The sequence below is a fragment of the Paenibacillus vulneris genome (genome assembly GCF_039543185.1).
In the GTDB taxonomy this organism is placed as follows: domain Bacteria; phylum Bacillota; class Bacilli; order Paenibacillales; family NBRC-103111; genus Paenibacillus_S; species Paenibacillus_S vulneris.
On the sequence record NZ_BAABJG010000052.1, the window covers coordinates 57672 to 115342 of the forward strand.

Consider the following 57671-nt stretch of genomic DNA (forward strand, 5'->3'; position numbering starts at 1 on the left):
GCGGCCGCGACGGCAAGCTGAGCGCTAATGAAATGAGAGGCAGCACGATCTCCATTACGAACATCGGTTCCGCAGGGGGTATGTTCTTCACTCCGCTCCTCAACTTCCCGGAAGTTGCTATTCTCGGAACAGGCCGTATTTCGGAAAAACCGGTTGTGAAAAACGGTGAAATCGTCGTTGCTCCGGTTATGGCATTGTCCTTGAGCTTCGACCATCGTATCATCGACGGCGCTACAGCTCAAAACTTTATGAATTACATTAAACAGCTGCTGGCTGATCCAGAGCTGCTCATTTTGGAGGTGTAATACAAATGGTAGTAGGAGACGCTTCCGTTGAGATTGACGTTCTGGTCGTAGGTGCAGGTCCTGGCGGTTATGTAGCCGCCATCCGCGCCGCCCAATTGGGTAAGAGCGTATTGGTTGTAGATAAATCCGAGCTGGGTGGCGTATGCTTGAACCGCGGATGTATTCCTTCCAAAGCTCTGATCTCCGCTGCTCATCACTATGAAGCAGCAAGCCATAGCTCCGAGATCGGAATTACGGCGGAGAATGTGAAAGTGGATTTTGCCAAAGTTCAAGAATGGAAAGCCGGCATTATCAAAAAGCAAACCGGCGGTGTTACTCAACTGCTGAAGGGCAACAAAATTCAAGTATTTAACGGCGAAGCTCTGTTCATCAACGATCATGAAGCCCGCGTATTTAACGATAACGAAACGGCTCGTTACCGTTTCAACCACTGCATCATCGCGACAGGCTCCCGTCCTATCGAGCTGAAGGCATTCCCTTACGGCGGACGCATCCTGTCCTCCACTGAAGCTCTGGAGCTTCCGGAAATTCCGGAAAGCCTCGTTGTAATCGGCGGCGGCTACATCGGTATTGAGCTTGGTCAAACCTATGCGAAGTTCGGTACGAAAGTAACCGTACTGGAAGGCTCCGATGCTGTGCTTCCTGGCTTCGAGAAAGAAATGTCCCAACTCGTAGCACGCAACCTGAAAAAGCTGAACGTGGAAGTATTCACAGAAGCTATGGCTCAAGGCTGCGAGCAAACGGATAAAGACGTCACAGTTACATTCACTGTAAAAGGCGAAGAGAAGAAAGTAACGGCGCAATACGTGCTTGTTACGGTTGGACGCCGTCCTAACACAGACGGAGATCTTTCCTTGGAGCTTGCAGGCGTAGAGGTTGGCGAGCGCGGCTTGATCAACGTTAGCGAGCAATGCCAAACAAACGTACCGCATATTTATGCTATCGGTGATATCGTTCCTGGTCTTGCCTTGGCGCACAAAGCTTCTTACGAAGGTAAAGTGGCTGCCGAAGCGATCGCAGGATTGTCCAGCGTAGTAGATTACAAGTGCATTCCGGCAGTTGTCTTCTCCGATCCGGAAATCGCAAGCGTAGGCTTGAATGAAACGGAAGCAAAGGCTAAGGGAATCAACGTTGCCGTAGGCAAATTCCCTTATGGAGCAAACGGCCGTGCACAATCCATGAACGTGAAGGAAGGCTTTGTGAAGCTGGTTAGCGACAAAGATTCCGGTCTGCTCTTGGGTGCTCAAATCGTTGGTGCGGAAGCATCCAACCTGATTGCCGAAATGGCTCTTGCTATCGAGATGGGTGCAACCGTTGAGGATATCGCGCTGACCATTCATGCGCATCCGACATTGGGCGAAATCACGATGGAAGCTGCGGAAGTGGCCATGGGTCATCCGATTCATATTCTTGGAAGCAGTAAATAACCATCGGTAACAGAATCCAAGCTTGGTGCTGCAGTGTACTGCGGCACCAGGCTTTTTTCATTTGCTGTATCGGGCTTCATGGGAATTTGTTGTTTTTGCCATACTAAGAAAATCATTATATAAGGAGCTTCTTATGCCAATTCGGAGCTGGAAGATAGGTTGCTTATTGGTGTTGGCTTTCTCCGCTTCCACTTGTGACAGCTTCCCGTCTTCACCGTCCCCCGCCGAAGGGGAGCATCCCCCTGTCGTGCTCCGATTCTGGGATGAGAATGCGGGGCCTAGCCGAACACCGTATTATAAAGAGCTGCTGCGGCGGTTTCATGAGCTGCATCCGGACATCGAGGTGCAGTACACCGGTATTCCGGTAAGCATCAATAAAGTCAAGTTCGATGTAGCGATTCATTCGAACGATATGCCGGATGTTGCCGGCTTGAGTGAAGCCTGGCTTGCCGATTACGCGTCCAAAGGCGTACTGCTGCCATTAGATGATTATTTTGAGAGGTGGCCCGAGCATTCGCAAATCGGGGATACCTTTATAGCCTATAATCGGTCACTGGTGCCGGACGGGAAGCTGTATCAGATACCTAACACCTTTAATTTCGATGTATTCTGGTATCGGACGGATTGGTTTCGCGAGGCGGGACTTGCCGCTCCGCGCACCTGGGAAGATTTTTTTACGGGGGCCAGGAAGCTGACCGATCCTTCGCTTCCCCGCTACGGGTATAGCCTAAGAGGGGCTGACGGCAGTATTACGCAGCTGACCTCCTTGCTTTATGCCTACTCGGGGATAACCGAATATTTTACACCCGATGGGAAATGTACGATCAATCATCCGCTGCATGTCCAATTTTTGAAGCAATACCTTTCTTTATACCAGATCAATACGTCCAAGAGCGACATCGCCAACGGGTATAAAGAAATGGTCGCCGCGTTCGATACGGGCCGGGCAGGAATGATTCAGCATAATTTCGGTTCGTATAACGACCATGTTCAAGCTCTGGGGGCAGACAAGTTCGGGGCGGAGCTGCTGCCGCCAGGACAAAACGGCAAGAGAGCGATGGTGACGGTAGCGAACGGCTACAGCATTTTCAAGACGAGCCGCAACCCGGATGCGGCGTGGAAGCTGCTGAGCTTCCTCTCCTCGAAGGAGAGCCAGATCTATTGGAATGCCAATGTCGGCCAAATGCCGACGAATACACAGGCCTGGGACAGCGACTACATCCGGAATACGCCATTCCTTCAAGAGGCACTGGCAGCGATCAAGGACACGAAGACCGGAACGGTTCAAGTGCCTATCTATTTGACGAATTATACAAGCCTGGTGAAACAGCAGCTGGAGCCGGAATTTCAGGAAGTGCTGGCCGGAACGATGCCGGTAGAGCAGTTTTTGAACGACTGGGCCGCCATCATGGAAAATGCGAATGATGAATACCGAAACCGAACGAACCGCATTTCATAGCACAGCTTATTTATGGGCGAGGAGGGGCAGCATGCGTTGGCTGGCGAATCGATCTCTGAAATCGACGATATTGTGGCTGTTCGTTCCGTTAATCCTCGTCTTTGTGCCAGTAACCGGGATCGTCTCGTACATGCTGGCCTCGCAGCAGCTGAGAGCCAATGCGGAGACGAGCATTAACGATACGCTGTTTCAAACGAAAAACTATATGAATGATCGGCTGACGGCACTGCTTACCGATCTCACGGCATTAGATAACAGCAGCGACATCCGGAGTCTTTTTTACAGGGCAGGGCAGCCGTCCTTTGAATTACAGCCTAGAGACTATATGACCTTGAGCAAGCAGATCGACAAGGTATACTCCGACTTTTACACCATTATCGATTCCATAGGGATATATTACAACGAAGGCCGGATTGCCGTACTCCGCCAAGACTATTTGCAGATGGATGCGGCTTGGGATGTTAAGCCGTTCCTTCAGTACCCATACGATACCGCATCCCAGGTCTATTGGCTGAACATTCATAAAGACGAGCTGGGAGCTGAGCGCGGCGCCAATGTGGCGGGATTATACAAATGGGTAGGCGGACCTCGAGGAGACCGGACCGGGTTGATCCTTATTCAGCTGAAGGAGGATTTTTTCCGAGAGCTGTTAACAGCGCCGAAGATAAGTAACAACGGCTACCTGATGCTCGTCAGTCCGGAAAGCGCCATAAGCTTCAAAGCCGCGCAGAGCCCCTACGAACTGGACCAGAAGCAGCTTCACGAGGAGCTGCAGAAGGCTTCGAATCCGGTAACCGGAAGGATCGATATGAGAAGCTCGGAAGGCAGGAAGATGGTTGTCCTATACGATACGATAGGCATCAACAAATGGAAGATTGCCGCGGTGTACCCGCAGGACGAAATCTACGAGAAGATCAATGACATTCAATACGTCAGCCTGTCCGTCATGGCGGCCGTTCTAATAGTGGTCGTGCTGCTATCAGGTGTTCTGGCCAATATTATAGCAAGGCCTCTTGGAAGGCTGACTCGGCAGATCGACCGTATTGAACAGGGGAATCTGGATGTAGCGGTGCCTGAGCTGCCCAGCCGGGAAATCGGTATTTTGAGCAAGGGCATCCAGGATATGCTGGAGAGAATCAAGCTTCTTCTTGCCCAGGTAGAGCACGAGCAGGAGCAAAAAAGATTGTCTGAATTGGCGGCGCTTCAAGCGCAAATCCAGCCTCATTTTTTGTACAACACGCTCTTTTCGATCAAGCAGCTATGCGAAATGAACGAGACAAAAGAAGCCTCGCAGATGATTACGGCTCTATCGAATTATTTTCGTATTAGCATCAGTAAGGGCAATGAAATCATTTCGATCGCTAATGAACTGGAGCATGTAAAGCAGTATTTGTATATCCAGCATCAGCGTTACGGCAGCAGGATTTCGTATACAATCGACGTGCCGGAAGAGTTGCAGGACGGTTTGATTGTGAAGCTTACCCTTCAGCCGCTCGTGGAAAATGCGATCTATCATGGAGTCAAAAAGATTCGCCGTCCGGGAGTCATCGAAATTACAGGCTGGATGGACGAGAATAACGTCTATCTCCGGGTTAAGGATAACGGCGCCGGGATGTCGCCTGAGCGACTTGCGCAGCTCGAAAACAGCTTGTCCGCCGCCGCGGAAGACGATCCGAATGAAGCTCCCCCTGTAGGCTTCGGTGTCAGAAACGTACATCGTCGATTGCAGCTTCATTACGGTCAGGACTACGGCTTGTCTTTTGTAAGCGAGGAGGGCGCCGGAACGGCGGCTACTGTTAAGATACCGCTAAGACGCGCTTAGCACGATGGGTTGCGGGAGGTTCAGCAAATGTGGAAACTCGTTATAATCGATGACGATCAAATTATACTGAGAGGGCTTACGGGCAGTATTCCTTGGCAGCGGCACGGGATTGAGGTCGCAGCCACCGCAATGGACGGCGAGGAAGGACTGGAGGCGGTAGAGAAGCATCGGCCTCATATCGTCATTACCGACATCCGGATGCCTTTCATGGATGGGCTGGAGTTTACGGAAACGGTTAAGGCTAACTATCCGGATACCAAAATCATCCTGATGACCAGCTACGATGAATTTGAATTCGCCCAAAAGGCACTAAAGCTAAAGGTGTATGACTTTGTACTGAAGCCTGTTGAAAACGATAAGCTGCTGGAAGTCGCCCTGCGTGCCGCGGAGGAGTGGGAGCAGGAGCAGAGCCTCGCAAAGAAAGTGATGGAGGGTATTCCTTTTCTCAAGCAGCGGTTTTACGAGAATTTGCTAAGAGGCAAATACAAGCAGGATGAAATCGAAAATGAGCTGCGCTTCCTGGATCTGAAGCTGGAAGGCAGGGTGTATACGGTTATTTTGCTGATTGCCGATGATTATTTTGAGACCGGCTCCAAAAACCGTTTCGGTCAAGAGCTGCTCAAGTACTGTATCCAGAACGTGGCTACGGAAGTCTTAGCCTCGGAGGCTCATAACGACGGCGGTGTGAACAGCCTGGTGTTTGAGTACATGGAGGACGAAATCGCAATCGTTTACTGCAGTGACGAGGAGGAACAGACCGCGGAGCGGCTGGCGCTCCAGACGGCGGAATTGATCCGGCAACATGTTGAAACGTATTTGAAAACGACGATTACCGTCGGTATCGGCTCGATGACTGCGGAGCTGTCATGTATTGCAGGCGCCTATAGGGAAGCGAAGGCCGCAACGGAATTTCGTCATCTGACCGGAACCAATCAAGTATGGACCTATCGGGATACGCAGATCAAGTCGGAGGAAAGCTCGGTACCGGCCATAGCGGAAGGCTGGGAGGCGAAGCTTGCTTTGAAGTCGAAGCTGGGTCTGGAGCAGGAGGGCCTGCAGATTCTGGAGGCAATCGAACAGGATATCGTAGGGAAGCAGCCGATGACGCTAGAACGACTTCGATTGCTATGTATTGAGATCGTCTTTGTGATCGCCAATGCATTCCAGGATTGGAGCGAGCCCCCTTATGCGAAGGAGGCAGTGGAGGAGATGTTCCAGGAGCTGCATCAGCTGCGTACGGCGAAGGAGATGTTCGAACGGATCCGGGCGTTTCTGGCCGGTATTACGGCAACGGTGAATGATCGTCGAAGCCGTCAGCAGCAGCAGATGGTTGACCAGGCTATCGCCTTTATCCAGCAGCACTACATGCAGGAGGGGTTATCTCTGCAGGATGTAGCCGATCACGTGCATCTCAGCACCAATTACTTAAGCATGATTTTCAAGAAGGAAGCGGGAATTAATTTCAGCGATTTTCTGATGGAAACGCGGATGAAGAATGCTATACGCCTGCTTCGGTCGGAGGAGCTCAAGACTTACGAGGTGGCGCAGCAGGTGGGATACAGCAATCCTCAATATTTTAGCGTTATTTTCAAAAAGTTCACCGGAAAAACCCCCTCGGAATTCAAACAGTCCCGATGATGCATGATTCACCATAATAAGTGAAACAGGTACGTAAAATCTCAAACAATTTGCGGAATATATTTTATTCTTGAAATTGCGGCCCGCTTTTATAATAAGTACATGTCCACTAGACCTGATGACATCACTTTTTGACAAAGAGGGGCTGCAACATGGAAAGAAAAATCGGTTTAAAGCATTCCTTGGCGTACGGCAGCGGCAACCTGCTGGGGAGCGGAGCTCTTGCGGTCAGCGGCGCCTGGCTGCTGTACTTTTATACGACATTCTGCGGATTGTCGGCTATTCAAGCGGCTTCCATTTTCTCGATCGCCAGCATCGTCGATGCGGTGAGCAACCCGATTATGGGCTTTATCAGCGACAATCTGCACCGGACGAAAATCGGACGGAGGTTCGGGCGCCGCAGATTTTTCATTCTGATCGGGATTCCATTAATGATCGTCTACCCGTTAATGTGGGTGAACGGCTTCGGCTACTGGTATTATTTGGTGACGTACATTTTGTTCGAACTGATCTATACGTCGATCATGGTTCCGTACGAATCTTTGGCGGCAGAGATGACCAAGGATTTTGGCGCGCGCTCCAGATTGACCGGCTTTAAAGCGATTTTCGGTAAAATTGCCAACTTCGCCGCCGCGTTCATTCCAGGCCGCTTCATTGCTATGTACGGCAAAGATTCGCCGACTCCATTTTTGTACACAGGGATCGTATTTGCGGTCATTCTGGTGATTGCGATGATCTTCTTGTACAAGTATTCGTGGGAACGTTCCGCGAAGGAAATGGAAGAAGAGCTTAAGAACGAGCCCGAGCTAGGCTTTGTGAATGCGATGAAGAAGCTGTTTATCGATATCACCTCCACCTTCCGGGTCAGAAGCTTCCGCCATCATCTTGGCATGTATCTGGGAGGCTTCTCGGCAGAATGGTTATTCACATCGGCTTTCACGTATTTCATCGTCTTTTCGCTGCACCAAAGCTCCGAGCATGTGTCCAATCTATCGAGCTTCAACTCGGTCATTCAATTGATCGCAACGTATTTATTTATCGGCTACTGCGTGAAAAAAGGGTTCTCTAAACCGTACATTATGGCCATTTCCATCGTGCTGCTCGCGGTGCTCGGCTACTTCGCGATTTACCTGATTCATCCGTCTAACATGACGCTGTGGCTGTATGTCATTACGCTAGTGATGGGCTTCGGTACCGGAGGGGTTTATTACATCCCTTGGAATCAGTATACGTTCATGGCGGATGTGGATGAGGCGTTGACCGGCCGCAGAAGAGAAGGGATTTATGCCGGTGTCATGACGTTTGCCGGTAAAATGGTGAGGGCGGTCGTCGTCTTCCTGCTCGGTTGGGTCTTGCAGCAGTACGGCTTCGTTTCCAAGCAGGCTGTACAGCCGCTGTCGGCAGAGCATGCCATCGTTGGTGTATTGATTGTCGGAACGATTGTACTGGGGATCGCAGGGATTATCGCTTCTGTGATGTTCAAGCTGAATGTAGAATCTCATAAAGTGCTGGTTAAAGAAATTGATCGCCTCAAAGAAGGCGGATCCATGGCGGATGCGGATACCGAATCCCGCGCCGTATTTGAAAAGCTGACCGGCTTCCGGTATGAGCAATGCTGGGGCAACAACAATGTCGGCTATAAAGATAAAACAGGCACCAAGGTCGGGGCGAGCGCGTAGGCCGCACCAGCCTGATGCCATAGAAAAAAAGACTGTCCTTCCGGGATTACGTTCCGGGAGGGCAGTTTTTTTGCAATTTTGCCTGAAACAAAGGGCCCGCTTCGAGGGGGTTCCTCACGCACATTCACAAACCTATTGACAAAAGACCCGGAACGGTTGTATTATCCAGATATAGCTAATTTGAACGTTTGTTCAAAACGATCGTTCAAAACAATTGTTCAACTTCCATCTGGTTATATTATCTAAGGATGGCACAGGTATACATAACACCAATAATTAATCGCAGTTACAAATAACGCGGATGTTCAACAAAGGGAGGAATCACATGAAACAGGACCAGAAGGATGTTAAATTAAAAATTTTGGACGCAGCCAAGAGACTGTTCGCGCGCAAAGGCTTCGACGGAACCACCGTCAGACAAATATGCGATGAGGCCGGGGTGGCCCTGGCGTTAGTATCTTACCATTTCGGCGGCAAAGAAAATGTGTATTACGCTTTGTTCGAAACGTTCACGCCGCAATTCGCGCAGACGACCTATGACCTGAAGGACCCGGAGGCGGACCTGCGAAGCTTTATCGGCGATTTCGTCGAATTTCGGATCGCAGAGCCGGAGCTCATCAATATGCTTCAGCAGGAAGTCATGATGCAGAGTCCGCGGCTGGAGAAGGTCCAGTCCATCGTGTATTCGATATGGATGCAGCTGAGGCTTATTCTGGAAGCCGGACGCAAGATGGGCCGGTTTGATTACGAATCGTTGACGCATACGATGCATTTTGTATTCGGTACGCTGATTTTCTCCAGGGTCAGCCCGTTTCTGGAGCCTGTATTCGCCTCAGATTCGGCACAAGGCAAGGATGAGAGCCTGGAAGCCGTCGTAGGGTATACGACGCGATTTATTTTTAACGGATTGCAGTGCAAGGATCAGTAGACATTCAAGTATAGAGAGAAAAGCATCATGTGGGAGGAGAAAGGAATATGAAACGGAATACAGCGGTAATAGCAGTAGTAGCTTTGGCCATAGCATTGGGCAGCGGAGGCTATATGCTGGCTGCGGAAGGGAAGGATGCGGTGACATTGGCCGCAGGCAAGAAGGCAAGCATCGTCACCGCAGAGCAGGTGAACGTATCCTTCCAAGGAGTCGGCGGCAAGATTATCGATCTGCCGGTTCAGGAAGAGCAGCGGGTTACCAAAGGAACGGTGCTGCTGGCACTCGACCCTACCGATATCGATTTGCAGCTGCAGAAGGCGCAGGCGGATATTGAGGTGACGACCCTGAAGCTCAAGCAGACGGAGGACGGACTTCAAGTTGCCCAGGAAAAGCTGAATAACGCACTGAAGCAAGCCCAAATCGGCGTTGCCCAGGCGCAGACCTCTCAGGAGCAGGTTCATGAGGGGGCTCGTTCGGAGGATATTGAGAGACAGAAGCTCGCGGTTGCAGCGGCGGAGGAATCGTATAATCACGCATTAAAGCTCTACAATCAATTGTTGAATATGGAAGAGACTTATGATAATAATCCATACTCCTACAAGGATCACCGGGATGCTTTGGAAAATGCGCGAAGCCAGTTGGCAACGCTGCAGAACGCGCGTGATCAGCAGAATGCGGTGTTGAACAAAATGCTGAACGGCGCGACGGAGCAGGAGAAGCAGCAGGCAGCGCTGGTTACGGATAAAGCACAGGCTATCCTGGAGCAAAATCAGCTGGGGCAGGAGGATATCAACAACCAGCGGATCGGTCTGGATGCACTGGCCAAGCAGCTGGAGCAGCAAAAAATATTGCTCCAATCACTCCAAATCCAGAAAGAAAGAATGACGTTGAAATCGCCGGTAGACGGTAAAGTGGTCAAGATCGTTCCGAAGGTGGGAGAGAACGTAGGTTCGGGCACACCCGTCATTATCGTGGAAACGGAGAAGCTGTATTTTGATATGTACGTCGATGAGCAGCAGGTAAGCAAGCTCAAGCCGGATATGACGGTACCGGTTCATTTTGCCGCTTTGCCTGATCAAGTCCAAGGGCGCGTGCAATATATTACTGCTGCACCGCAATTTGCAAGCTTAAGAATGAGTCGCGAGAAAGGAACGGCCGATCTCAACACCTTCCAGGTGCGAATCTATGTGGATCGAACAGATAAGCTGCTGCCGGGCATGACTGCGGAGGTGCGTGTTGATGAGATCCCAGCTCGATGAATGGCGTATCGCACTCACCGGCAAATTCGTACCCGCCATACTGATCGCCCCCTTAATCGTAGCGGCATTGTTCGGTTACATGTTCCAGAACAGCCAGATCAATGAGGCGCCGATTGCCGTAGTCGATGAAGATAACAGCATTTACAGCAGGCAGTTCACGGAGAAGGTGAATGCCTCCCAGTACATGCAGGTGACGGATGTATTTCATCAGGCGATGCAGCCTGACACCTTATTGGCGAACGAAAAATACATGGCCGTTATCTATCTGCCCCGGGGGATGGAGCAGCTCCGTTATCAAGGCAAGCAGGTCAATATCGGCGTATTGATCGACAATTCAATGCCCTCTGCGGTAGGGAACCTTCGTAACGGGATTCAGGAGCTTATCACGATTGAAAATACGACCTTGTCCGTAGGCAAGCTGAAGGTTATGGGGTTAAGTGATGAAGCGGCTGCAGGCATCGTAGCGCCGTTATCGATGCAGCAAAGACTGTTGTATAACCCGACATCGGATTTTATAGGCTTCATGGTCATCGGCTTTGTCAATGTAGTCGCGTTGGGGATTACGGCCATAGCAGCGGCATCCATTGTTCCGCGATTAAGAGTGGAAGGGAAGCTTCTGCAGGAGCTGGATCATCCGATTGGACTATGGCTGCGGGTCGTACCTTATGCGGTCATCTCCTGCATCAGTCTCCTGCTCGCCATAGGGCTGTTGAAGCAGCTCGGGGGACTCCGGTTTGCGGGAAGCGCCATAGAATTCATAGTTCCGCTGCTGCTCTACACACTGACCGTATCCTGGATGGGCATGCTTGTCGGATGGTCGGCAGCCGATCCTTCGAAGGTCGCGCTTCGCACCTACGCCATCGTGTATCCCTCCTTCATGCTGTCAGGGGTACAGGTAGCGCCGATTGTTTTCCCTTATCCGATCCAGGTAATCAGTCATATGCTCCCTTTGACCTGGCTGTTCAAATTGTTAAGGGGGATGGGCTACCGTGGCGGCAGTATAGCCTACTTTTCAGCTGAGCTTGGTGTGTTTTTATTGATGATCGGCGTTTTGTCTCTGGGCATCGGGCTGATGATGCTCTGGGAAAACCGCAAGTTGAAATTGAATACGCGATTGGAGGAAGTTGCAGCATGAGAATAAATAAGAAAAAAACGTCCTTATCGATACTTATGAGTGTTTGTTTGATGACAACGGCCCAGGCAGCATGGGCTGACACGGTGGTCCCATCCGCAGTGACGGCAGAAGCGGCAGCGCAGGGTACTAGCATCGTCGCTACGCCTTCTTACAAACTGAACGATAGCTTGAGTGTAGAAATAAAAAGCTTGTTGAATGAATCCTCCTCGGACGGAGTCAAGATTGCCGCCGTAATCCGGATGAAAAGCAGCGCAGGAAAGGTTGTCAAAATTCCGGATTTGGATCTGCGGGCAAGAACGGCGGAAGGCGATGAATATACGCTGCAGGCCAGTGTGTTGAATGTCCACGCGATCCGTCCGAATACGACGGAAGAATTAAACTACTTCGTCACCGTTGACCGGAAAGAAGCGGTAAGCTTGTCTGAGCTTGTCTGGCTGTCTGTCGATTGGTACTCCTTTCCCAAGACCGAGACCGAAGTGCTGACCGTCCCCGTAACGGGTCTTAGCTGGGACGGGCCGTTGTCCCAATTGACGCAGCCTGAGTATGTAAAAGCCTGGGGACAGTCGTTTCAGATTCCTATAATCGATTCTCCTCTGTTCTACACACCGGTAGCTGTAAGCACTGAAAATACGCAGCAGGGAACCATGACCTCCGTCAAGCTGCTGGTGCAGAACCGGTCAGCCAAAAAAGAGACGCTTCCGGAGTTCAGCTTGGACGGCCGGTCTGTTAACGCTTCAGGTACGGACGCTTCCGTCTTCGCCGGCAAAAGGGTAGAGCAGGGCGTCATCTCTCTCGACCCTCAGGAGCAGCGATATATTCACTACGCTATCCCGACCGATAAGAACACGGTGCTGAGCAGCCTGAATCTAGTGACGAATGAGATGTTCAAGCAGCTGGATGCCAAGGGCAATCCGACTGTCATTCCTTATTCCATAGGGAGATTGACCATTACGATGCCGAATGCAGGACAATCGGATATTGCTATTGAAGGATCTCCGTACGAGTACAACACGCCATTCCGATTCGATACGAATACGGATGCGATCGATCCGAATATGGACGTCTCTCTGGTAGAGCTTCATATGCACGAGAATGAAGGGGAAGGCTATCAGACGGTGATAGGGAAGTATAAGCTGACGAACCGCAGCGATCAGCCTCTGCCAATTCCGGTGTTCCAGACCAAATTAATTACCGAAAACGGGCAGACCTATTCGGGCAGCCGTCAAAGCACGACGACGCAGGAGATTATGCCGAATACTTCTTACGTGATCAGCTATTCGTATATCATGCCTTCCGAGCTGAAGGATCAAAATTTCATCCTGAAAATCGTAGATACGAAAACGGCGGCGCCGGTTTCGACAACACTCGGAGCCTATCGGCTGGCCCTTCAGCCGAATTCGCTGAATGAGGAGATGCTGACCTTCTACCCGTTCAAGGTGAAGGTGAATCAATGGCAGCTTTCAGCTAAAGCGAATTTGTCATCGGCGGCAGCGCCTAGTCCGACAACCTATTCCTATAAACTGAAGCTGGATCTCGATATTGAACGTCAGGAGCAGGTCATTGTAGACCAGAACTTCTCGAAGATGTCGCTGGAGCTTGTAGATCCTACCGGACGCCTCTTATCCGTCAAGACGCTAAGCTTTACCGGCATCAACCGGCTTGTCAGCGGAATGCAATTCATTCAGTTCGATAACTTGAAAACGGACGAACAGGAATACCCTCTGACGGTAAACGTCTATGAAACCATCACGACACCAACTGGCGAAGCCAAGCGGCTCGTGGCATCCTTTAAGGAATAAGTGAGAACCCCACTCGAAGTGGGGCCCAGGGTGTGGGGAAACTGGTTTTAAGCGAAGCCTCGGAATTCATATCAAGCTAAAAAAATGACATTCGAACCATTCAGGCTCGGATGTCATTTTTATTATAGCCGGGAAGGGTTTCTTACAGCCTTAACTTCCGCTTTTATAGCCAAGTCCTAAAGAGATGGTACGGGTTGTGTCCAAGACGGCAGCAATCCATTCTTCTTGAGCCGGCACCATGCGGTCGGTTGGGCCAATGGTGCTGATGGAGGCTATCACTTGTCCCGAAGCGTCAAAAATAGGGGCTGCGATGCCGGTCACGCCGACATTGCGGAGGTTGGAGCTCATCTCGTAGCCTTTAGCGCGAATCTGACTCAGTCGTTCCTTGATATCTGCAGGATTCTTCAAGGAATACTGCGTAAAGGTGCGAAGCTCCTCGCTCAATACGCCGTCAATCAAGGATTCCGCCTGAAAGGCGAGAATCGACCTCGAAGCGGAGGTGGCGTAAAGAGGGAATCGGCGGTAGACTTCAATATCAAAGCGTATCGGATATTGCGAATCGATTTTATCAACATAAATGGCATCGGTGCCGTCAATGACGCACAGACACACCAATTCCTTGGTCGTAGAAGCCAGACGGTGCATATGCGGGCGTGCAAACTCCACCATGTTATGGTCCTTGAGCACTTTATTGCCAAGCTCCAGGAGAGTATAGCCCAAGGCATACTGCTTGTTCGACGGATTTTGCCGGATCAGTCCTTCACTTTCCAAAGTAATAAGAAGCTTGTGGACAGCACCCTTGGACAGGCCCAGCCGTTTGCTGAGATCCGTAACCCCCAGCTCTTTGGGCGAATCGAGGAACAGCTTGAGCAAGCGGCAGCTGTTTTTGACGGAAGACAAATACGTTTCCATAGAATTCCTTCTCCCTTTGACAAGTACGAAAATATTGGTATTTTATCACAATCGTTGTCATTTTCCTAGTACAAAAATTGAATATTAACAATTGCGCAAAATTTTAAATCATGCTAGAATTTATCCATGGTTCACATATAGTATACAATGTTCACATATAGTGAACAAGTGGTCGGAACTGTATTTTCAAAAAAATGGTTTTGGAAAGGCGTTTGCTGCAACGGCTGATCGTTCGGGCTGCTGGTCCAGTAAATTCCTATACCATATAATCAGCTATCAAAAAGGGAGGATCTACATCAATGAAGAAAAAGACAATCTCTGTATTATCCGCCGTCGTTCTATTAGGCAGCGTATTGGCGGGCTGCGGCTCCTCGACGGATAAAGCGGCGAAGCCCGCTCCGGCGGCAGAAGGAAAAGCGGGCGATGGCGCATTAACCCCGGAAAAGCAGCTGGTAGTGGCAGGTAATGGCGCAACGGTTGAGCAGTTGATGAAAGACGAGATTTTCAAGAAATTCAACGAAAAATATCCTGATGTGAAGCTGACCTACGTATCGGGCGTTTCCACCGAGATTGTCGCTAAAGCGAAAGCGCAGAAAGCGTCTCCACAAATGGACGTTACGATTATTGAGGGCGGGGAGCAGGAAGCAGGCCGTGTAGAGGGGCTATGGGACACGCTGAACGACAAGGACATTCCTAGCATGAAGAAAGTGATCGAGGATCTGAAAACGAAGGACAACAGCGGGGTCGCCGTTAACTTTACTCCGATGGGCATTTCGTATAACGAGGCCATGGTGAAAGAGAAGAACCTGCCGGTTCCAACATCCTGGAATGACCTGGCTCGTCCCGAAATGAAAGGAAACCTGACTATTTCCGAGATTTCGAGCAACTTCGGACGTTCTACCCTCATTATGCTGGCTTACGCCAACGGCGGGAACGAGAAAAATATGGATGCAGGCTTTGCCAAAATGAAAACGATCGCAAGCTACATGCCTACCTTTGCCAAGAGTGCGGCTCAGCTGCAGCAAAACCTGCAAAACAAGAGTGCAGCCTACACCACCTGGACCATGGCGCGCAGCCTTGTGCAGAAGGATGCGGGAATGGAGCTGAAATTCGTCGTTCCTAAAGAGGGCGCGAACCTGGTGCCTAACGTAGCAACGATCGTCAAAGGCGCGAAAAACCCGAATGCAGCGAAGCTGTTCGTAGAATTCCTGCTGTCGGATGAAGTTCAGAAAATGTATGCCAGCAAGCTGTACTATAACCCTGCGACGAATGTGAAGCTGCCGGATGATACGGCGAAGCTGCTTGATTTTGACCGCAGCAAGGTCGTGAAGTTTGATCTGGAAACCGTAGGCGCCAAGACACCGGAATGGATTGACCGCTTCAACAAAGAGATTGCACCCAATGTAGGAAAATAGGTGAGAGAACGTGGCAAAAACTTACGATGTAGAGCTTCATGGGATACGCAAAACGTTTGGTTCGAATATAGTTGTTGATAACTTTGATTTGCAAATCGAGCAGGGAGAATGCATCTCCTTTCTCGGCCCGTCCGGGTGCGGTAAGACGACGACCCTGAACATGATCGCGGGATTCCTCGATCCGGATCAGGGTGAGCTGATCGTCAAAGGCAAACGGATGAACGGCGTCCCGGCTAACAAAAGGGATCTGGGAATGGTGTTTCAGACTTATTCGCTGTTCCCTCATATGACCGTTGCCGATAATGTAGCTTACGGTTTGGAGCTCCGCAAGGTGCCGAAAGCTGAGATCGCTTCCAGAGTCGCCCGCGTACTGGAGCTGGTGAAGCTGCCCCATGTAGCGGACCGTTATCCGAAGCAGCTGTCCGGCGGCCAGCGCCAACGTATCGCAATAGCGCGGGCGCTCGTTACGGAGCCGTCGCTGCTGCTTCTGGATGAGCCTCTCAGCAACCTGGATGCCAAGCTGAGAGAAGAGCTCAGGGATGAACTGAAGCGGCTTCACCAAGAAACGGGAGTGACGACGATTTTCGTTACCCACGATCAAGAGGAAGCGCTGTATTTATCCGATCGCATCGTCGTGCTGGATCACGGGAAGGTCGAGCAGATCGGCACCCCTTGGGAAATCTACAACGAGCCGGCAAGCGAGTTCGTTCATACGTTTATCGGCAAATCGAACCGGATGACCGGGAAAGTAACCGGCTTCTCGGATAACAAGCTTGTTCTGGAAGCGGGTGTCTCCGGCGGAGCCTTTGAGCTGAAGGCGAACCCGAGAGGGAGAAGCTTTACGGCTGGAAATGCCGTATCGATCTATATCCGTCCGGAGAAGCTCATGCTGGCCATGGATGACGAAGCTTCCGCCGATCTTCAACGGACTTCGGGATATGCCCATGGGGAAGCAACCGTTAAGCAGCTGTCCTTCCTGGGCTCCTTCGTAGAGTGTGAGGTAGCTCTGGGCAGCGAGACCTTGATGGTCCGCATACAATCGGCTGCTCAGCAGGGCAAGCTTCAACCGGGACAGCGGGTAGTGCTGTACTGGAATCCGGAGGACGTATTCGTCTTTCCCGGAAAGGAGCGATAAATGATGGCGGGATCATCTGCTCCATCTAAGGGATCGCTTCGTTCGGCGCTCCTGCTGCTGGCACCGGGACTTATCGTGCTTCTGGGTGCGTTCCTGCTCCCGATGCTGTATATCTTTTTGCAGAGCGTTCAGGATGAGCATCAGCAGTTCACATTGAAAAACTACTTATTATTCGTCCAGGACCCGTATTATATCGGGGTGTTATGGAGGACGATCCGGCTCAGCCTGTACACCGTTATCGTCTCTCTGCTATTGGCTTATCCGGTTGCCATGTTTATGGCAAGAACCAGCGGAAGGCTGCGGGGGATCGTCACCTTTCTTATCATTTCCCCGCATTTGATCAGCGTCGTCATCCGGAATTTCGGATGGGTCGTCATTCTGGGAGAAAAGGGCTGGATTAACACGACGCTGCTGCAGCTCGGAATCATCGATAAGCCGCTCCGTCTGCTCTACAATGAGCTGGGTGTCGTAATCGGCTTGACGGATTCGTTCGTCGTCTACATGGTGCTGTCGATTGCAACAAGCTTGTACGCCATCGATTCCTCGCTGTATAAAGCGTCCGGGATCCTGGGTGCTTCGCGGATGCGCTCCTTCTTCACGATCACGCTTCCGCTCAGCTTGCCGGGGATGATCGCGGGAATTACGCTCGTGTTCAGCCTATCGATGAGTGCATTCGTCACTCCGGCTTTGATGGGGGGAACGGCCGTTAAGGTGCTGCCGGTCATCGCCTATGAGAAAATTATGGCTACGTTGAACTGGCCGCTTGGTGCTGCCTTATCCTTCCTGCTGCTGGCATCGACGTACGCGCTGGTCACGCTGTTCACCAGAATCATCGAAACGAAACGGTATAAAGAGGTGTTCTCATCATGATGCGGCGATTTCCATTGTTAGGCCTTATAACGTTCCTCGTGGTTTTGTTCGTCATTTCGCCGCTTCTGGTCGTTATACCGGTTTCGCTTACTTCCAAGAATGTATTGTCGTTTCCACCGCAGGGATTTTCGTTCAAATGGTATGCGAAAATTGCCGACAGGCCTGAATTTATCGATGCCTTCATCTTCAGCCTGGAGCTTGCAGCCATTACAGCCGTGCTGGCTACCCTGGTGGGAATACTGGGCGCTCTCGCGATCCATAAATACCATTTCCGGGGCAAAAAGTTCATCCACGCGCTGATGCTGTCCCCTTTAACGATTCCTTCGTTAATTATAGGGATTGCGGCGCTGTTGTTCTTTACCCGCATCGCCATTGCGGGAACGTTCTGGGGACTGCTGGCCACGCATGTACTGATCTCGGTTCCGTTCGTTATCCGGCTGACCTTGACAGGACTCAGCGCATACGATTACACGCTGGAAAGGGCGGCCTATATTCTGGGAGCCAAGCCCGGGCAAGTGTTCCGGGATATTACGCTCCCGCTGCTGAAGCCGGCGCTGATCTCGGGGTTTATCTTCTCGTTCCTGACCTCGTTCGATAACGTAACGGTGTCCTTGTTCCTGGTATCCCCGCAGATGACGACGCTGCCCCTGGCAATTTTCAGCTATATGCAGGAAACCCTGGACCCGTTGGTGGCCTCGATTTCCTCGGTCGTTATTTTGTTAAGCCTGGTATTTATTTTGATCCTCGAATTTGTGTATGGGTTGGACCGGCTGTTCGGCTCCAATTCCCAGGCGCACTAACCGAGGTCTGGAGGATTTAAGGAAAGGTTATGGAGAGCGATGTCATTACTTGCTAGGATAGAAAGCTATATGCCGGAGCTGCTGGAGCTGCTTGAGGCGTGTGTGAACATGGACTCGCCCTCGAAAAGTAAATCGCACAATGACCGGATGGCGGATTGGTTTACCGCAGCGGCACACAAGCTGCTCGACGCCAACGTGCTGAGGCTGGCCCACGAAGAGGCGGGGGACCGCCTGCTGATCGAGGTCGGGCAGGGCACGAAGCGGATTCTGCTTGTAGGCCACTACGATACGGTATGGCCTGCAGGAGAAGCGGCGCAACGGCCGTTCGCCATCCGCGACGGCCGGGCGTACGGCCCGGGCGTGTACGATATGAAGTGCGGCGTGCTGCAGGCGATGTACGCCATGAAGGCGCTGCAGGACAGCGGAGCCTGGCCTGCGGACACGCGCGTGTCGCTGTTTCTCAACAGCGACGAAGAGATCGGCAGCCCGACGTCGCGCGGGCTGATTGAGCAGCTCGCGCGCGAATCGAGCGCGGCGCTTGTGCTGGAGCCGCCCATGGCCCCTATGGGCGCGCTCAAAACCGCCCGCAAGGGAAGCGGGCGGTACAAGCTCGAAGTGCGCGGAATCTCCGCGCACGCGGGGGTGGCACCGGATCGCGGAGTGTCCGCGATCCAGGAGCTGGCGCTGCAGATCCAGCGCCTGCACGCGATGTCCGACCCGGCGGTCGGCACGAACGTCAACGTCGGCCTCATCCGCGGAGGCATCGGCACCAATGTGGTGGCCGATTACGCGGAAGCGGAGATCGACGTTCGCGTGCCGTCGGCTGCGGAGGCCGAGCGCGTGCATGCCGAGCTGATGGCGCTGAAGGCGCATCATCCGCAGGCGCAGATCGCCATCAGCGGCCGCATGATGAGGCCGCCTATGGAGCGCACGCCGGCCAGCGCGAGGCTCTTCGAGCTGGCGCAGCGGATTGCCGCCGAGGAGCTGGGATTGTCCCTGACCGAGATGGCAACCGGAGGTGTCAGCGACGGCAATTTCACCGCAGCCAGCGGCATTCCGACGCTGGATGGCCTTGGTGCCAGCGGGGATTTCGCCCATGCGCCCGGGGAATATGTGACGGTAGCCGATATTCCCGCCAGGACGCTGCTGCTGGCCCGCTTGATCGAGGTAATATAGCAGAAGTTCCTATATGAAAACAAGCCTGCTTTCCGATTCGATATCATCGGAGAGCAGGCTTATATTTATTAGGGAATGGTGCAGCTGTTGCTGCGCCTGTGAAAGCTATCCATAGGCTGTTAAGTCGGCTTAACCAACATGAAAACAAACAACACAATGCTCAGAACAGTAATAACAAGCTGTATTCGATTAAGGGCGGACACTTGAAGCTGCAGCGGTTCCGACAGCATCTCCTGATCCTTAAGTAAGGGCTGGTCCAGCATTTCCCTTAATTTCCCTTGCTTCGGTCTGATGACGGCAAACATCAGGATTTGAATAATCACGTACAGCAATAAGGAGCCGATAATCCATAAATCGAGAAAACGAACGGGAGACAAAGCGACTAGAACAATCCCGCTGATCACGGCAATGCTTCCTCCGATATTGGGGAATAAATTCAGCATCGCCCCTAACCTCAGTGATTGCTTCAGTTCGCCTACTGACTGCCTTTTGCGGTACAGCACATGAATAAAATACGTTGGTCCAATCCCGATGATCGCTGACAGGACATGCAGCAACACTAACCACTTCAACAACCATACCTCCTAAGAACGAAAGTGAATCCTTTTTTACTATACATGGTTGAAGCGTGGTATAGATACATTAAAAACAATAATTGGATATTAAATTTTCTTTATACATTTTTTTCCTAATGCTTCCTGGCCTTATTTTTTGCTGTTTTTGCCGGCTTGTAATGCTGCAATCTGGCAGATTGTGCTGAACGAACCGTTGAAGCAGAACGCTTCGATTTTCTGCTGCTTCCTGCTGTGGTAGAGGAGGCATTGGAAGATATGTTTAATGTCCTTGTATCCTGGTCGTAAGTAAGCTTCCATTTTTTCCGGGGCGTGAGTCCCATCGCTTTAATGTTCGAAGCGCTCATGTGAAAGGCTTCATCCAGCTCGTTTTCCGGTACAACGACTTTGAGCTTCTTATTTACCGTCCCCCGGCTCAATGTAATGGCGCTGCCGACTGCATGATCCGGAATCCCCAGCCAGCTTAGTAAGACGTACCCGATCGTAATCACTTCGTCCTTGTTCCTTCGTGAATCGAGAAGCAAGGTCGCTTGTGCGCTGCTGGTGTTTAGACGCTGCATTTGCAATGTTTTTGTTTCTTCATTGTAAGTCAACTGAACACGGTCCCCATGCTGTAAACCGAACGTTCGGGCCGTCTCGGCACTCATCTCCAAATAGTTAAAGGCACATTCATTTCCCTGCTCCTGAACCATCGTGATCTGACTGGAGACATTGCCTCGTTTGACCGTAATGCTCTCGCGATCCGGGATAAGACGAAGATCGTTCGGCCATCCGCCGGCGCAATCCAACACGAGAATGATTCTGTCGTTCTCCATTTCTGCCCATACATTCACGTCCACGATACCCTTCGCCACGGTCTCCACTCCTTTTGGTCAAGCATAATGGCTTGCTGTCTGTCACTACACACGTGGTGTAGAATATGTCCATCCGTCCTGTAATGCTTGTATGGTTGTACCGAAGAAGAGAGAAATCAGCACATACTGCGTACAGTTGAAGTTGGGAAGGGAACAAGGTATACTCGGAAATATTTGAGGCGATGCTTTAGTTTTTCATCAATGAAGGAGAGGGAAGGGAAAGCTGTTGGATAAAGCACATATATTGCTAAGAGCTGCTGAGGACGTACGAAAAGAGCTGGAGTCGGACTCTAGCGGACATGATTGGTGGCACATCGAGAGGGTAACCCGCCTGGCCCGTTATATAGCCGAAAGAGAGCAGGCCGATCCGTTCCTTTGTGAGCTGGCAGCACTGCTGCATGATCTTGCCGATGAGAAGCTGAATCCGTCTGCGGAAGCGGGAATGAGCAAGGTACGGAACCTTCTCGCCTCCTATGAAGTCGATACGGAGACTGAGTCGCATGTTCTGGAAATTGTCGGGACGATGTCCTTCAAAGGAGGACACAATCCGCCTGTACGAACCAAGGAAGCCCAGGTCGTTCAGGATGCGGACCGCATTGATGCGTTGGGAGCCATCGGGATAGCGCGAACGTTTGCCTACGCAGGCTGGAAGGGCAGCTTGATCTACGATCCGGAAAATCCGCCACGTAAGGAGCTGACTTATGATCAGTACCGGAATGGACGGTCGACGGCCATCAATCATTTTTACGAAAAGCTGCTGAAGCTCTCCGACCTGATGAATACCGAGACCGGACGGCGGATTGCCAGAAGCAGGCATCGGTATATGGAGTCCTTTTTGGAGCAGTTTTATCTGGAATGGGACGGAAAGGACATCTAGTGTCTATATTTGCGTCATAAAAAGAACGTTTTCCACAAAATGACATTTGTTTCGTCTTTTTCTATAAAAAAGCCGTGTGTCTGAGTTTATTTGCAAAGTACAGGCACGTATAGGCTGCTGCCCACATAAAAATAATACTGATCTCTTGAAGCGGAGCCAGTAACCTCATGTTCCGCACAACTTGTAGGGGGTGGCAGCTATGCCCGGCTTCTTTTCCGCAATAGCCTTGTTCATTAAAGAGTTAATGCTCCTCGTTTCCTACGTCAAAAACAATGCGTTTCCCCAACCCTTGACAGAGGATGAAGAAGAAAAGCATCTTCGATTGATGTCCCAGGGAAACCAACATTCCCGAAATTTGCTTATTGAACATAATTTAAGGCTTGTCGCGCACATCGTCAAAAAATTCGACAATACCGGCGAAGATCTTGAGGACCTGATCTCCATCGGCACCATTGGTCTGATTAAGGCGATTGAATCGTTTTCACCGGATAAGGGCACGAAATTGGCGACCTTTGCAGCGAGATGTATCGAGAATGAGATCCTTATGCACTTACGTTCGCTGAAGAAGACGCGCAAGGACGTATCCCTTCACGACCCCATCGGTACGGACAAGGAGGGGAATGAGATTACCCTCATCGATATTCTCGGCACAGAAGCCGACGATGTCGTAGATAAAGTGCAGCTGAAGATCGAGAAGTCAAAGATATATAAGAACCTGGATATATTGGATGACCGCGAGAAGGAAGTCGTCGTTGGGCGATTCGGGCTCGAGCATGGCGGGGAAGAGCGGACTCAGCGGGAAATTGCGAAGGAATTGGGAATTTCGCGTAGCTATGTGTCACGGATTGAAAAAAGAGCGCTAATGAAGCTGTATCATGAGTTTTATAAGGCGAAGCGGTAAAGGGAAGGGGCCTGCCTGGATGGCAGGCCTTTATTCATTTATCTAGGAGCTGCTTAAAGCTCAGTATGATAGAGAGCTTCGGCCAGCAACACGATAACTAAAGCCTGTCCATAAGCAGTTGGCGCAAAGACGATCTTTTTATAATCTTCCTTATGTTCACAGATGGGAGTCCCGGCGGAGACATTTAATACTGTACCATCTTCCGAGATGTTCTCCAATACGGCCGCAACCGCTTTACGGCACGACGACAGGTAACTGGAATCGAGGAGACCCAGACGAATTCCCTTGAGGATCCCGGCTGTTATTGCAGCCGATCCGGATACTTCCGTATAGCTATCCTTATCGTCAAGCAGGGTGTGCCAAAGTCCGTTTTCATCCTGCAGTTCAACCAATTTATCCACTTGAGCCTTATAAACGCTGAAAATATGGTCACGGGACTCTTTGGATAAGGAATCCTGCATCAGTTCTAGAAACTCGGGAGCGGCCAGCGTAAACCAACTGTTCCCACGGCACCAGTGAGCTTCACTGAAATTGTTTTCATTTTTGAAATCGTAGCCATGGAAGAACAAGGAATTGCCAGGATTAAAGATATGTTTAATATGAAGCTCAAACTGATATGTCGCTTCGTTCATCCATGACAGATTATTATATTTTTTGCCCATCTTGGCGATGAACAGCACAACCATAAACAAAGTGTCAATCCAAATTTCCTGATCGTGCAGGTTTAACTCAAATTTCGAAGTATTACCGGAGGTTACATGCTGAATCCCGTTTTCCTTGGTGCGGGGACATTCATTTTCAACCCAATGCATCCATTCCAAAACGAGTTTCTCAATGTCCGGCAGGTCCATCAGGGTAAGTAGCGGCGCGGTCGTATTCACATTCTTTAGGGGGAGCCCGCGTTCGATCTGTTCTCTCGACCACTTTACAAAGAAGTTTTGGATTCCGTCATAGCCTTCTTGATTAGTGAGTTTATTGAGGCCATATAAGCCGATCCCCTGCGGCCAGTCCCATTCGTCAATTCCAAAGTCGCGCGGAAAGTATCCCAGGGCTTTTCCCTCGTCGGTCAGTTCCTTTAAATGTCCTTCGTTATCAGGTCTTTTTAAATGCATCAGTTGATTGATGACTTTCTTCAATCCGGAATGTAAGGCTTCTTGCATGGTCGTTGCTCCTTTTTGTTTTTATTTGTTATAAATATAAATAACAGATAATCAAATACATATCAACAAAAAAACAGGTTTCATATGTCATTTTACCGCCTTTATTCCTTTTGAGCAATGAAAAAGTAAATAGTTCGCTATAGCCATCCCCAATTGTAAAAGAAGGTACATAAACCGGTACGGACAAAATCTCTTATCTTCGAAGGTTCGGAGCTGATAGGCTATTGGCATCCCTTCAATTAATATGTATACTAGTATTACTAGTATGTGATTAAAAGGAGGGCTCGAGGATGAAAATGGTTTTTAGGTGGTACGGTGAAGGCAATGATACCGTCACATTATCCCAAATAAAGCAAATCCCCGGCGTGGAAGGTATTGTATGGGCACTTCATGATGTGCCGGCGGGTGAAGAATGGCCGATGGATAAAATTCTGGAATATAAGAACAAAGCCGATGCCTATGGATTTCATCTAGAGGTTGTGGAAAGTGTAAACGTACATGAGGATATCAAACTGGGATTGCCTTCCCGCGACCGATACATTGAGAATTACAAGCGGACCATTGAGAAGCTTGCCAAGGTTGGAGCCAAGGTTATTTGTTATAACTTTATGCCGGTCTTTGATTGGATACGCACCGATCTGTTCAAGGAGCTGGAAGACGGTTCGACGGCACTTTTTTATGAAAAGGCCAAGGTGGCCAATATGGATCCGATGGAGCTTGTTCAGAAAATCAACGAAAACCCTAATTTTACAATGCCCGGCTGGGAGCCGGAGCGGCTCAAGCATCTTACTTCTTTGTTCGAGGCTTACAAGCAGGTCACGGAAGAAGATTTATGGAATCATCTTCAATATTTTTTGGAACAAATCATTCCTGTGTGCGAAGCGAACGACATCCGCATGGCTATTCATCCGGATGATCCGCCTTGGCCGATCTTCGGTTTGCCGCGCATTATGACGAGCCAGGTTAATATCCGAAGACTTCTCAAGCTGGTCGATAGTCCGTACAACGGAGTGACCTTGTGCAGCGGATCGCTGGGGGCCAACCCGGATAACGACATCCCGGCTATGGTTAGAGAGTTTGCGGGGCGCATTCCTTTTGCCCATATCCGTAACGTCCGAGTCTATGACAACGGTGATTTTATTGAGACGTCGCATCGTGCCCAGGACGGCACCGTAGATATTTGCGGCATTGTGAAGGCTTACTACGATACGGGGTTTACCGGGTATGCAAGACCGGATCACGGAAGACATATATGGGATGAACAATGTCGTGCCGGCTACGGACTTTATGACCGCGCACTTGGCATTATGTACTTGTGGGGCTTGTGGGATTCATTAGCAAATCTAGCCAAGGAGGCAAAAGCATGATTACGCTAAACGATAATTTAAAAGGGAAAGTCGCTGTCATTACGGGTGGCAGCGGTGTCTTGTGCTCGGCAATGGCAAGAGAGCTGGGCAGGCAAGGCGTCAAAGTCGCTATTTTGAACCGGACTCTAGAGAAAGGCGAGCAGGTCGCTCTCGAAATACAAGCGGCAGGCGGTACGGCTATAGCAGTAGCCTGTGATGTGTTGAATGTGGAAAGTGTCAAGGCCGCGGAGAAGGTCGTAACCGAAAGATTAGGCGTATGCGATATTCTGATCAATGGAGCGGGGGGCAACCATCCAAAAGGCAGCACGACAAACGAGACTTTCAAGCCAGAGGACTTGCTCAATAAGGAGATCACGACCTTTTATGATCTGACGGAGGAAGGTTTCGGGTATGTGTTCAACTTGAACTTCTTAGGCTCCCTGATCCCTACCCAGGTGTTCTCGCGCGGCATGGTGAATAGAACCGGCGCTATTGTAATCAACATGTCATCCATGAGTGCGCCGAGCCCGATGACTAAAGTACCTGCTTACAGCGCAGCTAAGGCGGCAATCGAGAACTTTACGCAATGGCTGGCGGTGCACATGGCGGATGTGGGGATCCGTGTCAATGCTATTGCACCGGGCTTCTTCTTGACAGAACAAAACCGCAGGCTTTTAACGAATGAGGATGGCTCATTGACAGAGCGCTCGAACAAAATATTGACTCATACACCGATGCGCAGGTTTGGTAAACCGGAGGATCTGCTGGGTACCCTGCTGTGGTTAGCTGATGAGAATTTGTCTGGCTTCGTTACAGGGATAACTATACCGGTAGACGGCGGATTCATGTCCTACGCCGGGGTGTAGTGAGCGAGGATCAAGGCCAGATGATTTATTTGAAGTGAACCGAATAAGCTATAACACATTACGGATGCAGCCAATGTATCCGTTTTTTTAATTTGAAGTGGCAGTCTGCCTCTTCCCAACACTTCCATTTTTTTCTTGACATGTTAAACGTTTAAGCTTACTCTAAAAGTATGTTAAACGTTTAACAAATTGGAGATGAATTGTTGATGAGCAAACCCAAACAAGTCACCATAGTCGATGTGGCGGAGCATGCCGGCGTCTCAATTGCAACCGTTTCCAATGTCCTTAATCGAGGTGGGATTCGTACATCGAAAGAAACGATTCGCAAGGTCGAATTGGCGGCCAATGAACTGGGCTACCGTCGAAACATCATGGCAGCGGGACTAAGCAGACAAAAAACCTTTGAAATTGGCCTCATTATACCAGGCTTTAAAAGCATCTACGGGACGTTAGCGGAGCATTTGCAGCTCGAAGCACATCATGCCGGCTACCACTTAACGGTTTTTTCCTCCAATGGACTAGACCCTGATATTGAACGAAGGCATCTTGAAGTGCTGCTGCAGCGAAGAGTAGACGGCCTTATTTGCCATGGTTTGGCCATGGGGATGGAGGCTACCAGGTCGATTGTGAATCAAGGAACGCCTTTGGTACTGATCAACGGCTGGAACTGGCCTGAGGATATTTCGATCGGTTCTGTTAATTTTGGAATTGCCGGGGCCAATGAGCGATCCTGCAAGGTTCTTGCGGAGCGAGGGTGTACCATGCTCTGTTATGTAGGACACAAAGGCTCGAAGATTATCGATGAACAGAGGCGGATCGGATTTGGGGAAGGGCTCCGGAAATATGGAAGCGGTTTACTTCATGACTTGGCGGATATTCAAGAGCTGGACTATGAAGGCTATTTGACAGATTTGGTACAACGGCACTCAGGACGGATCGGCGTCATTGCCTTTGACGATAATATTGCCCTAAAGCTGTTGTCTGCTGCGAACAAGCTTCACATTCCTATTCCTGACCGATTGATGCTGATCGGAATTAATAACGATTATATAGCCATGAACAGCTATCCGGGAATCTCGAGTTGGGATATTCCTTATAGTGATCACGCCCGGTCGGTCATTCACAAATTGGTAAACAAGCTCGAAGGAAAACCGGAGGAGGGCGAGGTTCGGGAGTTGGAATTGCCTCTGACCTTCATGGACCGGGAAACAACCAAATTAACCGAAGAGATGGGGAACGGATAAGTCAGAGATTCTTTGCAATTCAACCCAAATATATGCATCACAACGGAATTTGAATACGGTTACATTCCATGAACAGACATGTGATTCTTTAAAATCTCAAAATCAAGTCACTAAAGGAGGACTTCCATGAGACCGAGGAAGAATTGGACCGTTCGATTGATAATGTTTACGAATTTATCCCTTATAGCGGGGGGATGCAGCAACGGGGCAGCCAACGAGGGGAAAACGGAGGAGGCCAACAAAAATGCGGAGCCGGTTGAGCTTGTATTTTATTCCGTAAGCAAGGATTCCGAGGAGAACTTTAATGAGCGATTCGGGAACGCCATTCGCAAAAAATTCCCAAGCTATACCATAAAATATATTCAGCGTGTACCGAACAGTACGGATTTACAGCAGCTATTGACCTCCGGTGCACAAATTGATATTCAGTGGGACTCCATTGCATCGTTCACAGGCTCCGTGCTCGACAGCGGAACGGCGTTCGATATGACGGATTTGATTAAGCAGCATAACCTCGACTTGAACCGTTTTGAACCGAGCATGATTGATTCCTTGAAGAAGATGTCCGGCGGGGGACTTTATGGCTTGCCTCTATATAACGACCGAATGGCCCTCTATTACAACAAAGATCTATTTGATAAGTTTGGCGTACCTTATCCTAAGGATGGAATGACCTGGGATGAAATCATCGAGCTTTCGAACCAAATGACCCGGGAAGAAAGCGGTGTTGTCTATACGGGCTTCTCGCCTTCCCTTAACCAGGTGTTCGTTTCCAATCCATACTCTCTTCCGCTTGTAGACAGCTCTACAAATAAAGCCACGATCAATAACGACACTTGGAAAAAAATCATCGATACTATGCTGATCCGCCCTACCCAAAATAATATGTACAAGAAAAAAATCGAGCAATCGAATGGCAAGATTCCTGATTCTAACACCTTCGTCAAGGAAAAAACATTAGCTATGTACACGGCTTCTCCTCTGCTCCCGGTAGTATTTGCCCAGGATATGTCGTCGATGAACTGGGATGTTGTCACCTTCCCTGCGTTCAAGGAATTGCCTGGTGTCGGGGCACAAGCCTATCCCGGAGTGATCTCCGTGACGAAGATGTCAAAGAATAAAGATGCGGCTATGGAGGTGATCAAATATCTGACGTCGGATGAGTACCAGCTGGAGTCTTCTAAGAACGGCATCATGACCGTACTGAAGGACGAAGCCATTCAGAAAACACTTGGGCAAAATACAGCGTACAAGGACAAAAACTTTTCGGCGTTCTTCACCAAATTTCCAGCTATGGCAGAAAAGACGGTGAGTGAAAGCAAAGCAGCAGTTTTAGGCAAATATACGACAAACGCGATGAAGGTAGTCAACGGAGAAATGGACATTAATACCATGCTTCGTACGACGGAGGAGGAAGCAAATAAAGCCTTGCAATCCGCAAGTGCGAAATAGGTCAGGAGGGGAGGCGGGATTAGGATTATCGCTCTAGGAAGGTGACTATGAAACTTAAGATTTCTTTACTAACTTTTCTGGTTGTTACAGGGATAGCAGCTTCGGGTCTACTATATTTCAGTAGCTCTGGACCAACAGGTGGTGAAATGAATCTGCCAAAAGCAGAAATCCTGGATATAGGGCATGGCATCAACATGGAGTTTGTTCTGATTCATCCGGGGTCATTTACAATGGGATCTTCTGTGGAGGTAGGAGAGGGGGACGAAGCCCCAGAGCACAAAGTCACGATTACGAAACCATTTTATCTGGGAAAATATGAGGTGACCCAGGAACAATGGGAAGAGCTTATGGGGAACAATCCAAGTAAGTTCAAAGGGGATAAACGGCCTGTCGACAGCGTTAGCTGGGAGGATACCCAACTATTTTTACAAAAACTTCAAGAAAAGACAGGACATAAATTCGCTTTACCTACAGAAGCACAATGGGAATTTGCAGCACGTGCAGGCACAAGCACCCGATGGGAATTCGGCGATAATGAATCGATTTTAGGCGAGTATGCTTGGTACCAGGAAAATTCAGATGGGGTGACTCATCCGGTAGGCCAGAAAAAGCCTAATGCATGGGGACTGTATGATATGTATGGGAACATTCAGGAGTGGTGCAAGGATTGGTATGCAGCTCCTTATCCACAAGAGAATGCTTCTGACCCGCAAGGTCCAAATTCCGGCAATTCTCGTGTTTTACGCGGAGGGGCTTGGGGGGACGACTTCACCATGGTTCGTTCAACCTACCGTAACGCGTCCGGAACGGACGCTAAAACTCCGGGCATAGGTTTTCGGGTTGCAATGATAATGAATTAACAAGGAAAAAGGAGGAAGAACTATGGAAAAATCAATAACTGCCACGTTTAATGCAATGGGTCAGCTTTCCAAAATTTGTGCAGCCACGATCATGCTTAGTTTAGCGGCATTATTTGTAATAACATCCTCAGCGTTTGCCGCAAATTACTACATTTCTCCAACGGGGAGTGACAGCAATTCAGGAACGGAAAGCGCACCGTTCAAAAGCATTATGAAAGCGCAATCAGCAGCATCCTCGGGGGATACCGTATATATTCGCGGAGGAGTTTATGATGATTTTGAAATTGCCAATACCGATAGTAATTATAATTATGTCCATGACATTACTAAGAGCGGGATTACCTACGAGGCTTATCCTGGGGATAAAAGGCCCGTTTTTGATTTCAAAAATGTGCCAACCAATTTACGTGTGGCTGCTTTTCGTGTGGCAGATAAAGTAACAGGTGTCAAATTCAAAGGATTTGATGCGATAGGGGTTAAGGTAGGCAACCAAAAGCAATCCGAGGTGTTCAGAATAATCGGTCAAGCCGATTTCGAGAACGTAGCTGCTCATGATAATGAAGCTAACGGCTTTTACTTTACAACAAGAGGGACAGGAATAGTCCTTAATTGTGATTCTTACAATAACATTGGACCAACGGATACTTCAGCGGGAAATACAGATGGTTTTGGTGCACATGCAGGTCCGGTTTCGTTCATTAACTCCCGTGCATGGAATAACAGCGACGATGGGTTTGACAGTATCAGCTCGAGTGCGGCAGTGACTTATGACCATTCCTGGTCTTTCAATCATCGGGGGAATCAGAATGGGATAGGCGACAAAAATGGGTTTAAAGTCGGCGGGTATTCTCATAGAACAACCGGAATTCCTGATCCAGTGCCGGTTCATACCGTTACTTATTCCTTAGCTGTTAATAACGGAGCGAATGGATTTTATGCTAATCATCAGCCAGGCCAATCAGCTAATTGGATTAATAACACCGCTTACAATAATAGGAATGCTAATTTCAATATGCTTGAGCGCGTTAGTCCAACGGAGGATATCGACATCCCCGGTTACAGAGAAGTGTTACATAATAACATTGCTTATATGGGCACACCTATAGCAAATGATAATAATCCGCCGGAACATGTCACTAACAATTCTTGGACCATGGATGGCGGGCTTAAGCTGACAGATCAAGATTTTGTAAGTTTGGATATGACCCAATTATCTGCGCCTAGAAAACCGGACGGCAGCTTGCCGGATGTTACTTTTATGCGTCCGGTGCCTACCAGTCCTCTATACAAAAATGGCTTAGGCTACCTTGCTGACAGGGACGTTGACAAGACGGCTCCAGCCGATGCTACCTTCGCTGCGGACGTTACAGCTCCGACCAATGCCGACGTGACCCTAACGATTAGTTACCCGGATGATGCTGTTGTGAAAGAATACAAATTAGGCGTCAATGGGGAATGGAAAGCTTATCATGCGCCCATAGCCATATCTGCTAATAGTACGGTGTACGCGAGAGGAACGGATGCAGCAGGCAATGTTTCGAATGTATCGAGCTACAACGTCAGCAATATCGACAAGACCGCTCCGAAGTTCTCCATCCAGCTCGATAGAACAACGATTTGGCCGCCAAATCACAAGATGGTTAAGATCAGTGTCTTACCGAAGGCGAGCGATGCTGAATCCGGCGTAGATTTAATGATTCTAACGTCGATCACGAGCAATCAGCCGAATACCGATCGAGACGATATTCAGGCCGAGTTCGGAACAGCAGCGACTTCCTTCAGCTTGCGTGCGGAAAAATCACGTATCTATACCATCACGTACACGGCTTCCGATAAAGCAGGCAACCAAACCGTCGCAACGGCAACGGTCTCCGTACCACACGACCAAGCTGTTCAAGGCAGCGGCAACTCCCCACAATAAACCGGGATTTCCACGGACAGATAGACAGCTTTCCGATTTATATATCCCTTAGGCAGACTCTAAAGAAAGAACCCGGTGCGAGAATTCTCGCGCCGGGTTTTTTGGGTGGGTCGGCTGGTGTAAAAGGAGATCCTTATGCATTAGAGCTGAAGGTGAAGCGATAAAAATAATGGCCTGCCTAGATGGCAGGCCTCAGGATGTTGAGAAACCCTGTTTGCGTGAACTATGCTGCATATGGAGGTGAGGTATGCCTCGGAGGAGTTTACGTCCTCCTTTGAAACCCGTGAAAATACCGCTAAATCTAATCCTATTCACGGGTTTCAACAGAGGCTGGAGGGGCATACCGCACCGGAGTATATTAGCAAAAGTTCAAGCTTTTATAGGTTTCTCGACAAACTCAGGCCTGCCTAGATGGCAGGCCTCTATTTTTTTAACAGATGAATGGGATGTGCTGTGTCTGAATTATTTCATTATCGGGGATAAAAATGTGGTAGCATAATGTCATGATCATCTTATATAGCATAGCAAGCGAAACCGAGGAGGAGATCGCATGGCATCCGGTACCGAGACAGGCACATTCGGTTTCCGATTCAAAGTCCCAACGAATTTGTCCATGTGCGAGTTGTTTGCCGTCGGGCGGGACGTAGTAGGGGATACATCTTACTGCTGGGACGGGCTCGAACGGACGGACGGTCCGCTGCTGCTGTTCCAATATACATTGGAAGGCGAGGGTATTTATGAAACGGGCGGAAACACGTACCGAATCGAAGCAGGACGGGCATTTATGGCGGAAATTCCCGGAAACCACCGTTATTATTTCCCGGAGGACAGCTCCTGTTGGTCGTTTATTTTTGTGCTGCTAAGGCCGTCGCTCATCCTGCCGAATTGGGAGGAAGCAAAACGCAGATTGGGCGAAACGCCATACCTGCAGCAGACAAGCCGGCCTATTCGTTTTCTGGAGCATATCTGGGAGGAGGCGAATGCTGGCAGGATCACAGAACCGTATACCGCATCCTCGTATATGTATCAATTCGTTTCCGAATTGTGCCGGTTGGCGTCCGCGCCGGACGGAGAGGGACAGAAGTGGCCAGTGAAAATAAAGGCAGCCGCAGCGTTCCTGGAGTCCCATTATGACCGGATGATAAGCCTCGATCAGCTGTCTGAACAGCTGGGACTGTCCAAGTATCATCTATTACGTACATTCACCGCCACAGTCGGTATTTCGCCCAATGACTATTTAAATCGCGTGCGGATCGAGCAGGCGATGCGCCTGCTGCACCAGACGGATTGGAGCGTCGAGGAGATCGCAGAACGGGTCGGGTACTCTAGCGGAAGTTATTTTATCAAAGTGTTTCGAAAAGTGACGGGCCGGACGCCGGGAAGCTTCCGTTCCGGTGAGGGGCAATTGACATTCAACCGCATGTTCTTCGATTAACGAGATGAGGCGTGAACCGCAATATTTTACCATCGAATGATCAAGATTACTGTAGAAAAGCTGTATCTCCGAATCGTATGATGTAGATATAAGAGCAATTCATTCCAACATCATACTGGAGGTTCGTTATGCAGCATCACTTCCTTGCCCCAACGCCCCCTATGGGGTGGAATAGCTGGGATTGTTACGGCGCGGCCGTAACGGAAGCCGAGATCCGCGGGAATGCGGATTATATGGCACAACATTTGAAGGACTATGGCTGGGAATACATCGTCGTAGACATCCAATGGTATGAGCCCGGCGCCGTCTCGTCGCAATACCGGCCTTTCGTCCGGCTGGAGATTGACGAGTACTCGCGTCTTATGCCGGCCGTGAACCGCTTTCCTTCTGCGGAGGGCGGTGTAGGCTTCAAGCCTTTGGCAGACTACATTCACGGGCTCGGGCTGAAATTCGGCATCCATATCATGCGCGGCATTCCACGTCAGGCAGTTCATGACAATATGCCGATCAAAGGTACAGCCGCTACGGCACGCGAGATTGCACATCCGAATTCAATCTGTCCGTGGAACACGGATATGTACGGCGTTGACGTCAACAAGGAGGGCGCTCAAGCCTATTATGATTCATTGTTCGAGCTGTACGCCGAGTGGGGCGTCGATTTCGTCAAGGTTGATGATATTGCCGCGTCCAGATTATATGGCACCCACCTGGCAGAGATCGAAATGATCCGGAAGGCGATGGACCGCTGCGGACGGCCTATGGTACTGAGTCTTTCCCCTGGGCCGGCGCCTGTCGAGTACTCCGACCGCTTCGAGGCGAACGCCAACATGTGGCGGATGACCGACGATTTCTGGGATCAGTGGCCGATGTTGTATGACATGTTTGATCGCTGCGAGAAATGGGAAGGAAGCCCGAAGCCAGGCTGCTGGCCTGATTGCGACATGCTGCCGCTTGGGCATATCGGCATCCGCTCCGTAGACGGCGGAGGGACTGACAGATGGACGCGGTTCACACGGGACGAGCAGCTGACGATGATGACGCTTTGGACCATCTTCCGTTCGCCGCTCATGTTCGGCGGAGAGCTTCGTGATAACGACGATTGGACGTTGTCGCTGCTGACAAACCGCGAGGTGCTTCATATGCACCGCTCCAGCTTCGGTGCCTGCCAGGTCATGCGGGAAGGTGCCTGCATCGTCTGGAAGGCCGAAGGCCCAGAGGATGAGCGCTACGCCGCGCTGTTTAACACCGGTGAGGATCCTATTGTTATATCCATACCACTGGCCCGGTTAGGCATAAGCGGAGCCGCACAAGCGAAGGAGCTATGGAGCGGCCGAGAGATCGGCCCACTGGATCATGAGCTGGCCGTAGAGGTACCGCCGCACGGAGCGGCACTCTTCGCCCTAACATAGCATACACATTAAGCCGTAATCGTTTTGACTTCACCCTTCACAACAGGGCTTAGCATCTCCATAAGCACTAGGCTAAGTAGAATCAAGCTGGACGTGCCAAACCATTATGCTCTCTCTCCTTAGGGATTGAGGGCATTCCTTTTTAATTGAGCTTTCCTCCCGTCGACCGCTGACGATGAAATGGCACGGCAAAATGTGATATATTGGGTTAAATCCATAGCTTAAAAAGTGCTTTAAGGAAGGAATCTCTATCCATGATCATCGCCGTAGATGTGTATTATGAGGAGCATAGAGCGAAAGCAGTCGGGGTTATTTTTCAACGTTGGGACGATCCTGAACCACTCAAAATCATCACGTCTTATACGGAAAACCCTCACGAATACGAAGCCGGATCTTTCTATAAACGAGAGCTCCCTGCATACAGGAGCTGCTGAAGCTTACGAATATTAACCAAATCCATACTATTGTTGTGGATGGCTACGTGTACTTAAACAATGAGAAAAAGCCCGGGCTCGGATATTATGTTTACAGCAATTTTTCAGGTGAAATTCCAGTGATCGGTGTTGCAAAAAGCTCCTTTCACGACAACGAAGTCAATGTCAAGGAGATTTATCGAGGCAGCAGCTCAAAGCCTTTGTATATCACATCTGTCGGCATAGAGTTGGAAGCCGCTTCCAGACATATACAGAGTATGTACGGAGAATACCGGTTTCCGCATCTGCTGAAATTGCTGGATAAGCAAACAAAGGAAGCTCAGCTATAGAAGGGGGATTCCCTATGTTCTTTTGGAAGAAAGAAACACAACTAGACCGAATAAAAAGCAAGCTCGAAAAGGCCCTTCACAAAGATGCGAATTTTTCTGTTTTTGGAGCGTCCTCCCATAAATACAGGGTTTATAATAAGCTCACGGCAAAAGAGCTTGAGGACTGGCAAGCGGCAAATCGAGTCACACTGCCAAAGCCTTATGCGCAGTTTTTGACGAAAGTTGGAAATGGAGGCGCAGGGCCGTATTACGGGATGTATCCGATAGAAAAGGCAGCTTCCTATACCGATAGCAATGCACTCGCAGCAAAATGCGTTCTGCACCCCGGAATGACCAAGGAAGAGTGGAATCATCTGGTTGATCCCTTGATCAGCGATGAGGACATCTCCGATCCGGAATACGACGCAGCCCGTAGCAGAGTGATGGGAGGCATGTTGTGCATTGGCACACAAGGCTGCGAATACGATATGTATCTCGTCCTAGAAGGAGAATACAGGGGGAAGATCGTATACACTTCCGATTTTTATCCTGATCATCCCTTTTTCTTCGTCTATGAAGACAGCTTTCTGGACTGGTATGAGCGCTGGTTGGATGAAATTATATTGGATTACGATATTACGTGGTTTGGCAGCAAAATGCCGGGTGATGAAAATGCGTTGATACAGGTATATCAAAACGCCACTGACGAAGAGATCCAATTAAAAGCGCTCGATGGAATGTTCAAGTTTAAGAACGTTTCGCAGCCAACGATAGATTTTTTAAAACACGTTGCCGGGCAAAAACAAAAAGGCCGCACCACAGCCATACAGCTAATCTGCAAAACCTCTGTAGAAGCGGGAAAAGACCATCTTCTGGAGCTTCTGCATTCGGAAAAGGATGAGGATTTTTTACAAGCTTTAATGATTCTGAACTCCTACGGTAAATCTGCTGATATAACGGCATTTATAAAAGTCATATTGCAAAGTCTTGACAGGGTTCGGGATCAAGAAACGTTACGTCACGCAGGGTATGTTTTGGAATCCTCCGGCGCGATTACACTTAAAAATTTTGCCCCCTTTTTGTGCCATGCTGACTCGAATATGCAAGCCGCCGCAATCTATGCGACACGCAGCTGCGACGACAAATCGGAAGGCTGGGAGATCATTGAACAGATGTTCAAAGATGGCGGCAAGGAGGTTATGAAAAACTCCATTTTATTTTGGGGTATTGTCCCTCATGCTAAGCTATTGCCGTATTATAAGGCTGCATGGCCGGAATATAAACACAATCCTAATTTTAGAGAAAAATTTATAGGCTGTTTGAAAGAATTGAATTTGCCGGATGATTATTTTGACCAACAATAATTTCATAGTACAACCGGGACTCCCCATGAAATTATCAGGCAAGTGAAACATTTAGAAACATACAAAAGGTGGTAGGTGGGGTATCCCTCGTAGGAGCGATAGCGTCCGCCTTTGTTCCCGGAAAATACCCGCTGTAAAGCGATATAATCAAAATTTTTCTGGGAACAACAGTGGCTGGAGGGGGATACCCCACCGGGGTACCGATGCTATTTTTCAAGCTTTACAGGTTTTTCGACAGACTCAGAGGCAGCCTAGGACAACTAGACTGCCTCTTTTTGTTGTCCGGCCAACAAGTTATTGGAAAAAAGGACAAATAAACGGTACATGAAACAAAGACAGCACTTAAACTCAAGACTATAATTATGTAAACGGTCTTTGCATTAGGCCCAATTAGGAGGGAGGTAACGCTCCAAATGGTCAGAATCCGTAACGCATCGATCTTGGCGCTGAGCAGTTTGTACTTCATCACGGCACTCTCGGGTTGCAGCCCGCAAGCGGGCAGTCAAGCGGACGGGAACACGGCAAATAAGGCCGGGGAGAACGAAAAAGCCGGTACAATGAATTTCGATCCTAATTTGTCAGCACAGCTCAGCATATACACCGATTTGGGCATGACCGACGAGTGGTTTGAAAGGTTTATCATAGCCCCGGTTAGAAAGAAATTCCCTAATATCACCTTGGAAGTGGTTCGAAAGCAAAAAGGAACCAACCCGGACGAGCTTGTCATTGCGGGGACATTTCCGGATATTTTGTACAACAGCACGCCTCGATTAACGCAGTACAAAGATTTGAACCTGCTCTATGACATGAGGGAGCTCATCAAGAAGCATCATTTTGACTTAAACAGTCTGAACCAGCCTGCTCTGGATGCCATCAAGCAGTGGGGGGACAAGGGCGAGCTTTACGGGCTTCCGTTCTGGGTAAATTTCTCGGCCCTGTACTATAACAAAGATATTTTCGATCGTTTCGGCGTACCGTATCCGAAAGACGGGATGACCTGGGACGAGGTGATTGAGCTATCTAAGAGTCTGACAAGAAATGAAGGCGGAGTCGCTTACCGAGGGCTTGATATCCATTCGTTGAATGATTTTTACAGCCAGCTATCGCTTCCGTACGTGGACGCCCAGACAGACAAGCCGTTGCTGGAAACAGAGGGATTTAAGAAGGTTTACGAAACGATGATGAAGCTGTATAAGATTCCAGGCAATGAAATCCGGAAACCTGCCAAGGATGCATTCTTAAAAGATAAAAATCTGGCCATGTGGCCGATGTACGCGGACGTTCCGACCTTGATCAATGATCTGGAATTAAACGGTGACCCGTTTAACTGGGATATGGCACAAATGCCAAGCTTTCCGGATTCGCCGGGAGTTGCCTGGCAGGCGGATTCTCACAATCTCCACGTGACGAATACAAGCAAGAACAAAGAAGCGGCTTTCCAGGTGATCATGTACCTGCTGTCTCAAGAACCGCAGATGGAGCTTGTTAAGAGCGGGCTGCTATCTTCCTCTGCCGATCCGGAGATGAATAAGCGATTCGGTGAAAGCATTGGTGTGTTCAAAGGGAAGCATCTGGATGCCATCTTGAAATCGAAGCCGGCCCCCAAGTATACGATGAGCAAATACGATTCCATCGCTTCGGGCGAGTTTAATGCGGCGTTCAAAAACGTGGAGTCGGGAGCAAAAGATATTAATACGGCATTAAGGGAAGCGAATGAAGCTGCCGAGAAGAGAATACAAGAAAAAAAGGCAACCCAGAAATAGCAGAAAAAAAACCTAATCGTTACAAATAAAGAATTATGGAAACGGTTTCTTTGCGAGATAGAGATGGGGATGCAATATCGCGGATGCGAAGAAGTAAGAATAAGGAGAACAATTGGATGATTGGATCATTACCGCAGCCTATATCGCTTCACGGAGTTTGGCGTTTTCAGCTTGATGAGAATAATGTTGGCATCCAGGAAACATGGTATAACCGACATAGCTTTGCCCATACGATCCTGCTCCCGGGCACGTTACAGGCTCAAGGCTTTGGTCACAAAATTTCGGCCGATACGCCATTCGTTGACGGCTTGCACGACCGCTTATGGTTTTTGCGAGAGGAATATAAGGAATTTACCGAGAAGGATCATACCAAGGTTCCTTTTTTATCACAACCGGTTAGGCATTATATTGGGGCAGCCTGGTACCAGACCGACATCGATATTCCTCCGGAATGGGAACATAAGCGTGTGGAGCTTCATCTTGAACGCGCACGATGGAAAACATCGGTTTGGATTGATGATCAGAGCTTTGGCGATTACGATAGTCTTTGCGCTGAACACATCTACGATCTTGGTATATTACGAAAGGGGAAACATGTATTAACCATTAGGGTAGATAACAGTATGATTTATCCCTATCGCCCTGATGCCCATGCTGTGTCGGATTCCGTGGGAAACACATGGAATGGGATCGTCGGCACAATGGAGCTTGTTCCCAAGTCTCTCACAGGGTTCGACGATATTTCCGTTTACCCGGATTATTCAACCAAGAGCGCGCTTGTTAAAATCCATATTACCAATCAAAGCGGAAGCCGGCATCATGGTGCTATTGTCATAAAAAAGACGATAAACCTTAATTGCTCAGACAATGACAAATACCCGACGATTAGCGATAACGAGACCTTTCATGCCGATATTGACCACGAAGGTGGGATTATAGAGTATACCGTGCAGCTGGGGGAGAACGCCTCCCTGTGGGATGAATTTAATCCCGCTCTGCATCAATTGGATATTACCCTTACAGATCGGCAAAGCGGTGAGATCGTTGATACGAAATCCATAACATTTGGTCTTAGAAATATTACAACTCAAGGGAGAAATTTCGTACTCAACGGAAGAAATATTAGCTTTAGAGGAACCCATGATGCAGGCTGCTTTCCTTTGACAGGCTCCCCTTCGACGGATGTAGAGGAGTGGAGAAGAATCATGTCTATATGTAAACAATGGGGCATGAATCATATCCGCTATCATTCCTGGTGCCCGCCTGAGGCGGCATTTGTTGCAGCTGATGAGGCAGGCATATACCTTCAGATAGAAACCGGCATGTGGAATTATTTTATTCCGGGAGGCGTTATTGAACAGCAGCTGCATGTTGAGACGGATAGAATTATCAAAGCGTACGGCAACCATGCATCCTTTCTCCTGCTATCATCAGGCAATGAGCCGCATGGGAATTATAAACCTTGTGTGAGAAGCTGGGTTGCAAAGTACAGGAAGCTGGACAACAGACGTCTCTACTGCGCCCAGTCAGGCTGGTTTTGGCCCAGGGACGGTGAACCTGTTGACGGAACGGATTATTATTACACGTGCAGCCGTGGGGAAGGAAGAATGAGAGGCATCCACGGCTGGTTTGGCCGTGATTATTCCAAATACCTCGAAGATATGGAAGTTCCTTTCCTGTCTCATGAAGTAGGCCAATATTGCGCCTATCCTGATTTTTCAATCATCCCTAAGTTCACAGGTTATTTGCGTGCCGGAAACTATGACATATTCAAGCATTCTCTGGAAAAACATAACATGCTCCATAAGAATGCGGACTTTGTGCAGGCATCAGGAATACTTCAGGCAGCGGCTTATAAGGAGGAAGTGGAAGCCAACCTTCGTACGTTCGGCTATTCCGGTTTTTCACTACTGGATCTGCATGATTATCTTGGCCAAGGAAGTGCCCTTGTAGGCTTACTGGATGCCTTTTGGGAGCCAAAGCCTTACATTAATCCCGATCAGTTCAGACGTTTTTGTGCTCCGGTCGTTCCGCTTGCAAGATTAAACAAATTGGTATATACAGCGAGTGATACTTTATGTGCGGACCTCGAAATCGCTTGCTTTGCCGAGGAGGATTTACTTGGGGAAACCATATATTGGAAAATTACAGATGAAAGCGGCAAGGTGTTTATCAACGGCAGTTTTGATAATCAAGACATTAGAACGGGAAGAAATTCTTTCATCGGGACAATAGAGACCGATTTAGGCGGCCTTCCAGCACCTTCAGCTTATAAACTCGTCATTGGCGTCGAGAATACAGCTATTGAAAATGACTGGAAGTTCTGGGTCTACCCGGCGAAGAGCGATTTTTCAACCTTCGATAGTGTCCATGTTACAAAAAGCTTTAGCGAGGCTGTGCGTTTATTAAAAAACGGCGAAAAGGTTTTATTCTTGCCGGCAGCGGAAAGTCTGGATTATCATTGCCCGCCGCTCTCGATATTGCCGCCGTTTTGGAATACGCAGATGGGCCCGAAATGGTCAAGAAGTCTCGGGCTTTGGTGCGATACGGCACACCCGGCACTCGCGGAATTCCCCACCTCCTGCGGTATGGAATGGCAATGGGCTGAGATCGTTGATAATGCCCGCGGCATCAATATCGAAGCATTACCTGATGAAGTAGAGCCTTTCATCTGGCCTATAGACGATTGGAACCGTAATTATAAGCTCGCTTTGGCGTTCGAATGCAATCTTTATAACGGCAAGCTGGTGGTATGTTCCGCCAATCTTGTAAAGGATCTTGATCAAAGACCGGCAGCAAGACAGCTCCTATACTCCATTCTAAAATATATGGACAGCACTGACTTTCAACCTAAAGTCAAAGTGACCAAGAAGCAGCTTCAATCATTTCTATTTGATACGGCGGTCATGAAAAGATTGAATACAACAGTGAAGCTCGTTGAAGAGGAACCAAGTGATAGCAGGGATATTAAGGTGGATTTGACAGCACCCGACACTTCAATTGACCGTATACTAGACGGCGACCCTAACACGTATTGGCTTGCAGGCGGACCCTACGGCGGGAAGTATCCTTTTGTTCTGGAATTTGAGGTGGACCGGCCCGTCTCGGTACGGGGAATCCATGTGATGCCCAGACAAAACCATAGGGATGCGGAAGGGGCAGTAAGAAGATATGAAGTATACGCTTCGCTGGACGGCAATGAATGGATTCATGCTGCATCCGGAGAGTTCTCGGCATCGTTCGACTTAAAAAGAGTATACTTCGATAGCAGTATGATGCTCCGGAAGCTTCGGCTTAAATTAATGGAGGGCTTCGGAGCCGAGGACGTATTTTATTGGATAAGAGATAACGGTTTCAGATCAACCCGCGCCCCATATCAGGATGAATGCGCATCGTTAGCCGAGGTTTCGTTTATCTGTGATGAAAGCAGTGAATCCATACATTCAGATAATATAAAGATTCAATATAAACAAGTGGGCACTGCATCAGAGGAGATCTACTAGGAGATAGAACCCTCACCGGCTCCGGCATCAAATAAAGTGTCCCGAAAAAACAGTCGCAGATTACTGGCGGTCAAGCCGGTGCCCTGCGGCTTTTTGTCGTTACTGTCTTTCCTCGTAGGCCAAAGGCGTATTTTCTGATGGGAAAATTCGGTAGATCTGGGTCCAGCGAAGGAAATTGGATTCCCGAATATCTCTCCGTAGGCATTGGGAAAAAGGGATATCAGAACTTCCCGTCCCTGCTTGAAGACTTTCTGTACTGGGTGGGTGACATCCCCGTATGCTCTTTGAACTTTTTGCAAAAATAGCTGCCCGATGAGTATTCGGCCGAACGCGCTACCTCATCTATGGTGAGCATTGTCCCGGTCAGCAGCTTCTTGGCAATTTCCAGCTTTTCGTGCGATAGCTTCTGCTTGAAGGTCATTTGAAATTGTTTTTTCATAAGCCTATGCAAATGGCGCTTGCTGACCTTTAACTCGCTCGCCATTTGCTCCAGCGACATATCCGGTGTTTCTGCGTTCATAAGCGCATCGAGCAGATGCTCTCTTTTTTCGTTTAAGGTTTTGCGGGGCAGCGTGTAATCAGCTTTATTCTGGCCGCGGTAGCTGCGAACCGCGTTGACGATAATCTGGGACACGTAACTTCGGATGTTATGGTAGTAGCCGATCAGCCGGTTATCTAATTCGTTCATAATTTTCTGGAACAGCTCCATGCTGCCGTACTCGTCCTCTCCGAACCAGAATCGCGTAGAAGTTAGCGTTTCGATCATCAGGTCGGATTCGATGCGGAGGTACTCGTTGTCCTGCTTTCTTTTCTTCAAAACAGTAATATCGAAGGTAATACAGCATTCCGCAAGCGGGTTATCGGCAGAGGTCGTTTGCTCATGATAGATCATCGGGCCTGTCAGATAAAACGTATTGGGCTTCAGTGTGTAATGCTCTCCCTCGGCGATGAGCCGGCCGTACCCGTATGGTATGAAATGCAGCTCGTAACCGCCGTGCGCGTGGTTCCTATTAACCCGTTGGGAGGCAGGAACGAATCGGATATACCATACGTTAATTTGCAAATGTCCCATCTGAATCCGTAAGTCCAGCTCGTCGTAATCCCGGCGAAATTGAATGTCCATCTCACACTTCTCCCTGAATTGTACAATTAGGACATTTGGATTACAAAATTGTCCATTATGTCTATTTTAAACCAAATAAACGTCTGATACCATAACAAAATGTAAGGGTTTACAAGTTAACACATACGATGTCATGCCAGAGCTTTAGAACGAAAAGGGAGGTAGGGTCCAATGGTTCTTCCATTTATGAAGAAAACAGCGGTCATCTTTACACTAGCTGCCATATCTGCTTCATGCAGCAACGCGGTCAGCCCGCCTAAGGAACCAACAGTCGAGGCGCAACCGGTCACACTGAAAATTTACATGTGGGATGCGATTTTCCAGGAAGATGCGTTTCAGAAGCTGATTGCTGAGCCTGTCAAGAAAAAATACCCGAACATAACCCTGCAGCAGATAGTGCGTGGACCGGGCATGCAGCCAGAGAACCTTGTAGCCAGCGGCGACAATGAAGTGGATATCATTATGGCCTGGAACGACGTGTTAGTCCAGTTTCAGGATTTAAAGCTGATCGGCGATATGACAGCGGACATTAAGAAAGCGGGAATGGACCTTGGTCGATTCGACGAACAAGTGTTAGACGGGATGCGGGATGGGGACAAGAAAGAGATTTTGTACGGTCTGCCGTTCGCGCAAGATTTTTATGCTTTGTTTTATAACAAAGATTTGTTTGATAAGTTCGGTGTAGCTTATCCGCAGGATGGGATGACTTGGGAAGATACGATTGAGCTGGCTAAGAAGATGACTCGTGAAGATGGAGGAATCCAGTATAAGGGGCTCGATCCTGAAGGGCCGGAAAAGCTCGGCAATTCGCTGTCCCTGCCGTTTGTCGACCCGAAAACGCAGAAGGCCACACTGGATACCGAAGGGTGGAAAAGAGTATTCGAAACCTTGAAGCAAATATATAGTATCCCAGGTAACCAGAATACGATATCGAATCATGCGGGAACGGTTAACCGCTTCGCCAAGGACAAAAATGTCGCAATGTACGCATCCCATGGCGTGATAAGCGGCCTCGCGCAATCGGATGTAAATTGGGATATAGCCCAATACCCGAGCTTCGCAGATAAACCTAATGTGTACGGCATGGTTAAGGCATACAGCCTCTGTATCACGACGACAAGTAAACATCGCGAGCAGGCGATGCAGGCGCTTCAAGTGATGACTTCGGACGAAGTGCAGCTTGCGTACACAAAATCGACCGCTTTGCTGTCGGCGCTGAAAAATCCGGAGATGAACAAACATTTTGGCGAGGATCTGCCTCTATTGAAGGGGAAGCATATTGAGGGGATTTTTAAGAGCAAACCGGCACCCTTCGTTGCCCAATCATTGTATTCCGGTAAAGCGCGTCCGCCCCTAGAAGCAAAATTCAAAGACGTAATGGCTGGCAAAGATATCAATACGGCGCTGAGGGAAGCGCAGGAAGAAGCGACAAAGCAGATCGATGCGTTGAAGAAGTAATCCGCACTCGAATGGAGAGGAAGCGGAGGATTCCTATCAACTAGCATTAGCAGCCCAATTTATGGATGTGTTTCCTTCACTTTGTATAAGTTTTGTCCGATATAATAGATAGACATACCCCTTAGTTACAGAGAGGACAGGAGGAAACAGGATGAATTTTGAGCCGCTTAGAGGCCAGCAGGCTGCTCTTATTAACTCTGACAGCCTACGGATCGATCCGACAGCCAAACAATCCGCACCGCCGCAGCTCCAAGAAAAAGTACTTTCTGGATTCGTCGTTCGAGACTCCGTAGAGATTAGCGAAACCGGCAGACAACTGGCAGAAGGCGATCTTAAGTCACAGCCTATGAAGTATTTCGGTACAACCCAGATCAACGATTCGTTAAGCCGGGTTTTGGAAGGACAGCCAGAAGAAGTATCCAATGCAGTGTACAGGATGATCGAGTCCAATTTTATCGTTGACGGAACAGTAACGGATGATAGTCAGCGAGCTGTGCTGCTGGAGATGGGACTATCCCAATCCAGGTATATTGCAGAGCATTATATGGAAGGCGGTAAAGCCAAACAATTTCTGGACACGATGGACAGGATCGCTGCGATTGCTTCTACACGATCCATTGACCCAGGGACCGGGGATATTAGCTACACGACTCCTCCAGATCGCCCGGTAGGTGCCCCCGAGGACTACATCAAACCATCGGAACTGATGAAGCTGGTAGCTCCCCAGCAATATACCGCGTTCGAAAATGACATAAAAAATGGGGGGAATGGGCTGAGCCATTTGCTGGATTTTGTACGAAAGATTCCCCAAAACCCCGGTTGGATAGAGAGATATAAGGAGCATACGAAGCAGACTGAGGCGGTATTGAATAACGTGGAGCTAACAAACCGGTTTGAAAAAGCCGATACGACATCAGCCTCCGCCTTTATGAACAGTATGCAGGATCTCCTTAAGGAATCGACTGCCGTAAACGATTCTTACCTTAGGAATATGCGGGAATTTTTCCGGGGCCTGGGCGTTCAGGTTCATTGAGCCCGATAAAGCCGGGAAGACTAACGCGGAGGCCGGAGTCATGCTTCCGCTTGCTCTACAGAAACAAGGAAGCAGTATGACAACGTGTCCATGGACCCCGAATAAGAGGACAAAAATGGAGGTACAGCGATCCCCCCAATTTCACGTTTAATTGAAAATGGAGGGTATCGCTGCACCATTCATACAGACTCACGCCGGATGAACTGACGGCTGCCTATGATCAGATAAAGGACAAACGTGAAGGAGGCAATGAACAGGAAGGGGATCAGGTCCCCTATAGGCGACAGCGACGTATGCTGAGAACACAACTTCGAACACCCCCTTACAATCCTGTGCGGATAGAACGCCCAATCCTGCATTGACCCCTGTATCCACGATGATCAATAGCAGGAATACTCCACTCACCAATGAACCTTCCGCCATTCACTCCAAATAATTCGAAACATGATAAACTCACACCTTTAAAATTCAATTTTTGTAAATCTCCATGCGCTCCAACTGAAATTAGTAAGGGCAGCAGCGGACGATTTCCAACACCTTCGTTAACTCGTGGATTTTGATGACATCGTCCATAATAAACATTTCCTCCGATACTTATTTGGCTTTGCGTTGACTTGTCTCAAAAGAACATGTTAGTTTGGTCTTAACCGCACTTATTTAATTAGAACTTCCGTATCGAAAGAGGTTGATGACCACGTACACGATATATATTGTCGAAGACGACGCCAAACTATCTGGCTTGCTTCGCTCTTATGTCATAAAATACGGCTTCGAGGCCAAAGAAACGGATAACTTCGACAATGTGCTGGAAGGCTTCAAAGCCTCTGGCGCTCATCTCGTGCTGCTCGATGTAAACCTGCCAAAATACGACGGCTTCTATTGGTGTCGGCAAATTCGGGCGCACTCACATTGCCCCATCGTGTTCATCTCTGCACGGGAAAGCCAGATGGACCAGGTGATGGCGCTGGAAAACGGGGCCGACGATTATATTACGAAGCCTTTTCATTATGAAGTCGTGCTGGCCAAAATCAGAAGCCATTTAAGAAGAGCGTACGGATCTTATTCCGCGGCGCAGGGCGAAAGAACGGTTGAAGCCGGAGGTCTTGTTCTGTATCCGGAACGCTTCGTCGTGATGCGTGAACAATCGTCGGCTGAACTGACCCAAAAAGAAGCGGTTTTGCTAGAGGCGTTGATGGCTAAAGCGGGACGCGTCGTGAGTAGAGACCGCCTGCTGGATTTGATGTGGGAAGGGCATCACTTTATCGATGACAACACATTAAACGTATACATCACGCGCGTCCGCAAAAAGCTGAAAGAGCTTGGCCTAAGCGATTGCTTGGAAACGGTGCGCGGGGCGGGCTACCGCTTGAGTTCCGGTGCCGGAGGCATGTCATGAAACTGTTCTGGAAGGACCATGCTCCGCTGCTGCTGTTTTACTTCGCACAAATGCCACTCGTGCCGCTGCTGTACTGGCTTACGGGCGAAGGACGCTCTATCGAGATTGCGCTTTACGGGATGTTGCTTAGCATCTCCGTTCTAACGCTTTACTTGGGTTATCGGTACTATAGCCAGAAGGGGCTGTACCGGCAGCTTAGCACCCCGCCTTTACAAGGAAACGAAGCGTTGGAACCGCTAGGGGAGACGCCGTTGGCGGAAGCAACGCGCGAACTGTTAAACCATTACGACCGGTATGGGCAGGAACAGCTGCTTCGTTACCGCAGCAGCATGGAGCAGCATATTGTCTTCGTCCATCGCTGGGTGCATCAAATGAAAACACCGCTATCGGTCATACAGCTTACGGCGGAAGAGCTGGACGGTCCGGAGGCAGACAGTATTATGGAAGAACTGGAACGGCTGAAAAAAGGAATGGAGATGGTTATCCATACGTCCAGGCTGGAACGTTTCGAGCAAGATTTCAAGGTCGGAAGGACACCGCTGCTGCAGGTCGTGAGCCAAGCGCTGGCCGAGAATCGCAGGCTGTTCATTCGTAAAGGCATAACGCCGAATATTCAGTTGGAAGAGCATTGGATCGTTTACAGCGATGCCAAGTGGCTGCAATTCATGCTGGGACAATTACTTATTAATGCGGCCAACTATACGGCGGGAGAAGGAAAAAAGGTCTTCGTGCGTGCTTACGAACGCGATGCGGATACAGTTCTTGAAATTCGCGACCAGGGCATCGGGATTGCCAAGGAAGATTTAAACCGCGTATTTAACCCATATTTTACAGGCGAGCGCGGCCGCCTTTACCACGAATCGACAGGGATGGGTTTATATTTGGTACGGGAAATTTGCAATCGGCTCGGTCATACGGTCGAATTGGAGTCCGAGCCTGGCATGGGCACCGTTGTCCGGCTGACGTTTGGCCAGTACAAGCCACCTGTTTCGTAACTGAGCCGTCCACCGCTCCGGTTAGCTGCCCGCCTGCTTGTAGACCGCTGCTTGGTATGAGAACACCCGAACATAACCTTAAATGGAGTGTAAGCCTGCGTTAAGGTAAATCGATAGCGGCACCGCTTAAGTTCTTGTACATTGGAGAGGAACAAGAATATGCGGGAGGAAACAGCCATGTCGAACTTTATTATGGAAGTGGATCGGGTGACCAAAACGATCGGCCAACGCACCCTTATTTCTGAATGCTCTTTTTCACTCAAAGAAGGCAAAATATACGGATTTCTCGGACCGAACGGCGCAGGCAAGACGACCTTGATGCGCCTCATGACGGGCCTGCTCCGGCCAACAAGCGGCAGTATACGCATCGACTCGTTCGACGTTCGGACCCAACGGGAACAAGCGCTGTCCCGGGTTGGCGCGATCATCGAATCCCCTGTCTTCTTCGACTATATGACGGGCAGACAAGTGCTTCGCAATTTGTCGAGGCTGCACCCGGACATTTCCCCTGCAGCCAGGGAAGCGCATCTTGAGCAATTGCTGCAAACGGTCGGCCTTGCCGCCAGAGGAGACGACCGGGTAAAAACTTATTCGCTCGGGATGAAACAGCGGCTCGGAATCGCCCAATCGCTGCTTGGCAGCCCCCGGCTGCTGCTGCTCGATGAGCCTTCCAACGGGCTCGACCCTATAGGCATGCGGGAGCTGCGAGATCTCATTTTCCGCTTGCGTGACTCGGGGAACTATGCGTTCTTCATATCGAGTCATTTGCTTGACGAATTGCAGCAGGTGTGTGACGAACTAATTGTCATCCGGGAAGGCAAGCTCCTGTGGAACGGTCCCGCCCGGGAATTGGTCAAAGACGGGCAGCGGCTGGAGGACGTTTTCCTGGAGCTGATGAATTCATGAGGACGCTAATCTATTGCGAATTGTCCCGTTTATGGCGTCAGCGTTGGTTTTGGCTCGTCATTCTTGTCCTGCCGATGTTCGCCTATATTACGGGCAGTCATTATTTATGGATCAATTCGCTCGGCGAGAACATCACCTCCGGCATGTTTCTGATTGTCGGGCTGCAGGAAAATTTGTTCTTGTCTTCCAATATTGTTGTCGCTGCGCTTGCGGCTGCCTTGTTTACGGAAGAATACCGCAGCGGCCGGTTGCGGCTTTTGTTTATACGCCGTTATACGCGGGGGCAAATATTTGTCAGCAAGCTTCTTGCACTCCACATTACTGTCCTCTTGCTGCTGCTCGTTCTCGGAATATGTCTGGCGATTGTCGGCTTCGTCCGGTTTCCAGAAGAGGCGAGCGGCCGGTGGCCGGTTGTGATCGGATATACAGCCGGTTATTATACACTTGCTTATGCGACGTTGGCCGCCATCGGCAGCTTGTTTGTTTGTATCGCGATGTATAGCAAACAGGTAACGTTTGCGCTTGGAGCCTGTATGATTTACATCCTGGCCACATTGCTGCTTGACGGTCTCTATTTGAAATTTGCCGCCTTGTTCTCGGGTCTACCATATGTTCGTGACGTGTTGGCCTTTATGCTGGTTCCCTATATGCAGCATACGGGCTTGAACAAAGCGCTGTCCGGGGAAACGTCGATGATTGGGGCGCTGCCGACTATTATTTTACTGCACATTGCCGTATTTACGGTTATTGCCTATCGCCGTTTTGTCGCTAACGATTACGTACATTAGGAGGAATAACGATGTGGGGACTATGGGTAAGCGAAATAGAGCGAATCTGGAGAAGGAAGCGGATGATCGCCTTTGGCGGCGTTTATTTGCTGCTGCTGCTCAGTAATATGTGGATGCTTATGCTCAGCGGCTGGGGACAATACCGGTTTGGTGGCCGGGTCGAGATGCACGAGCTGAGCGCGCCGTGGTTTATGATGGAAGGCATCTCTTTACTGCTGGTCATGGCGATTCTGCCGATTTTGTTTGTAGAGCATTTGGGCGGCGAAATTCATTCCGGCGCTTACCGGATGTACATGCTGCGGTCGTTCAGCCGGTTCCGGCTTTGGCTTGCCAAGCTGCTTGCACTGATCGCAACGATTGGAGTGTTTATGGGAACGACCTGCCTGATCGCCTTCGCTTGCGGTCGATTGTTTTTTCTGCACAGCGACACTGTCCTTATCTATGGTGCTGAGGTTCCTATAGCTTCGACGGCGGCGGCGCTTTACACTATCAAGGTATATTTGCTGCTGGCCTTGGTTTGTGTACTGAAGCTGGCGCTGAGCAGTATGGTATGTCTGTTTGTGCCAAGACCATTGATGGCCTATATCGTTATCTTTGTCGGTTCCATTGCCGCACTGTATTTGAACAAAGAACTCGTTCTTTTATTCGATCCGTTCCAGCGTATTTTAACCGCGCTCAGTCCGGAAGGCTGGCCGAAATTTTGGATATACGCCATAGGATTTACGGCTGTGTTTGCCGCGGCCAGCTTCTGGCGCTGGGAAAGAAGAGCAGTTTAAGCTAGCAAGCTTCAAACAAAAGCAGGGGGTGCATGTAATGAGCGTGCTCACCGTGAGTGGACTGAATAAAGTATATGCAGGCAAAGTGCCTACGCGTGCTCTTGCCGATATTCACTTGTCGATCGAGCGAGGGGAATTCGTCGGCATTATGGGGCCTTCCGGAAGCGGCAAAACGACACTTCTTAATGTGATTTCGACCATCGATACGCCGAGCTCCGGTGCGGTCCGCATAAACGGCTGCGATCCTTACAGCATGAAGAAAGCGGATCTGGCGAATTTCCGGCGCCTTCAGCTCGGCTTCGTCTTTCAGGAGTACAACCTGCTGGATACCCTCACGATTGCGGAAAATATCGTGTTGCCGCTGACGCTGGACTGCAAGCCGTTTGACGAGATGGAAGCGGGACTTGCAAGGGTTGCTGATCGGCTCGGAATTACCGATATTTTGAACAAGCGTATCTACGAGGTTTCTGGCGGCCAGCGTCAACGCGCGGCCATTGCCAGAGCAATCATTGCTTCTCCGGCGTTGCTGCTTGCGGACGAACCGACGGGTGCGCTCGACTCGGGCGCTTCCCGCGCCGTGATGGAGTCGCTGGAGAACATCAACCGGAAGGATCGGACCACCATCATGCTGGTTACGCACGATCCGCAGGCCGCAAGCTACTGCAGCCGGATCGTATTCATTAAGGACGGAAGGATCGCGGCCGAAATTCATCGCGGCGACAGCCGGCAAACGTTCTTCCAACGCATTATGGACATGCTGTCGTTTTGGGGAGGGTATACGCATGAGCATGAGTTTCCCTCAATTCGTCAAGATTAACTTGAAGCGAAATGCACACGCTTATTTCGCCTATTTTATAAGCAACTCCATGACGGTCATGATTTTTTTCTCATTCGCCATTTTTGCGTTTCATCCGGAAATCGGGCAAATCCCGCTGGGATTTAAAAAACGCGCGGCGCTGCTGCTTGCCGAATTCGTGATCTTTTTGTTCGCCATGTTCTTTGTGGCGTATTCCACCCGCATGTTTGTGAAATCCCGCCACCGGGAATTCGGGCTGCTGCTTGTTTTAGGCGCTCATCCGCGCCAGATAGGCAGGCTAGTGCGGCTGGAAAGTATGGCGATCGGCACCGGCGCAATCCTCATCGGAATGGCCGGTGGCCTGCTTTTGTCCAAGCTCTTCCTGCTGATCGCCGTGAAAAACACGGACATGCGGGAGCTTTCCTTCTATTGGCCAATATTGGCTATATGGGTTACGATCGTTTCATTTTCCGGCCTGTTTGCAGCCCTCTCGTGGTTTACGCTGCTCTTAATTCGCAAGAGCAGCGTAAAAGAGCTGCTGCAGGGGAGCGGATCGTCCCCAAAAGAGCCGGCTGCGTCGATCACTCTATCCTTAACCGGCATTGCATTGCTGGCTGGCAGCTGCCTGTTGCTCCAGGCCGACAAGCTTGCACCCAAGCATGTGTTCCTTGCGGCGGCGCTTGGCATTGCGGGCACTTATTTGTTTTATTCCCAGCTGTCGGTGCTGATGATTCGCCTATTGATGCGGAGTCGCAAAGCCGTATGGAGGGGGATAAACTTGCTTTGGCTTTCCGAGATGGCTTACAAGCTGAAAGACAACGCGCGGATATTGTTTCTCGTAACCGTTGTGACCTCCATAGCATGCATGAGCGTAAGCATTGTGCTTTCCTTGAATTTGTCGAATCGGGACAGCTATAGGACCAATCCTTTTGCTTTCCAGTATTTTAGTTTCAATGATGAACAAACCGGACGGGATTTAGAAAAAATCAACAGACTGTTGGAGGATGCAAAGGCGGATTACCAGGAATTAAAGGTGGAAACCAGCTTTAAAGGCACAAGCCACCCATCGGCCGCTTCAGTAGAAGTTATAGCTGCGAGCAGCTTCAACAAGCTTGCAGCTCCGATGAATCTCGACGAAGCGTCTCTCGCGGACGGACAAGCGATTCTGGTTCGCTCCCCCGGCACAACGGCGGGGCGCAATCGGTCCGATCAAGTTATACTTCATTCCGGCCCGACACTGCATATTGCCAAGGTGCTCGTCCATCCGCTGCCGTTCCTGACCTTAACGAACATGCTAGTCGTGAACGATTCGACGTACCAATCCATCAAGAAAGGTGCCGAGGTCAAGACCGTGTTTCTTTATTATGTCCCTACATGGAATAGCGGGCAGCTTCCCGAGGCAGAAAGCCCGGAGGCAGTTATTGGCGGCAAGCTGGAGCAGCGGCTGGAAGCCACTGACTTGTATCACCCGGGGTCCAATCGTATATTCATGCGGGCAAGGGAGTATTGGAGCTTAAAGCAGGCATTTTCTTTATTCTGTTTCATCGGTTTTTTTGTGGCTCTTATTTTCTCCGCGGCATCCGCCAGCTTCTTATACTTTAAGCTGCACTCCGATCTTGCATCAGCCCGTGATAAATATCGTGCACTATCTAAACTTGGTTTAAGCGAACGGGATATGGGCAGGGCGGCCACACGGCAAATCGGCCTGCTGTTCTTTGTTCCCGTTCTGGTGTCTTCCGTACAAACGCTGATCGTAATGCGTCCGATTCTGGAGACAATGTACGTGTATACCATATACGAGCCCATTCTGGCTACATCCGCTTTGTTTTTAGGAGCCCAGACATTATATTTTTTTCTTGTCCGCTCCCGCTACTTGCGCCGCTTGAAAAAAATGACGGTATGATCCAAAAGTGTACGGCAGTGACGACGAAAAAACCGTCGACGACGGACTTCGACGGGGAGAACTGCCGTATGACAAAAACCAGAGGAGGACCTCTGGTTTTTGTCATGATCAACAATTATAGGCATAATTTTATTAACCTTTTTATAGTACGGTGTATCACAAAATCCTGTGCTGTTCCCAAGCCAAACTATGGCGGTGACGAATCAAAGAAGCATGTGTTAAGATGATGGAAATGAAACCATCTTAATTGATTTATATCCGGCAGGAGGGAATGCTATGCTGCGATTGCTGATAGTGGATGATGAAGTACATGCTGCACATGGCATTGAGCGAGGAATCGAATGGTCCCGGTTAGGTGTTTCGCAGGTATTGGTAGCTTACAATATAAGGCAGGCCAAAGAATTATATGCTGCTCATACCATAGATCTTATGATTTGCGACATTGAGATGCCGCAAGGTAACGGAATTGAACTGCTAACGTGGGTGAAGGAGCAATACCCATCGACAGAATGTCTCTTTCTGACTTGTCATGCCGATTTTGGCTATGCTCAACAAGCGCTGCAGCTAGGAAGCCTGGATTACATGCTCAAGCCAGTTAGGTACGAGGATTTGGAAAGCGCTGTCATAAAGGCGATCCGTAAAATCCAAGCCGACCAGGATACCCGTAAATTTACAGAAACTTTAAAGCATTACCAGGGGCTATGGTCCCTTCATCAGCCCTTGCTGGTTGAGCGTTTCTGGTCAGATATTATTCATAATGTATTATCTTCTCATCCAGATCAGATTACCGAGGCCATCCGCAACCGCAGTGTACCATATGGCCCGGACTCCCGATTTTTTCCGGTCCTGATTACGATACGAAGCTGGGGGAGAAGCTTAACGGACCGCGAGATGAAGATTATGGAGTATGCACTTCGTAACACAGCAGACCATAGCTTCGGGCTTAACGGGCTCTCTGGACTAGTGATGCAAATATCGGCTGCAAATCTTATCGTGCTCTTGCCGGAGGAGCATCGGTTAAGCACTTCCGATTCGGAGCTGGAAGAAGCGCTTCAAGCTTATTTGACCTACTGCAGCCAATATTTTTACTGCGAGTTAGCCTGTTATATCGGGTATATGGCTTATATTTTCGAGATTCAGCAAATAGTAGAGCGTCTGGTTCAATTGGACCTCGACAACGCTACCAATTCCAGGAAGGTATATCATTTGGAGGAGGCGGCGGAAAGAGAGGCGTTGATGGAACCGCCCGACATGAACAAGTGGCTGGACATGCTGCATCTGGGTTCAAAGTCGTCCTTGCTTGCCGAAATCAATGCCTATCTGGAAGAAATGAAATCCCGGGAATGCAGCACCAAGACTCTGCAAGCCTTTTATCATGATTTTTTGCAGATGATCTATCACATCCTGCACATGAAAGGATATCAAGCTCACCTAATGTTCTCCGAAGAGATTGGTCTGGGCCCTGTAGAGAGTGTCACCCGTTCTGTAGCGAGCATGCAGGAATGGACGGGGAGGACGATCGAGCTTGTCATTGAATGGATTCGCGACGTCGAACAGCCGAATTCGGTGGTGGACCGGGTCAAGAAATTCATTGCGGACAATATGGCGAGCAAGGATTTGACCCGCGACGATATTGCTGAGTTCGTTTATTTACATCCCGACTATTTAACACGGCTTTTTAAGAAAGAGGCTGGAGTTTCCTTATCCGATTATTTGCTGGAGGCCAAATTCAAGCATGCGCAGGCGATGCTGATCAAATCGGACAGATCCGTGAGCGATATTGCGGCATCCATAGGATACACGAATTTTTCACATTTCTCCAAAATGTTTAAACGCATCACGAATATGAACCCGCTTGAATTTCGCAAGAAGCATACTCGATAATGCTAATGTGTCGAAAAAAAGGACAGGCCGAATGAAATCATTCGACTGTCCTTTTTGGGTTTATAGAGGCCATAATGATCGTTAAAACATCATTCTATGTCGGAAAAACGGTAGTTGCTTATCCACGCAATTCCTATAATAAATAACAAAGCTCACTGAAGGGGGACACTCGAATGCATCATAAGCCCAATGCCGTTCAAAGCATTTCGGACTTCATCGAACAAAAAAGGGATTTGTATATCCGTGTGAGTGACCAGATTTGGAATTATGCCGAAACCAGGTATGAGGAGCATCAATCCGCAGAATTAATGGCAAGTATACTCGAACAGGAGGGCTTTGCTGTAGAGCGCTCTGCAGGCGGGATTGCAACAGCTGTTGTTGGAAGCTACGGAAATGGCAAGCCGGTAATCGCCATTCTTGGCGAGTATGATGCCTTATCCGGATTAAGCCAAGAGAAGGGGAAAACGCATCACGCGCCTGTTGTTGACGGCGGGAACGGTCACGGCTGTGGGCACAACCTGCTTGGAAGCGGAATGCTGGCGGCAGCCGTAGCAGTCAAAAGCTTTATGGAAAAACACCGGTTGGCGGGGACTATCCGGTATTATGGCTGCCCTGCGGAAGAAGGCGGCGGCGGCAAAGCCGTCATGGCACGAAATGGGCTTTTTGACGACGTGGATGCCGCCCTTACTTGGCATCCGGAAAGCATCAACGCAATGATGACGAAGACTACTTTGGCTACCTGTCAGGTTTATTTCAAGTTCAAGGGGCGAAGCGCGCATGCAGGTGTGTCCCCCCATTTGGGAAGAGGCGCGTTGGATGCCGTTGAACTCATGAATGTGGGGGCCAACTATTTGCGGGAGCATCTGATTCCGGAGGCACGGCTGCATTATGCCGTAACCAATACAGGCGGAACTTCGCCGAATGTCGTGCAAGCGGAAGCGGAGGTTTTATACAAGTTGCGTATTCCCCGCTCTGAAATGCTTGCCGACATGTATGAAAGGGTATGCAATCTGGCTCGAGGGGCGGCGCTTATGACTGGAACGGAGCTGGAAATCCGCTTTGATTCGGGCTCTTCCGAGCTCATTATGAACAGGACGCTGGAGAAGTTGATGTTTGATAGCTTTGCTCAGCTGGGGGTACCAGAATTTGATGAAGCCGAGAAAACATTTGCTTCGCGCATTCGTGATACCTTGACCGGGCTTGATCTCAACGATAGCGTTCCTGCAGGGCTGGAGAACCAGCATTTATCCGATCGATTGGAGCCGTATGATTCGAGTGGCGGCCTTTTTCCCGGATCGACTGATGTCGGGGATGTAAGCTGGAAAGCACCGACAGCCCAATGTATGGTTGCCTGCGTTGCTCTGGGTACGCCGTTTCATACATGGCAGGTCGTTAGTCAAGGGGCGACCTCGATAGCTCATAAAGGCATGCTGCATGCCGGCAAAGTCGTTGGTGCAACAGCGGCTGAGCTGCTTTTGAGACCGGAGCTGTTGGCACAAGCCAAGGAAGAGCACCTTAAGGAGCTGGGCGGCCGGGAATACAAATGTCCGATTCCGGCTGATGTCATGCCAGGTCCGGTTAAAAGGTAACGGGTCAACTATACGATAAAAAAGGATGATGGATGATGGACATTGGATTGCAGATATTTTCGGTAAAAAATGCACTGAAAGAAGATTACGTGGGCACATTGGAAAGAATTGCGGCCATCGGTTATAAACATGTCGAGTTCCCGGTGCGAATTACAGACGAGGGGATTCATTTAGGAGGGGACATAACCGTTAAGGAATTAAAACGGCAGCTGGACCGGCTGGGATTAAAAACCATTTCCACAAGTGCTCGTGTGAACCAGGATACAGCCTGGGATCGAATCATTGAAGTGAACCAGGAGCTGGATTGTCCGGTGATTGTATGTCCGGCAGCTTATTTTACTGACAAGGCCAACGTTATCGAATATTGCGGCCGATTTAACCGGTACGCAGAGACGTGTAGGAAGCAGGGGATTGGGCTGTATTATCACAATCATTTCCAGGAATTTCAAGTTTTTGAGGGTCATACGGTAATGGACTTGATGCTGGAGCATATGGACGAGGAGCTGGTCAAGTTCGAGCTGGATTCTTACTGGGCTCTAAGGGGTGGAGCGGACCCGGCGGAGTGGCTGCATAAGTATGGTACCCGCTGTGACAGGATCCATCAGAAGGATCTGCCGGCCGGTGTGAACCCGGTGAACTGGTTCGATGTCTTCGGAAAAGACGAACGTATTACCGTTGAGCATCTATACAAAACCCAGGACCCGTCACAATTCGCGGAAATTGGCGAAGGCATTATGGACATTAAGAACATTATCGATACGGCAAGAAAAATTGGTGCTGCAAAGTACATGATCGTAGAACAGGACGCCACCTGCAAAACCGAATTGGAAAGCGTTGAGATCAGCTACCGAAATATGTCCGTTTTGTTAGCGCTATAGAGCAACACCAGGGGAGTGAGATACGGATGGAAAAAACAGAAACTATAGCACTTGCAGCAACGAATCGGTCGTCAGCAAGGACGTGGAGAACGATTAGGAGATATAGTGTTCTCTTTCT

Annotated in this window: 47 protein-coding genes (2 of these 47 cut by a window edge); 42 read left to right on the forward strand and 5 right to left on the reverse strand. The window is 49.4% G+C overall.

The window, feature by feature from the left end; translation table 11 throughout:
• From ABEA66_RS32270 to ABEA66_RS32315, 10 genes are all read left to right on the forward strand, one after another.
• Positions 1 to 305: the 3' end of a dihydrolipoamide acetyltransferase family protein gene (locus tag ABEA66_RS32270; RefSeq protein WP_345594063.1), read on the forward strand. Its footprint begins 1003 nt before the window's first position; only the last 305 of its 1308 coding nucleotides appear in the window; its start codon lies off the left edge, out of view; its stop codon occupies positions 303 to 305.
• A 5-nt stretch (positions 306 to 310) separates the two neighbouring features.
• Entirely contained in the window at positions 311 to 1732 is a 1422-nt protein-coding gene (gene lpdA, locus ABEA66_RS32275) for a dihydrolipoyl dehydrogenase (RefSeq protein WP_345594065.1), read from the forward strand.
• A gap of 133 nt (positions 1733 to 1865) precedes the next feature.
• Positions 1866 to 3191 carry an ABC transporter substrate-binding protein gene (locus tag ABEA66_RS32280; RefSeq protein ID WP_345594067.1) on the forward strand — a complete coding sequence of 442 codons (1326 nt, stop codon included), beginning with the start codon at positions 1866 to 1868 and terminating at the stop codon, positions 3189 to 3191.
• Positions 3192 to 3222: 31 nt separating this feature from the next.
• The gene (locus ABEA66_RS32285; protein WP_345594068.1) at positions 3223 to 5013 is read left to right on the forward strand and encodes a cache domain-containing sensor histidine kinase; all 1791 of its coding nucleotides are present in this window, start codon (positions 3223 to 3225) and stop codon (positions 5011 to 5013) included.
• Positions 5014 to 5040: 27 nt separating this feature from the next.
• The gene (locus tag ABEA66_RS32290) at positions 5041 to 6651 is read left to right on the forward strand and encodes a response regulator (protein ID WP_345594069.1); all 1611 of its coding nucleotides are present in this window, start codon (positions 5041 to 5043) and stop codon (positions 6649 to 6651) included.
• 152 nt (positions 6652 to 6803) lie between these two features.
• Entirely contained in the window at positions 6804 to 8330 is a 1527-nt protein-coding gene (locus ABEA66_RS32295) for an MFS transporter (RefSeq protein ID WP_345594070.1), read from the forward strand.
• 325 nt (positions 8331 to 8655) lie between these two features.
• On the forward strand, positions 8656 to 9258 hold the full coding sequence (locus ABEA66_RS32300; RefSeq protein ID WP_345594072.1) for a TetR/AcrR family transcriptional regulator: 603 nt from the start codon (positions 8656 to 8658) through the stop codon (positions 9256 to 9258).
• A 47-nt stretch (positions 9259 to 9305) separates the two neighbouring features.
• A complete protein-coding gene (locus ABEA66_RS32305) occupies positions 9306 to 10517 on the forward strand; it encodes an HlyD family secretion protein (RefSeq protein WP_345594074.1) in 1212 nt (403 codons plus the stop codon).
• The gene (locus ABEA66_RS32310) at positions 10498 to 11652 is read left to right on the forward strand and encodes an ABC transporter permease (RefSeq protein WP_345594075.1); all 1155 of its coding nucleotides are present in this window, start codon (positions 10498 to 10500) and stop codon (positions 11650 to 11652) included. The genes ABEA66_RS32305 and ABEA66_RS32310 overlap by 20 nt, the downstream gene beginning before the upstream one ends.
• On the forward strand, positions 11649 to 13451 hold the full coding sequence (locus tag ABEA66_RS32315; protein WP_345594076.1) for a hypothetical protein: 1803 nt from the start codon (positions 11649 to 11651) through the stop codon (positions 13449 to 13451). Before ABEA66_RS32310 ends, ABEA66_RS32315 begins: the two co-directional genes overlap by 4 nt.
• Before the next feature lie 150 nt (positions 13452 to 13601).
• Here the strand turns inward: ABEA66_RS32315 and ABEA66_RS32320 are convergent, their stop codons facing one another.
• Positions 13602 to 14363, reverse strand: a complete 762-nt coding sequence (locus ABEA66_RS32320) for an IclR family transcriptional regulator (RefSeq protein WP_345594079.1) — start codon at positions 14361 to 14363, stop codon at positions 13602 to 13604.
• Positions 14364 to 14662: 299 nt separating this feature from the next.
• On the opposite strand from ABEA66_RS32320, the gene ABEA66_RS32325 reads away from it, so the two are divergent.
• Genes ABEA66_RS32325 through ABEA66_RS32345 form a run of 5 tightly spaced genes read left to right on the forward strand, consistent with a single transcriptional unit; the run spans position 14663 to position 19759 of the window.
• On the forward strand, positions 14663 to 15778 hold the full coding sequence (locus ABEA66_RS32325; protein WP_345594081.1) for an ABC transporter substrate-binding protein: 1116 nt from the start codon (positions 14663 to 14665) through the stop codon (positions 15776 to 15778).
• Positions 15779 to 15788: 10 nt separating this feature from the next.
• Positions 15789 to 16913: an ABC transporter ATP-binding protein gene (locus tag ABEA66_RS32330; RefSeq protein WP_345594083.1), complete on the forward strand. Its 1125-nt coding sequence runs from the start codon at positions 15789 to 15791 to the stop codon at positions 16911 to 16913.
• Complete coding sequence (locus tag ABEA66_RS32335; protein WP_345594085.1) at positions 16914 to 17783, forward strand: ABC transporter permease; 870 nt, start codon at positions 16914 to 16916, stop codon at positions 17781 to 17783.
• A complete protein-coding gene (locus ABEA66_RS32340; protein WP_079912980.1) occupies positions 17780 to 18583 on the forward strand; it encodes an ABC transporter permease in 804 nt (267 codons plus the stop codon). The genes ABEA66_RS32335 and ABEA66_RS32340 overlap by 4 nt, the downstream gene beginning before the upstream one ends.
• 39 nt (positions 18584 to 18622) lie before the next feature.
• The gene (locus ABEA66_RS32345) at positions 18623 to 19759 is read left to right on the forward strand and encodes a M20 family metallopeptidase (protein WP_345594087.1); all 1137 of its coding nucleotides are present in this window, start codon (positions 18623 to 18625) and stop codon (positions 19757 to 19759) included.
• Between the two features lie 119 nt (positions 19760 to 19878).
• On the opposite strand, the gene ABEA66_RS32350 is transcribed toward ABEA66_RS32345, so the two are convergent.
• Positions 19879 to 20331 (reverse strand): DUF2269 family protein, encoded by a 453-nt coding sequence (locus ABEA66_RS32350; RefSeq protein WP_345594089.1) that lies wholly within the window; start codon positions 20329 to 20331, stop codon positions 19879 to 19881.
• Positions 20332 to 20447: 116 nt separating this feature from the next.
• On the reverse strand, positions 20448 to 21185 hold the full coding sequence (locus ABEA66_RS32355) for a hypothetical protein (RefSeq protein WP_345594091.1): 738 nt from the start codon (positions 21183 to 21185) through the stop codon (positions 20448 to 20450).
• Positions 21186 to 21411: 226 nt separating this feature from the next.
• Between ABEA66_RS32355 and ABEA66_RS32360 the strand changes: the two genes are divergently transcribed.
• Entirely contained in the window at positions 21412 to 22062 is a 651-nt protein-coding gene (locus ABEA66_RS32360; protein WP_345594093.1) for an HD domain-containing protein, read from the forward strand.
• Positions 22063 to 22261: 199 nt separating this feature from the next.
• Complete coding sequence (sigK, locus tag ABEA66_RS32365) at positions 22262 to 22963, forward strand: RNA polymerase sporulation sigma factor SigK (protein WP_192700645.1); 702 nt, start codon at positions 22262 to 22264, stop codon at positions 22961 to 22963.
• A gap of 53 nt (positions 22964 to 23016) precedes the next feature.
• Here sigK and ABEA66_RS32370 read toward each other — a convergent pair whose 3' ends face one another.
• A complete protein-coding gene (locus tag ABEA66_RS32370; RefSeq protein ID WP_079913069.1) occupies positions 23017 to 24123 on the reverse strand; it encodes a glycoside hydrolase family 88/105 protein in 1107 nt (368 codons plus the stop codon).
• A gap of 290 nt (positions 24124 to 24413) precedes the next feature.
• Here ABEA66_RS32370 and uxuA point away from each other — a divergent pair, with 290 nt between their 5' ends.
• The 12 genes from uxuA (at position 24414) to ABEA66_RS32430 (ending at position 42028) form a co-directional block, all read left to right on the forward strand.
• Positions 24414 to 25490: a mannonate dehydratase gene (gene uxuA, locus ABEA66_RS32375; protein WP_079913070.1), complete on the forward strand. Its 1077-nt coding sequence runs from the start codon at positions 24414 to 24416 to the stop codon at positions 25488 to 25490.
• Positions 25487 to 26335, forward strand: a complete 849-nt coding sequence (locus ABEA66_RS32380) for an SDR family oxidoreductase (RefSeq protein WP_345594097.1) — start codon at positions 25487 to 25489, stop codon at positions 26333 to 26335. The genes uxuA and ABEA66_RS32380 overlap by 4 nt, the downstream gene beginning before the upstream one ends.
• A gap of 206 nt (positions 26336 to 26541) precedes the next feature.
• Positions 26542 to 27579 (forward strand): LacI family DNA-binding transcriptional regulator, encoded by a 1038-nt coding sequence (locus ABEA66_RS32385; protein ID WP_345594099.1) that lies wholly within the window; start codon positions 26542 to 26544, stop codon positions 27577 to 27579.
• 126 nt (positions 27580 to 27705) lie between these two features.
• Positions 27706 to 29031, forward strand: coding sequence for an ABC transporter substrate-binding protein (locus ABEA66_RS32390; RefSeq protein WP_345594101.1), 1326 nt, complete (start codon positions 27706 to 27708; stop codon positions 29029 to 29031).
• Between the two features lie 47 nt (positions 29032 to 29078).
• Positions 29079 to 29891, forward strand: a complete 813-nt coding sequence (locus ABEA66_RS32395) for a formylglycine-generating enzyme family protein (RefSeq protein WP_345594103.1) — start codon at positions 29079 to 29081, stop codon at positions 29889 to 29891.
• 22 nt (positions 29892 to 29913) lie between these two features.
• The gene (locus tag ABEA66_RS32400; protein WP_345594105.1) at positions 29914 to 31812 is read left to right on the forward strand and encodes a right-handed parallel beta-helix repeat-containing protein; all 1899 of its coding nucleotides are present in this window, start codon (positions 29914 to 29916) and stop codon (positions 31810 to 31812) included.
• A 550-nt stretch (positions 31813 to 32362) separates the two neighbouring features.
• Positions 32363 to 33247 (forward strand): AraC family transcriptional regulator, encoded by an 885-nt coding sequence (locus ABEA66_RS32405; protein WP_345594107.1) that lies wholly within the window; start codon positions 32363 to 32365, stop codon positions 33245 to 33247.
• 128 nt (positions 33248 to 33375) lie between these two features.
• Positions 33376 to 34656: a glycoside hydrolase family 27 protein gene (locus ABEA66_RS32410; protein ID WP_345594109.1), complete on the forward strand. Its 1281-nt coding sequence runs from the start codon at positions 33376 to 33378 to the stop codon at positions 34654 to 34656.
• Between the two features lie 553 nt (positions 34657 to 35209).
• Complete coding sequence (locus ABEA66_RS32415; protein ID WP_345594111.1) at positions 35210 to 35419, forward strand: endonuclease V; 210 nt, start codon at positions 35210 to 35212, stop codon at positions 35417 to 35419.
• Positions 35420 to 35433: 14 nt separating this feature from the next.
• A complete protein-coding gene (locus ABEA66_RS32420; RefSeq protein ID WP_345594113.1) occupies positions 35434 to 36762 on the forward strand; it encodes an SMI1/KNR4 family protein in 1329 nt (442 codons plus the stop codon).
• 413 nt (positions 36763 to 37175) lie between these two features.
• Positions 37176 to 38525: an ABC transporter substrate-binding protein gene (locus ABEA66_RS32425; RefSeq protein ID WP_345594115.1), complete on the forward strand. Its 1350-nt coding sequence runs from the start codon at positions 37176 to 37178 to the stop codon at positions 38523 to 38525.
• 116 nt (positions 38526 to 38641) lie between these two features.
• Complete coding sequence (locus ABEA66_RS32430) at positions 38642 to 42028, forward strand: discoidin domain-containing protein (protein WP_345594118.1); 3387 nt, start codon at positions 38642 to 38644, stop codon at positions 42026 to 42028.
• Between the two features lie 220 nt (positions 42029 to 42248).
• On the opposite strand, the gene ABEA66_RS32435 is transcribed toward ABEA66_RS32430, so the two are convergent.
• The gene (locus ABEA66_RS32435; RefSeq protein ID WP_345594120.1) at positions 42249 to 43151 is read right to left on the reverse strand and encodes an AraC family transcriptional regulator; all 903 of its coding nucleotides are present in this window, start codon (positions 43149 to 43151) and stop codon (positions 42249 to 42251) included.
• Between the two features lie 171 nt (positions 43152 to 43322).
• Between ABEA66_RS32435 and ABEA66_RS32440 the strand changes: the two genes are divergently transcribed.
• The 13 genes from ABEA66_RS32440 to ABEA66_RS32500 form a co-directional block, all read left to right on the forward strand.
• Positions 43323 to 44609 (forward strand): ABC transporter substrate-binding protein, encoded by a 1287-nt coding sequence (locus tag ABEA66_RS32440; protein WP_079913083.1) that lies wholly within the window; start codon positions 43323 to 43325, stop codon positions 44607 to 44609.
• Positions 44610 to 44760: 151 nt separating this feature from the next.
• Entirely contained in the window at positions 44761 to 45642 is an 882-nt protein-coding gene (locus ABEA66_RS32445) for a hypothetical protein (RefSeq protein WP_345594123.1), read from the forward strand.
• A gap of 688 nt (positions 45643 to 46330) precedes the next feature.
• A complete protein-coding gene (locus ABEA66_RS32450) occupies positions 46331 to 47038 on the forward strand; it encodes a response regulator transcription factor (RefSeq protein ID WP_345594222.1) in 708 nt (235 codons plus the stop codon).
• The gene (locus ABEA66_RS32455; RefSeq protein WP_345594125.1) at positions 47035 to 48033 is read left to right on the forward strand and encodes a sensor histidine kinase; all 999 of its coding nucleotides are present in this window, start codon (positions 47035 to 47037) and stop codon (positions 48031 to 48033) included. The genes ABEA66_RS32450 and ABEA66_RS32455 overlap by 4 nt, the downstream gene beginning before the upstream one ends.
• A 177-nt stretch (positions 48034 to 48210) precedes the next feature.
• Positions 48211 to 48939 carry an ABC transporter ATP-binding protein gene (locus ABEA66_RS32460; protein WP_345594127.1) on the forward strand — a complete coding sequence of 243 codons (729 nt, stop codon included), beginning with the start codon at positions 48211 to 48213 and terminating at the stop codon, positions 48937 to 48939.
• Positions 48936 to 49727 carry an ABC transporter permease gene (locus ABEA66_RS32465; RefSeq protein ID WP_345594129.1) on the forward strand — a complete coding sequence of 264 codons (792 nt, stop codon included), beginning with the start codon at positions 48936 to 48938 and terminating at the stop codon, positions 49725 to 49727. Before ABEA66_RS32460 ends, ABEA66_RS32465 begins: the two co-directional genes overlap by 4 nt.
• An 11-nt stretch (positions 49728 to 49738) precedes the next feature.
• Positions 49739 to 50503: an ABC transporter permease gene (locus ABEA66_RS32470; protein ID WP_345594131.1), complete on the forward strand. Its 765-nt coding sequence runs from the start codon at positions 49739 to 49741 to the stop codon at positions 50501 to 50503.
• Between the two features lie 37 nt (positions 50504 to 50540).
• Positions 50541 to 51320 (forward strand): ABC transporter ATP-binding protein, encoded by a 780-nt coding sequence (locus tag ABEA66_RS32475; RefSeq protein ID WP_345594133.1) that lies wholly within the window; start codon positions 50541 to 50543, stop codon positions 51318 to 51320.
• Positions 51286 to 53202, forward strand: coding sequence for an FtsX-like permease family protein (locus ABEA66_RS32480; RefSeq protein WP_345594135.1), 1917 nt, complete (start codon positions 51286 to 51288; stop codon positions 53200 to 53202). Before ABEA66_RS32475 ends, ABEA66_RS32480 begins: the two co-directional genes overlap by 35 nt.
• Before the next feature lie 276 nt (positions 53203 to 53478).
• On the forward strand, positions 53479 to 55086 hold the full coding sequence (locus tag ABEA66_RS32485; protein WP_345594137.1) for a response regulator: 1608 nt from the start codon (positions 53479 to 53481) through the stop codon (positions 55084 to 55086).
• 173 nt (positions 55087 to 55259) lie between these two features.
• Positions 55260 to 56675, forward strand: a complete 1416-nt coding sequence (locus ABEA66_RS32490; protein WP_345594139.1) for a M20 family metallopeptidase — start codon at positions 55260 to 55262, stop codon at positions 56673 to 56675.
• A gap of 32 nt (positions 56676 to 56707) precedes the next feature.
• Positions 56708 to 57553: a sugar phosphate isomerase/epimerase family protein gene (locus ABEA66_RS32495; RefSeq protein WP_345594141.1), complete on the forward strand. Its 846-nt coding sequence runs from the start codon at positions 56708 to 56710 to the stop codon at positions 57551 to 57553.
• A gap of 26 nt (positions 57554 to 57579) precedes the next feature.
• A protein-coding gene (locus tag ABEA66_RS32500; protein ID WP_345594143.1) for an ABC transporter permease crosses the window boundary here: on the forward strand, positions 57580 to 57671 show its start. The gene runs 871 nt beyond the window's last position; the window shows 92 of its 963 coding nt (coding positions 1–92); its start codon is at positions 57580 to 57582; its stop codon lies beyond the right edge, outside the window.

Coding starts and splice junctions, on each gene's coding strand:
- lpdA (WP_345594065.1), top strand. CDS start 311: ATGGTAGTAGGAGACGCTTCCGTTGAGATTGACGTTCTGGTCGTAGGT.
- ABEA66_RS32280 (WP_345594067.1), top strand. CDS start 1,866: ATGCCAATTCGGAGCTGGAAGATAGGTTGCTTATTGGTGTTGGCTTTC.
- ABEA66_RS32285 (WP_345594068.1), top strand. CDS start 3,223: ATGCGTTGGCTGGCGAATCGATCTCTGAAATCGACGATATTGTGGCTG.
- ABEA66_RS32290 (WP_345594069.1), top strand. CDS start 5,041: ATGTGGAAACTCGTTATAATCGATGACGATCAAATTATACTGAGAGGG.
- ABEA66_RS32295 (WP_345594070.1), top strand. CDS start 6,804: ATGGAAAGAAAAATCGGTTTAAAGCATTCCTTGGCGTACGGCAGCGGC.
- ABEA66_RS32300 (WP_345594072.1), top strand. CDS start 8,656: ATGAAACAGGACCAGAAGGATGTTAAATTAAAAATTTTGGACGCAGCC.
- ABEA66_RS32305 (WP_345594074.1), top strand. CDS start 9,306: ATGAAACGGAATACAGCGGTAATAGCAGTAGTAGCTTTGGCCATAGCA.
- ABEA66_RS32310 (WP_345594075.1), top strand. CDS start 10,498: ATGAGATCCCAGCTCGATGAATGGCGTATCGCACTCACCGGCAAATTC.
- ABEA66_RS32315 (WP_345594076.1), top strand. CDS start 11,649: ATGAGAATAAATAAGAAAAAAACGTCCTTATCGATACTTATGAGTGTT.
- ABEA66_RS32320 (WP_345594079.1), bottom strand. CDS start 14,363: ATGGAAACGTATTTGTCTTCCGTCAAAAACAGCTGCCGCTTGCTCAAG.
- ABEA66_RS32325 (WP_345594081.1), top strand. CDS start 14,663: ATGAAGAAAAAGACAATCTCTGTATTATCCGCCGTCGTTCTATTAGGC.
- ABEA66_RS32335 (WP_345594085.1), top strand. CDS start 16,914: ATGATGGCGGGATCATCTGCTCCATCTAAGGGATCGCTTCGTTCGGCG.
- ABEA66_RS32340 (WP_079912980.1), top strand. CDS start 17,780: ATGATGCGGCGATTTCCATTGTTAGGCCTTATAACGTTCCTCGTGGTT.
- ABEA66_RS32345 (WP_345594087.1), top strand. CDS start 18,623: ATGTCATTACTTGCTAGGATAGAAAGCTATATGCCGGAGCTGCTGGAG.
- sigK (WP_192700645.1), top strand. CDS start 22,262: ATGCCCGGCTTCTTTTCCGCAATAGCCTTGTTCATTAAAGAGTTAATG.
- ABEA66_RS32370 (WP_079913069.1), bottom strand. CDS start 24,123: ATGCAAGAAGCCTTACATTCCGGATTGAAGAAAGTCATCAATCAACTG.
- uxuA (WP_079913070.1), top strand. CDS start 24,414: ATGAAAATGGTTTTTAGGTGGTACGGTGAAGGCAATGATACCGTCACA.
- ABEA66_RS32380 (WP_345594097.1), top strand. CDS start 25,487: ATGATTACGCTAAACGATAATTTAAAAGGGAAAGTCGCTGTCATTACG.
- ABEA66_RS32385 (WP_345594099.1), top strand. CDS start 26,542: ATGAGCAAACCCAAACAAGTCACCATAGTCGATGTGGCGGAGCATGCC.
- ABEA66_RS32390 (WP_345594101.1), top strand. CDS start 27,706: ATGAGACCGAGGAAGAATTGGACCGTTCGATTGATAATGTTTACGAAT.
- ABEA66_RS32395 (WP_345594103.1), top strand. CDS start 29,079: ATGAAACTTAAGATTTCTTTACTAACTTTTCTGGTTGTTACAGGGATA.
- ABEA66_RS32400 (WP_345594105.1), top strand. CDS start 29,914: ATGGAAAAATCAATAACTGCCACGTTTAATGCAATGGGTCAGCTTTCC.
- ABEA66_RS32405 (WP_345594107.1), top strand. CDS start 32,363: ATGGCATCCGGTACCGAGACAGGCACATTCGGTTTCCGATTCAAAGTC.
- ABEA66_RS32410 (WP_345594109.1), top strand. CDS start 33,376: ATGCAGCATCACTTCCTTGCCCCAACGCCCCCTATGGGGTGGAATAGC.
- ABEA66_RS32420 (WP_345594113.1), top strand. CDS start 35,434: ATGTTCTTTTGGAAGAAAGAAACACAACTAGACCGAATAAAAAGCAAG.
- ABEA66_RS32425 (WP_345594115.1), top strand. CDS start 37,176: ATGGTCAGAATCCGTAACGCATCGATCTTGGCGCTGAGCAGTTTGTAC.
- ABEA66_RS32430 (WP_345594118.1), top strand. CDS start 38,642: ATGATTGGATCATTACCGCAGCCTATATCGCTTCACGGAGTTTGGCGT.
- ABEA66_RS32435 (WP_345594120.1), bottom strand. CDS start 43,151: ATGGACATTCAATTTCGCCGGGATTACGACGAGCTGGACTTACGGATT.
- ABEA66_RS32440 (WP_079913083.1), top strand. CDS start 43,323: ATGGTTCTTCCATTTATGAAGAAAACAGCGGTCATCTTTACACTAGCT.
- ABEA66_RS32445 (WP_345594123.1), top strand. CDS start 44,761: ATGAATTTTGAGCCGCTTAGAGGCCAGCAGGCTGCTCTTATTAACTCT.
- ABEA66_RS32450 (WP_345594222.1), top strand. CDS start 46,331: ATGACCACGTACACGATATATATTGTCGAAGACGACGCCAAACTATCT.
- ABEA66_RS32455 (WP_345594125.1), top strand. CDS start 47,035: ATGAAACTGTTCTGGAAGGACCATGCTCCGCTGCTGCTGTTTTACTTC.
- ABEA66_RS32460 (WP_345594127.1), top strand. CDS start 48,211: ATGTCGAACTTTATTATGGAAGTGGATCGGGTGACCAAAACGATCGGC.
- ABEA66_RS32465 (WP_345594129.1), top strand. CDS start 48,936: ATGAGGACGCTAATCTATTGCGAATTGTCCCGTTTATGGCGTCAGCGT.
- ABEA66_RS32470 (WP_345594131.1), top strand. CDS start 49,739: ATGTGGGGACTATGGGTAAGCGAAATAGAGCGAATCTGGAGAAGGAAG.
- ABEA66_RS32475 (WP_345594133.1), top strand. CDS start 50,541: ATGAGCGTGCTCACCGTGAGTGGACTGAATAAAGTATATGCAGGCAAA.
- ABEA66_RS32480 (WP_345594135.1), top strand. CDS start 51,286: ATGAGCATGAGTTTCCCTCAATTCGTCAAGATTAACTTGAAGCGAAAT.
- ABEA66_RS32485 (WP_345594137.1), top strand. CDS start 53,479: ATGCTGCGATTGCTGATAGTGGATGATGAAGTACATGCTGCACATGGC.
- ABEA66_RS32490 (WP_345594139.1), top strand. CDS start 55,260: ATGCATCATAAGCCCAATGCCGTTCAAAGCATTTCGGACTTCATCGAA.
- ABEA66_RS32495 (WP_345594141.1), top strand. CDS start 56,708: ATGATGGACATTGGATTGCAGATATTTTCGGTAAAAAATGCACTGAAA.